Origin of the sequence: Gordonia rubripertincta (assembly GCF_038024875.1) — a bacterium.
Classification (GTDB): Bacteria; Actinomycetota; Actinomycetes; order Mycobacteriales; family Mycobacteriaceae; genus Gordonia; species Gordonia rubripertincta.
In genome coordinates this window covers 1381297-1438786 of sequence record NZ_CP136136.1, presented here as the reverse complement: position 1 = coordinate 1438786, position 57490 = coordinate 1381297, and the positions used below count along the sequence as shown (strand labels likewise).

Here is a 57490-nt window from a genome sequence, read left to right as displayed (position 1 = left end):
TGCGGATGCGGTTGCTCGAGGCGAGGGGCTTGCCGGCCTCGACGCCGAAACCGTTGACCACGTTGAGAACACCGGCGGGCAGCAGGTCGCTGATGAGGCTCACCAGGTAGAGGATCGACGCCGGGGTCTGCTCGGCGGGCTTGAGCACCACCGCGTTGCCGGCGGCGAGAGCCGGGGCCAGCTTCCAGACGGCCATGAGGATCGGGAAGTTCCACGGGATGATCTGGCCGACCACGCCGAGCGGCTCGTGGAAGTGGTACGCCACGGTGTCTTCGTCGATCTCGGAGATCCCGCCCTGCTGGGCACGCAGCGCACCGGCGAAGTAGCGGAAGTGGTCGATGGCGAGCGGGATGTCGGCGGCGAGCGTCTCGCGGACGGCCTTGCCGTTGTCCCAGGTCTCGGCGACCGCGAGCTTCTCGAGGTTCTCCTCCATGCGATCGGCGATGCGCAGCAGTGCGAGGGAGCGCTCGGCGGCGGAGGTCTTGCCCCACGCCGGGGCGGCCTTGTGGGCGGCGTCGAGGGCGAGGTCGATGTCCTCGGCCGTCGAACGGGCGACCTCACAGAACGTTTTGCCGTCCACCGGCGACGGGTTCTCGAAGTACTGACCCTTCACCGGCGGGGTCCACTGGCCACCGATCCAGTTGTCGTAGCGCGACTCGTAGCTCATCACCGAGCCATCGGCACCGGGCTTTGCGAAGACGGTCATGGTCACTCCTTGCGTGTCGGCCTCTTCTCGAGGGCGCTGGACTCTGTCACGTGGAACACCCCTGGATGTCCATGTGATCTGTTCCACACACTAGGTGCGGGTTCGTTGCACGAGGGTTGCAACCTTCGCAACGTGTCCGGACCAGGTCAGATGACCTCCACCGGCGGCTCAGCGATTCCCGCCGGCGGAGCTCCGTCGAAGCCTCATACTCCGTAGCGCTTGTCGAGCAACCTGATACGCCCACCGACGACGGCCCGGTCGGGGTGCCCGACCGGCAGCCGGTGTTCGAGGCGACGCCAGGCGCCGAGGTCGTCGCGCCCGTGGACCGACGACGTCCACTTGCGCAGCGCGGCGACGTCGCCGGCCGCGATGAGCCGTGAACGCAGGTCCTCGCGCAGTTCCTCGAAGATCTCGACGATGCCCGGCGCCGTCGACTCGACCAGCAGCCCACCGCGACCGAGGTCGTCGACCACCGACGCCAGGTCGGTTCCGCTCACGATGCGGTCCCGGATGTCCCCGATGTCGGAGGAGATGTCGAGGGTGAGGCGATAGGGACGGCTCGCCACCAGGTCGGCACCCAGATCGCGTCGGAGTCGGGAGATCTCGGCCCGCACGCTCACCGGATCGAGCCCCTCCTCGGCGAGCTTCAGGGCGAGCTGCTCGGTGTTGAGTCCCTCCGGAAAGGCTTGCAGGAGAACGAGAATCTCCGCGTGGCGCCGCGACACGGTGCGCGCCCCGGTCGCGTCGGCGGTGCGACGCCAGCGATGCGGGCCGTCGCCGAGGACGGTGAGGTGGGCGGCGCTCGACCGCACGACGCCGGTGCGGAAGGTGGACGGGTCGGCGAGGTCCACGGCGCTCGACTGCAGTTCCCGCTCCACCGCGGCGACCACCGATCGGACCGCCGCGAGCGCGAACGGCGCCGCGACCTCGCGTCCGCCGGTCACGTCGATCACGCCGATGACGTGCCCGGTGAACGGGTCGTGCACCGGCGCCGCGGCACAACTCCACTCCTGGACCGGTCCGGCGAAATGTTCGGGACCGACGATCTGGACGCCGCGGTCGACGGCCAGGGCTAGACCGGGCGCGTTGGTCCCGACGGCTTCCTCGCTCCAGACCGAGCCCTCGACGAAGTTGATGTTGCCGGCCTTGTCCCGGGCCGCCGAGTCGCCTTCCACCCACAGCAGCCGGCCGACCTGGTCGGTGAGGGCGACGACGACCCCGGTGTCGGCGATCGCGTCGACCATCAGCGACTGGACCAGTGGGCGGACCGCGGTGATCGGGTGGGCTGCCCGGTACTCGGCGAACTCGTCGGCGGTCATGGTCGACACCGCTTCGCCGGTGGGCAACCCGTCGTGGGGGCTGACGTCGCTGGGGTCGATGCCGCGGCTCAGCGACCGCGCCCAGGAGTCACGGACGATGGAGCGGACCGCGTCCGTCGGGGGCGTGACACCGGATAGGAAATCCTCATACGCACGGCGGATGCGTGTACCCACCGCAGCCGCGTCTGTCATGCGCCCTCCGTCACTCGCCATATGCCGACGATTCTGCCTGGCAAGGTGTGATCCCGGCAACAATCCGGGTTCACCAGCGTGCAGGGACTACTCGCCCTGGTCAAGCGAACCGCGCGGAGAACTCCCGCGGGGTCATCCCGGTGACGGCCTTGAAGTCCCGGACGAAGTGGGCTTCGTCGGCATAGGAGAGTTCGGCGGCCAGGTAGGCCAGGGTCTCGTCGGGTTCGCGCAACCGTTCGGCCGCCTCCTGGAGACGTCGGCGTTGGATCAGCCACTTGGGGGTGAGGCCGAGGCGTCGGCGGGTGAGGCGTTGCAGGCTGCGCTCGGTGACATGGAATCGCTCGCAGATCTGTGCGACCGAGACGACCGTCGAATCGCTCTCGACCCAGTCGACGATCGCGTTGACCAACCGGCCCTCGTCATCCATGGGCCGGCCGTCCGTCGGGAGATACCGTCGCAGCCAGTTCTCGACGGTGTCGGTCGCGGCACGCTGGGTGTCCTCGTCGTCCGGTGCACGTTCCATCACCGAACGCACCGACCGGGCGACGTCCGCGCCGGACTCGCCGAAGACCACCGACAGTTCGTCGAACCGGTCGGTCCACTGCGCGACGTCTCCGACGAGCAGACCCCCGGCCCCCGGGGTGAACATCACGCCGACCGCCCATCCGTCACCGGTGAGGACCGTCTCCGACAAGCCGGTGACCACTCCGTAGAAGCGGGCGTAGGTGTTGCTGATGACGAGCAGGCACACCGGGTACTGCAACACTCGCTGCGGGGCCTCGGCCCCGGGCGGGACCGACCAGACCGGGACCCAGAAGCGGCGCATCATCTCGTCGAGATCCGGGCTGGGACCCCATCGGCCGATGCGGTAGCTCGCGTCCGACGGATCGACGAGGTGCGCGCGCTCGACGTCGTCGAGTCGCGTGGATCCCGTCTTGTCGGGTTTCATCAATCACCGTCCCCTGCAGTGGCGCTTGACTGTCATCATGACCACCACCGCTGACAATGCACCACTGCTCGACCGCTACAACTCCTACGCCGACGGATTCGGCGACGTCCTCGCGACCGTGCCCGCCGAGGCCTGGTCCAGCCCCTCGCCGTGTGACGGCTGGACGGCCCGCGGCGTCGTGGCGCACGTCGTCGACACCCAGCGGGACTTCTTCGCCGGGCACGGCGTCGATCTCGGTCCCGCCCCTTCCCTCGAAGATCCCGCGTCGGGCTGGCGGACCCATCGTGAGGCCGTCGCCGCGCGCCTCGCCGACCCGTCCGTCGCCGACCACGCCTTCGACGGCCACTTCGGGCCGACGACCATCGGCGAAACCCTGCTCCGTTTCTACGGTTTCGACATGATCGCCCATCGCTGGGACATCGCCACGGCCGCCGGACTCGACCATCGGTTCACCGACGACCAGCTCGCCGAGATGGAGGCCGCCGCCGACGGTTTCGGGGATGCCCTCTACTCCGAGGGGGTCTGTGAGCGCGTCGACGTCCCGGCCGGCGCCGACCGTCAGACCGCGCTGCTCGCCCGGCTGGGAAGGCGTGCCGCCTAGGGAATCCAGCCGTTGCGCCGGGGGTGACGCACCCGCAGATAGCTGTACACGTAGGTGCTCACCAGCAATGCGGCGCCGGCGCCGATCGCCGGCCACAGGAAGGCATTGTCGAGGGAGTCGCGGACGGCCGCGACGGCCCAGCCGATCACGAACAGGACGAAGGCGATCGTCGCCAGGATCCGGATCACGAGGACGAGGGTGGCGACCAACGCCCACATCGCTTCCCGCGTCCGGGCCGACTGTCCCACCATGAGCACCAATCGTAGTGGGAACGGTCCGCACACCACGAAGTCAGTGCTGGTCACGCTTTCGTCCCCACCGGGCTCCGACACGTGGACAATGGACGGATGAAGACCCTCCTCAACGTGATCTGGCTGCTGCTGTGCGGACTGTGGATGGCGATCGGTTACGTGGTCGCCGGCATCATCTGTTGCATCCTGATCATCACCATCCCGTTCGGCATCGCGTCGTTCCGGATGGCCAATTACGCTCTGTGGCCGTTCGGGCGCACCGTCGTCCGCAAGCCGACCGCCGGGGCGGCGTCGATGATCGGCAACGTCATCTGGCTCATCGTTGCCGGCGTGTGGCTGGCGATCGGCCACATCGCCACCGGCCTCGCCCTCTGCATCACCATCATCGGCATCCCACTGGGTATCGCGAGCTTCAAGATGGTGCCGGTCTCGCTGCTGCCGCTCGGCGCCGAGATCGTCCCCACCGGCCAGCCGATGCCCGGCGGCGCCCCCGCACGCATCTGAGTCGTCCGACCCATCCGATTCCCCTGTCGAGTCCGAAGAAGGGGCATGAGCCTCACGCCCGGACCCCTCCGAGCGTCGGGGCTCTGCGTCCGCAGCTGCGGGCGGACATCTGTGCGCATCGGAAGGACAGCAGCAGAAGGTGAACGCGGTACGACGCCGAGGGAAGGAGGTGTGCGATGACTGATCATCTCGATCCCGAATCGGCAGAATTGCTCGAACTCGCGCCGGTGGTCGGGCTGAACGCACTGACCTCCGACGAGCTGCGCGACGTCGAGGCACGGGTGGCCGCCGCTCCCGCGGATTTCCGCGAGCTGTTCGGCAAGCAGGTCCGGGCCACACGGGAGGCGATGGCCGCGGTGAGCGCCGCCACCGCGACGCCACCACCGCCGTCGCTGCGTGAGCGGGTGCTCGCCGCCGCGCGCGCCGAGGCGGGGCTCGACGAGCCGCCGGTGGGGGACGTCGCGACTGCCACGTCGGCGCCGGAGGTGCCGCCGATGCCGTCCATCGAGGGGCTCGAGGTCGAGGCTCCCGCACCCCGGCCGGCGGAGGCCGTCGAACCGCCCGCGGACCTCGACGCCCGTCGACCCCGTCGCTCGCGTCGATTCACCTATCTGACCGCGGCGGCCGTGGTCGCCATCGCGGCCGGAGCGCTCGGCTGGGCGATCGGACTGTCGAACACGGAGGAACCGGCCGCTCCCGCACCCGTCGCCGCACCGGCCGAGCAGGTGTTCTCCGCCGCGGACCTGCGCTCTATGAGCGCCCCGGTCGCCACCGGGAGTGCCACCGTCTACGTCGCCGAGTCCACTGATACCGCTGTGCTGGTGATGAATTCGGTGCCGCCGCCCCAACCTGGCACCGTGTACCAGATGTGGCTCGTCGGCCCCGGGGGCACTCGCTCGGCCGGGACCATGACCGACGAGGACGTCGAACCGGTCACCACCGCCGTCCTGTCCGGGATCAACACGGCCGACGCCCTGGCGTTCACCGTCGAACCGCCCGGCGGCTCGCCGCAACCGACCAGTTCACCGGTCGCGCAGCTGTCGTTGAGCTGACCGCTATTTGAGGAGCGCCCGGATGGCGTCGATGCTGTCGGCGAGGTCGGGGGTCTTGTCGGGCCGGTATCGAACCACCCGCGCGAACCGGAGTGCGACGCCTCCCGGATAGCGCGAGCTGCGTTGCGCCCCATCGAGTTCGATCTCGACGACGATCTCCGGCCGGAGGTAGACCGTGTGGGCGTCCCGGTGGGTCTCGTGCTTCGGGAACTCCTCGGTCTGCCACCGGAGGATCTCGTCGGTGAGGCCCTTGAAGGTCTTGCCCACCATGACGAGCTCGCCGGTCGCGGAGTCGCGGGCGCCCAGGTGCAGGTTGGAAAGCCAGCCGGTCCGGCGGCCCGAACCCCACTCGGCACCGAGCACGACGAGATCGAAGGTGTGCGTGGGTTTGACCTTCTGCCAGGCCTTTCCGCGTCTGCCGGCGACGTAGAGCCCGTCGAGGGACTTGACCATCACACCCTCGTGACCGTCGGCCATGGCGGCGTCGAAGTGCCGTCTGGCCTCCTCTGCGGTCGGACGGATCACCGCAGGTATCCGGAGTTGCGGTGCGATCGAGTCGATGGCGGCGAGACGCTCGGACAGCGGACGGTCGATGAGGTCGACGCCGTCGAGGTGCAGACAGTCGAAGAAGAACGGCTTGAGCAGGCGCTCCGGTTCGCCGGCGGCAGTCGGACCGGAACCGAAGCGGCTCATCGTGTCCTGGAACGACCGCGGACGTCCGTCATCGCTGAGCATGAGGGTCTCACCGTCGAGGATGACCGACTCGCACGGCAGTCCGGCGATCACCTCGACGAGGTCGGGAACGTTGTCCGTGACGTCGCGGAGCGTGCGGGTGTACACCGAGACGTCAGTACCCTTGCGGTGCACCTGGATTCGCGCACCGTCGAGTTTGTAGTCGACGACGAGGTCGGGGCCCAGGAGTTCCAGGGCGGCGTCGAGATCGTCGGCGGGTGTGGCGAGCATCGGTTCGACGCCGCGCCCCACCTCGAGACCCACACCGGCGAGCGCCTCGGCGCCGAACCGCGCGAGGGCAGCGGTCTCCGGAAGCGATCCGGTGAGCATGTGCGCGCGACGCACCGCGGTGAGTGGTTCACCGGTGACCGCGGCGATCGCGTCGGTCATCACCCCTGCCAGCGCGCCCTGCCGCAGTTCCCCGGTCAGCAACGCGATCAGGAACTTCTGCTCGGGTTCGGTGGCGGCGCCGAACATCGCGGTGAGGATCTCGGCGCGGCGGGTCGTCGAGCCGGGTCCGCTCGCGGCGGCGAGTTCGCCGAAGGCGGCGTCGACCTCGGCGACTTCGAGCGACGGTTCGTCGGCCGGTTCGGACACCAGCTTCGACAGGGATCGCCAGCCGACACCCAGCCTGCCCTGCGGGATCTCACCGGACAGCCAGGCGACGACGATGGGCAGCTCGGCGTCGGTAGCGGTGGCCAGAAGGCCGGCGAGCACCTCGGTCTTGCGGGTGCGGGAACGGTCGCGTGCGACGTCCGAGGACGTCTGCACCACGTCGACCAGTCTCATCCCTCCGAAGGTACCCGCCGGGTCCGACAGGACATCAGACCTCGTTGAGGTCGACCGTCTTGGTCTCCCGGACGCTGAGCAGTGCGATCAGCGTCGTACAGGCGGCGACGGCGAGGTAGACACCGACCCAGCCGACGCCGTAGTCGGCCACGATCCACGTCGCGATGAACGGCGCGACCGCGGCACCGATGATCGACGAGACGTTGTAGGAGATACCCGAACCGGTGTATCGGACGTTGGTCGGGAACAGTTCCGGCAGGATCGCGCTCATCGGCCCGAAGGTGAGACCCATCAGCGTCATGCCGAGGACCAGGAAGAACAGCATCCGGCCGTTGCTCATCGACGACGGATCGAGGATCAGCGCGAAGAACAGACCGAAGACGATGATCATCGCCGTGATCACGAGAAGGAAGGCGCGACGGCCGTACCTGTCGGCGAGCCGGCCGGAGACCATCACGAACCCGGCGAAGAAGAGCACCGCGACGATCTGCAGCTGCAGGAAGTCGGCGTAGCTGAACGAGAGCTTCACGCCCGACGCGTCGGTCACCTTACCGGTGCCGTACGAGACGATCCACGTCGTCACGATGTAGAAGAGCGTGTACGTCGCGACCATGATGAAGGTGCCGGCGATCAGCTGACGCCAGCTGGACTTGACGACCTCGGCGAGCGGGGTCTTGACCTTCTTGCCATCCTCCACGGCCTTGGCGAACACCGGGGTCTCGGTCAGCTTGAGGCGCACGTACAGGCCGATGATGACCATGATCGCGCTGGCGAGGAACGGGATTCGCCATCCCCACGTCATGAACGAGTGGTCGGCGGGCGAGGTCTTCGCGTCGAAGTCGAGTCCGAAGATCAGCAGCAGGAACATGCCGTTGGCGAAGAAGAAGCCGATCGGCGCACCGAGCTGCGGCCACATGGCGGCCCAGGCGCGCTTGCCCTTCTCCGCGGTCTCGGTCGCGAGAAGCGCTGCGCCGGACCACTCCCCGCCGAGTCCGAGGCCCTGGCAGAAGCGCATCAGCGCGAGCAGGGCCGGCGCGAGATAACCCACCTGATCGAAGGTCGGCAGGAGTCCGATCACGAAGGTGGCTATACCCATGGTGAGCAGTGAACCGACGAGAGTCGCCTTGCGGCCGATGCGGTCCCCGAAGTGGCCGAACAGGACCGAACCGACCGGTCGTGCGACGAAGGCGAGTCCGAACGTCGCGAACGACGCCAGCAGTGCGGCCGTGTCGTCGCCCTTCGGGAAGAACAACACCGGGAAGACCAGCACCGCGGCGGTCGCGTAGATGTAGAAGTCGAAGAACTCGACGCTCGTGCCGACCATCGACGCGATGACGATTCGGCGCCGGGGTACCGGTGGCTGTTCGGGGTGGTCGATGTTGCGGACCGCGGACTCGCTCATTCGTGGCAGGTTACGCCAGCGATACCCCTCACGTGCGCGGGCGGGTGAGCCTCAGAGCCTCACCGGCCATCCGTTTCGCCGGTGTCATCCTCCTGCCCGGTTCGGGGATACGTCGTCTCGAAGGCCCGCACCGCCGCACCGACCGTGGGATAGACATGAGCCGGGTCGAAATCCATGAGAAGTCCCTCGGCGCGCAGGACCCGTTCGAGCTCGGGATCCACGCCGGCGAGGACGAAATGAGCGTTGCGTGAATGCACGAATGCGACGAGACGGTCGAGCACACCACTCGCCGAATAGTCGACGTAGGAGATGACCGTGCAGTCGAGAACCAGCCAACGCACCGGGTCGGGAGCCGACTCGACAAGCGCCACCACATCGTCGGAGAACCGGTTGACGTTGGCGTAGAACAGATCCGCGTCGTAGCGGAACACGATCAGTCCGGGAAGAGACTGCTGACCCGGCCGCGCGGGCCGATATTCTCGCTCTCGTCCGTGATCGGAGACCCCGACCACGAACCTCTCCGGGCGGTATTGCCTGCGGATGATCTCGAGCAGCGACACCACCATGGCCGTCAGGAGCCCGTCCTGCACCCCGAACACCACGACGACGATCGCGGTGAACACCGCGATCCCGAACTCCGTCCGCCGAATCCTCCACATGCGCCGGAACGAACGCACGTCGATGAGGTCGACCGCCACCAGCAACACGATCGCCGCGAGCACGGCATGCGGCAGGTAGGCCAGCGCCTTCCCGAGGAACACGACGGCGACGACCGCCGAGGCGGCCATCGTCAGGTTCGCGACCTGGGTGCGGCCACGCTGCTCCTCGAGGAACTGCGTCTTGGTCGGGCTGGCGTTGACCACGAACGTGGAGCTCAGTCCCGCAACGATGTTGGCCGCCGATAGGCCGACGATGTCGCGGTTCACGTCGGTCGTCTCACCGCGGGTGTGTGCGAACGCGCGGGCGGTGCCTGCGCTCTGGGCCAGGATCACCACCGTGCACCCCAAGGCAACAGTCGCCGCTTTCGGCACCGCGTCCCATCCGAGACCGGTGGGCAGGCCGAGGTGGGGAACCGTGCCGTGCAGGTCTCCGACGACCGAGACATCGTCGTCCCAGCCGAACACCGCGACCAGCACGATGGATGCCACCACCACCACGAAGGCCATGGGCAGCCGCGGGGCCACGCGACGCGCCATCAGCAGCACGCACAGCGACGCGAGCGCGAACCCCACCGACGCGACATCTGCCGATTCGAGGTCGTCGACGACCGCCGCGCAACGCTCCCACACCCAGCCCTCGGTGCGGCGCACACCGAGCAGTCCGGGGATCTGCTCGAGGATGACCGTGATCCCGGTTCCAGCCAGGAAACCCACCAGGACCGAACTTGACAGGAAATCAGCGAGGAAGCCGAGTCTCAGCAGTCGGGCGAACGCGAGGAACACCCCGGTGACCACCGCGACGAGCGACGCCCAGGCCAGCCACTCCTGCGAGTCGGGCTCCACTCCGACGACGCCGATACCGGCGATTCCCGATGCCAGCAGTGCAGCGGTCGCGGAATCCGCGCCGACGACCAGGAGCCGCGAGGCCCCGAGTAACGCGAAGGCGATCGCCGGCAGGATGATCGTGTACAACCCGGCCGACACCGGGACATGCGCAATCGAGCTGTAACCCATACATTCCGGGATCGCGACGGCCGCGAGCGTCACGCCGGCCACGAGGTCGGCACGCAACCAGGCGAGCCGGTAACCGCGCAACGCCGGCGGGACCAGCGCAGCGAGCCGGATCATGTCGAAGACGCTACCCCGGCAGACCTGCACCGAGCCGCACCTGGAAGGTCCTGGCACAAGCATGCGCAGGTTGACGGCCACGCGTTCTGGGTATCCGTGCAAGGCCATGAATCGAGGAGGCCCCCATGGATACCGCAGTATGGATCATCGTCGCCGTCGTCGCCGTGATAGTCCTACTCGCTCTTCTGTTGCTGTTCCTGCGTAAGCGTCAGGACGTCCGCCGGACGAAGGCTCATCAGATCCGCGAGAACGCGACGAGTCAGGTGTCGGAACTACGCCAACGCGAGGCGATCGCCGAGGAGTCCGAAGCGCGGGCGCGCAAGGCCCAGGCCGAGGCGGACGCCAAGGCCGCCGAGGCGAAACGGCTCAACGAGCAGGCGCGCGCCCACGGCACGCAGGCCGCAGAGAAGCGCGACGAGGTCGAGGGCACGTTTGCCCGGGCCGACCAGCTCGATCCCGATGTCCGAGGTGACCGCGGCGACCGCGCACCTCTCGGCAACGACCACCGTGACCCCGCAGGCCCGGGCCACGGAACTCCCGGTCCCGGCACGCACGGCCACGGGAACCCCGGTGCAGGAGCGCCCGGCCCCGGACGCCCCGGTACCGGAACCCCTGGCACGGCCGGCCATGATCCCGGCACGCATCCCGGCAGGCACGAACTGGGTGAACACCAGCCCGATGGCGGTCGGCCGGGCCAGCCGCCGCAGCAACACTGACGTGACAGGACGAACCCGGCGCGGGCGGCCCGATGGCCACCCGCGCCGGGTTTGTCGGTCTGTACGCGGGTCAGCTGCCGCGCTTGATCCACTCCTCGAGATGTGGTGCCTCGGCGGCGACCGTCGTGCCATCGCCGTGCCCGGTGTAGACCTTGGTCTCGGGATCGAGGGTGAAGATCTTCTCGGTGATCGAGGCGATGATCGTCGGGAAGCTCGAGTACGAACGGCCGGTCGCGCCCGGTCCGCCCTGGAACAGGGTGTCACCGGAGAACAGCACGCCCGCCTCGGGCAGGTGGATCACCGACGAGCCCGGCGAGTGGCCGGGGGTGTTGATGATCGTCAGCTCGGTGCCGGCGATGCCGATCTTCTGCCCGTCCTCGAGATCTCGGTGCGAGACCTCTGGATGGGTGTCGTTCCACAGCATGTCGTCGCCGGGGTGCAGCAGGATCGGCGCGCCCGTGGCGTCGGACAGTTCCGGTGCGACGGTGACGTGATCGTTGTGACCGTGGGTCAGCACGATCGCCTTCACCGTGCGGTCGCCGACGCCTTCGAGGATCGGTGCCGCCGAGTGAGCGGCGTCGATGATGATGACCTCGTCGTCGTTGCCGACCAGCCACACGTTGTTGTCGACGTCCCAGGTGCCGCCGTCGAGGCTGAACGTGCCCGACGTGACGACGTTGTCGATACGCAGCGCCGACATCAGAGTTCCACCACCGAACGCAGGACCTTGCCGGCCTCCATCGCCGAGAACGCGGCCTCGACGTCGTCGATGCCGATGCGTTCGGTGACGAACTTGTCGAGCGGCAGACGGCCCTGCTCGTACAGGTCGATCAGCATCGGGAAGTCGCGCTCGGGCAGGCAGTCGCCATACCACGAGGACTTCAGAGCGCCACCACGAGAGAAGAAGTCGACGAGCGGCATCTCCAGGGTCATCTCCGGCGTCGGCACACCGACCAGGACGACGACGCCGGCGAGATCTCGTGCATAGAAGGCCTGCTTGTAGGTCTCCGGGCGGCCGACCGCGTCGATGACGACGTCGGCGCCGTTGCCGTCGGTGAGGTCCTGGACCGCGGTGACCACGTCGTCGACCTTCGTGCCGTCGATGGTGTGGGTCGCGCCGAGTTCCTTGGCCCACTCGAGCTTGCCCGGGTCGCGGTCGATGGCGATGATCTTGGTCGCGCCGGCCAGCTTGGCGCCGGCGATCGCGGCGTCACCCACGCCGCCGCAACCGATCACGGCGACCGAGTCGCCGCGGCCGACGTTGCCGGTGTTCATGGCGGCACCGATGCCGGCCATGACTCCGCAGCCGAGCAGGCCGGCGACGGCCGGGTCGGTCTCGGGATTGACCTTGGTGCACTGCAATTCGTGGATGAGGGTCTTCTCCGCGAAGGCGCCGATACCGAGGGCCGGGGTCAGTTCGGTGCCGTCGGTGAGGGTCATCGGGACGCTGGCGTTGAAGGTGTCGAAGCAGTACCACGGACGACCACGCTTACACGCGCGGCACTCACCGCAGACGGCGCGCCAGTTCAGGACGACGAAATCGCCGACCTCGACGTGGGTGACATCCGAACCGACCGACTCGACGACGCCGGCCGCCTCGTGGCCCAGCAGGAAGGGGTACTCGTCGTTGATGCCGCCCTCGCGGTAGGCGAGGTCGGTGTGGCAGACACCGCAGGCCTTGATCGCCACGACGACATCACGCGCACCCGGATCCGGGATCACGATGTCGACGACCTCCGTCGGCGACTTCTTGCTGCGCGAGATGACTCCCTTGACTGTCTGAGACATGCGTTCTGGTTCCTTCCGAAACTGGGTTGTCAGCGTTCGTGCTCGTCTGTGTTCCCAGCCGTGGCGACAGGATCCACCCGTACCGGACACATCGTCACAACCTTATCCGTACCCGCCATGGTCGTCCACTCTTGGTCAACACCGTTCACTGTAGGTAGTCGCGGGTGTGCGCTACCCGGCCCAGGTTTGGTTGTACCCGCGATCGGGCACGCCTCGTGGGAGAACCGTTCGCGTCGACGACAAGGAGGCAGTCCATGGCGGAGAAGAAGCGCGACCCGGGACCGTCGGTCAAGGACGACGAGCTCTACGAGAAGCTGCGCGACGAGGGCAACTCGAAAGAGAAGTCCGCGCGGATCGCCAACGCCGCGGCCAACAGCTCCCGGTCGGATGTGGGCCGCAGCGGCGGCAAGTCCGGGTCCTACGAGGACTGGACCGTAGACGAGCTCAAGGAGCGCGCGAAGGAACTCGACATCAGCGGGTATTCCGACCTGAAGAAGGACGAGCTGGTCAAGAAGCTGCGCAATCACTGACCCTCAGCCCAGACAGCACCGAAGCCGCCGGCCCAGAAGGGTCGGCGGCTTCGGCGTGTTGATGGACGATGCCGGTCAAAGCGCCTCTCGGCGAGTGGCCGCTCGAAGCGGCAAAGGGTTGAGGCCCGGGGCTTGAATCCGTCACCGTCGAGGTCTTCAACTGCGGGGCCCGCGGATCTATTCCGAGCTCTCGATCGTGACCTCCGCCACGGCGATCCGTAGAGAAAATGCAGCGTATGTGCGATGGCGACCGGCGAACCTCAACTCGACTGACAGACTTCGATCGAAGTCTAGGAGTCGAGTTGAGGTTCGCCGGTCCCATTCCGGAATCATCAGCACCGCGCCACCGCGCTCTCCACGAAGATCATCGGCGAGAACGGCATCGAGCGCGCCTGTCAGATCATCGAGAACCTGCTGAGCTCGTCGACGTCGGTGTGAGTCGCGGCGGTCAGGGCAACAGGCCGGCGCGCCGGGCGGCGACGACGGCCTCGAGCCGCGACGACGCGTCGAGCTTGCGCATCGCGTCCTTCATGTAGCTCTTGACCGTGTGCACGGTCAGGCCGAGGGCCTCGGCGATCCGCGCGTTCGAGTAGCCGAGCGCGGCGAGAGACAGCACGTCCTGTTCGCGTCCGGTCAGCTCGACCGCGACCGAGTCGGCGGCGGCCTCGGCGAGCAGGAAATCGGTGACGGCGGCGAGTTGTTCGGCGAGCCGGGCGTCGTCGACGGTGTCGGCCAGCGACCGCAGTCGCGTGTAGGCGGCGGTCAGCCGGTCGCGCAGCTCGTCCTCGTTCTGTGCACCGTGCTCGAGCCGGGCCCGCGAGGCCACGATCTCCTGCTCGACGGCGCGCGCCTCGGCGGCCAGGACGTCGAGCATGCGGCCACCGATCGGATCGGGGGTGTGCAACGCACCGTAGATCACCGCGACCGGCGTGCGGTTGACGATGATCGGCGCGGCCATCATCGCGCGGAGTCCCTCGCGTTCGATGAGCGTGTTGTAGCGGTGGGTGATGTGCGGGGTCCGCAGATAGTCCTCGACCACCATCGGCCGGTTCAGCGAGACCACCTTGCCGCCCAGCCCGTGCCCCACGTCGACCGAGAGTCCGGCCAGCGCACCTACGTGGTTACCGGCGAAATGTTGGAGGCGCAGACTGGTCGAATTGTTCACGACGCCGGCGAAGGCCAAGGGCACTCCGCTCGATTTGCGCACCCGTCGCAACGCGTCGGTGACGATCCCGCTCAACGGCTCGGGCATCTCACCTCTCTATCCCCCTCTTCGGAGGGTGGCAGGGACTACATACAGCGCATCACACTGTGACTCAGCTTACTCAGTCAAGAGCGAGGTTCACGATGACACAGGCCACCATGACCCCCACCCACATGGTCGACCGCTGGTTGGCAATCTACGGGGCGCCCGACGCCAATGCGGCAGCACTCCTCGTCGACGACCACGATCCCGACGCGGTGGCGTTCACCGTGATCGAGGTCGAGGCCTCCGCGGACGACGATTCGGCCCCCGCCCCGATCACCACCGACGTGACCTACGGCGACCTCGCCGAGCGCTCCAAGCGCTTCGCATCGGCGCTCGCCGACCTCGGCGTCGGCCGCGGGGACACCGTCGGCGTGCTCATGGGCAAGCGCGAAGAACTCGTCGTGTCGCTGCTGGCCATCGCCCGCCTCGGCGCCGTCTACATCCCGCTGTTCACCGCCTTCGCCACCCCGGCCATCGAGATGCGCCTGACGTCCGGCAAGGCGAAAGTCGTCATCACCGAGCCCAGCCAGGCGTCGAAGCTCGAAGGCATCGACGGTGTCGAGACGATCGTCGCCGGCGAGCAGTTCGAGGGTCTGATCAGCTCCAGCGAGCCGATCGCCGAGTCCGTGGCCGTGGGCGGCGACGGCGCCCTGATCCTGCTCTTCACCAGCGGTACCACCGGTGCGCCCAAGGGTGTCCCGGTGCCGGTCAAGGCACTCGCCTCGTTCGTCGCCTACATGCACTACGGCCTCGACGTCCGCGACGACGACGTCTTCTGGAATGCCGCCGACCCGGGCTGGGCCTACGGCCTGTACTACGGCATCCTCGGCCCACTCGCGACCGGACACCGCAACCTGCTGCTCCACGCCGGCTTCAGCCCCGAGCTCACCGCACAGATCCTCGGCGGCCTCGGCGTCACCAACTTCGCCGCGGCGCCGACCGTCTACCGCACCCTGAGCAAGGACCCGCGGATCACCGGTTTCTCGCTGCGACGCGCCTCGTCGGCCGGCGAGCCCCTGACGCCCGACGTCATCGGCTGGGCCCAGCAGGCACTCGGCACCGAGGTCCGTGACCACTACGGCCAGACCGAGCACGGCATGTTCATCAACAACCACTGGCACGCCGACGTCCATGAGGCGCTCGTCCCCGGCTCGATGGGCAAGCCGATGCCCGGTTTCGCCGCCGGAATCGTCGACGGGCAGATCGCGATCGACGTGCCCGCCAGCCCGCTCATGTGGTTCAGCGGATACCTCGACGCCCCGGAGAAGACCGCCGCCCGGTTCACCGAGGACGGTCGCTGGTACCTCACCGGCGACACCGGCCGCGCCGACGAGGAAGGTCGCTACTTCTTCTCGGCTCGCGACGACGATGTGATCATCATGGCCGGCTACCGCATCGGACCGTTCGACGTGGAGAGCGTGCTGATCACGCACCCGTCGGTGGTCGACGTCGCGGTGGTCGGGCGCCCCGACGAACTGCGCGGTGAGGTCATCGAGGCGTTCGTCGTCCTCGCTCCCGGCATCGAGGGGACCGAGGCCCTCGAGAAGGAGCTGCAACAGCTGGTGAAGACCGAGTTCGCGGCGCACGCGTACCCGCGCACCGTGCACTTCGTCGACGCCCTCCCGAAGACCCCCAGCGGCAAGATCCAGCGCTTCCTGCTGCGCAAGGGATAGAGCCGACCGCGTCCCGGCGATCCCGGGACGCGGTCTTCCACGCGCGCGACCCAGCGGGTGCCCCCCTTCCGCTGGGCCGCGTCACCATCGAGCACCGCGGCCGGCTACCGCAATCCGGTCGGCCCGGTGACCTCGATCTCGGTTCGCAATGCCGCGAACCTTCGGCCGACGGGTCATTCGCCCCCCGATGACCCCTCGGCCGGCCCCTACGTTCCGTTGACCATGGCCTGCACCGAATCCGGCACGGTCTCACCGGAATACGTGATCGGCTCGTCGTAGACCGTTCTCATCGGTACGACACCGGTCCAGTCCGCAGACTCACTGCCCGGTCCGCCCGTCCGTGCCTTCGCAATCCACTGGCCGTCGACGATCGGCAGCCGTAAGGCCACAGTCGCCGCCAGTTCTCTGTGTGTGGTCTCCCGCACCTCGGTGACGCGACCCGGAATGAGCTTGTCCGACAACACCTCCAGCGCCGACTTCGCGTCGTCGACCGGCTCGAGGGCACCCCGCACCACCGCCGACCGGTAGTTGGCGGAGTGGTCGAAGAGGGTGTCGGCGATGACGAGCCCGTCCATCACGAACACGGTGAACGTGACGGGCGCACCGGCCGCGACATGCCGCAGCGCCCCGGCGCCGGTCGATCCGTGCAGCAGGATTGCATCGCCGTCGCGGGCGAAGAGCATCGGTACCGACCACGGCAGTCCGTCGACGACCGTGCTCAGCGTGCCGACCTTCGCCTCGTCGAGGAGTTCGTCGAGTGCGGCGCGGTCGGTGGCACGGGCGGGCTTCCGGGTGAGCGCGTCGAGCGGAGATGTCATGGCGCCCATCGTCGGGCACGGTCGCCGCCGGCTCAACCGATATAGCCGCCATATCCCTGTGCAACGAGGACCGAAGCTGTCCGCAATGGTTCGTAACGTGATTTTCACCAGCACGAATGATCATCAACGACGAACCGGAGAACACCGTGAGCACCTACACCACCCCCGAACTCAGCGTCGACGTCACCGGCGAGAAGCATGAACTCCTCACCCTTCTGCAGGACCAGCGCAACATGCTCAAGGTCACCGCCCGCAACCTCTCCGACGAGCAGGCCCGCAAGCAGACCACCGTGAGCACGCTGACGATCGGCGCCCTCATCAAGCACCTCGCCAACGGGGAGGAGAACGCCGCAAAGGTCATCACCGAGCGAGACGAGCACGCCGAATTCGACATGAGCCGGGCGACAACGGAATACGAGCTGACCGAGGGCGAGACCCTTGCCGGCTGGCTCGAGGCCTACGACCGCAACGCGGCAGCGCTCGACCGCGTCATCGCCGACGCGGAAAGCCTGGACGAACTCATCCCCCAGCCCACCGCGCCGTGGGCGCCCGAACGCGAGTGGTCGACGATCCGCACGATGCTCCTGCATCTGCTCCGCGAGACCTCCCACCACTGCGGCCACGCCGACATCATCCGCGAGGCACTCGACGGCCAGACCACCATGGGCGCCATCTCCGAAGGTCAGGACTGGGCCGACGCGGAATGGATGCAGTAACTCACTCGATGGTCACCACGCGACTGTGCCAACCGGTGGCACCCTCCGGAATGGGCGGCACCCGCTCCTCCGGTTGCGTCGCGCCGGTGGCGTCGGTCGCGCGGCAGTACAGCGTGTGTCGGCCGGGCGTGGCGTCCCAGGTCCATGTCCACTGCCGCCAGGTGTCGGTTGAGTACTCGGTGGCGAGGTCGGCCTGGTTCCACGGTCCGTCGTCGACGCGGACCTCCACCGAACCGATACCCCGATGCTGAGCCCACGCGGTGCCCGCGACGACCACCGGTCCCGCGGACGTCGTCGACAGCGGTGCGGGCCGATCGATCCGCGACGCCGTCTTGATCGGCCCTCGTTCGCCCCAGCCCCGCTGGGTCCAGTAGGCCTCCGCTCGATCGAACCGGGTGATCTCCCAGTCGACGACCCACTTGCACGCCGACACGTAACCGTAGAGACCGGGGATCAACTGCCGCACGGGGTATCCGTGCTCGAGGGGTAGCGGTTCGCCGTTCATACCGACGGCGAGCAGCGCGTCGCGGCCGTCCCGGATCGCCTCGAGCGGGCTTCCCGACGTCCATCCGTCGACGCTGGTGGCCAGCAACATGTCTGCGTCGGCGTGTACCCCGACCTCGGCGAGGATGTCGCGCATCGAGTAACCGAGCCAGCGTGCATTCCCGGCGAGGTCGCCACCCACCTCGTTGGACACGCACGAGAGCGTGATGATCCGCTCGATCGCGGGCATCGACTGCAGGTCGTCCCACCGCAGCGTCATCTCGCGGTCCACCATCCCGTGGATCCGCAACCGCCAGTCTCTCGTGGTCAGCTGCGGGACCTGGAGCGCGGTGTCGATCCGGTAGAACTCTCGATTGCCGGTGATGAACGGTGTCGCACCGTCGATCCGCAACTCGGTACCCGTCGGGACCGGCCTGCTCGCAGAGGTCGTGCGCGGCAACCGAAGCCCCATGCGTTCGGCGAGAGCGCCACCGGTGTCCGCGGCGCGGCGGGCCAGGCCGGCGCACACCGCACCTGTCACGACGACGACCCCGACGGCACCGACGAACTGGCGGCGGGACCACCCCCCTGAGCGGGACGCTTCCTCTTCGGACTCGTCTCCGACGGCACTCCCGCGCCCCAGCACTACCAGCACACCGGCGGCCACCAGCCCCGCGACAACCGGCGGAACGACGTAGGACGCCTCCATCGTCGGGCGGGCCAACGCCGCAATCACACCGACGGCCGCGAAGGCCACGACGATCAGAACCCCGGCGGGAGGGCGCTTGACCTGCAACACTCCCGCAGTCACGGCGATCAACAGGATCACCAGCGCCATACCTGCCAGCAGCGCAGGCTTGTCCGCGGTTCCGAAGCGGTCTATCGCGAACTCGCGGGCGAAGGCCGGCGCATGGTCGACGAGGAACGCCGCGACCGCGCGATACGGGGACGCGAACTGCGCGATACCGACCGCGACGAGTTCGCCGACCGCCAGGCCGCTTGCCACCGCGACGACACCGGACACCGCTGCCCGCACCGACGACTCTTGAAAGACTCGCACCATTGAACTCCGTTTCTGTCGAGGGGAGTTCGCGCGTCGACAGCGCCCGGATTGGATTGATCCGGAATCGGACCCATCCGCGACCACTCGAGCCGCGAATGACGTCATGAGTTCGGCCGGATGGTCGGACCACGACCTACTAGATTGGATGGGCCATGGCCATCAAACGAATTCAGCGCCTCGTGGTCGCGGCGTCCGGGCTGGTGTTGACCGTCGGCGTCATCGCCGGATGTTCCAGCGACGACTCCGATTCGGGCAGCAGCACTTCCACTACCACCGCCATGTCGTCGATGAACAGCGAGTCCGCCGACGCCGCGAGCGGGCCGGTCGGCCCCGGTTGTGCGGACTACGCATCGGCGAATCCCTCTGGCGCGGGCTCGGTTTCCGGGATGGCCATGGATCCGGTCGCCACCGCGGCATCGAACAACCCCGAACTGAAGACGCTGACGCAGGCCCTTTCCGGGCAGCTGAATCCGGATGTGAACCTGGTCGACACGCTCAACAACGGTGAGTACACCGTCTTTGCACCCACCGACGCGGCCTTCGCCAAGCTGCCGGCCGAAACCGTCGAACAGCTCAAGACCGACTCGGAACTGTTGACCAAGATCCTTACCTACCACGTTGTTTCGGGCCAGGCCACGCCGGACAAGATCGTCGGTGAGCACAAGACCCTCGAGGGTCAGACCGTGACCGTGACCGGATCGCCGGATATGCTCAAGGTCAACGACTCGAGCGTGGTCTGTGGTGGCGTCGCGACCGCCAACGCGCAGGTCTACATGATCGACACGGTCCTGACGCCGCCTGCGGCCGGGTGATTTCGTAAACAGATCAGCTCGCGGGCAACGGGTTACGCACCTCGAACCGCGCACGTCTGCCGAACAGTGACATGCCGGTTCCCTGGAGGAGGACACCCCTCCTCCAGGGAACCGGCATGTGTGCGTTCGGTACAAGGACGGGCTGTGACGGAAAGCAGAGATGACCGGCACATCTGGCCCATCCGGTTCTCACACGGTGTCGAATACGCTTGTGAGGCTGCGGTTCACAGCAGCCGAAACCTTCTCGGAGAGATTGGATCAACGATGATCAAGCGTGTTCCCCGTATCGCAGGAGCGGTGACCGGACTGGTCCTCGCCGTCGGCGTCATCGCCGGCTGTTCGAGCGACGATTCCGACTCGTCGAGCGAAACCACCAGCACCGCAACCGGTATGAGCTCGATGAGCGCGAGCGCCGCCGCCGACCCGGCCGCGAACCTCGTCGGCCCCGGCTGTGCCGCCTACGCCGAGGCCAACCCCTCGGGTCCCGCGTCGATCGCCGGCATGGCAACCGTCCCGGTCGCCACCGCGGCGTCGAACAACCCCGAGCTCACCACCCTGACCGCCGCGCTGTCCGGCCAGCTGAACCCCGACGTCAACCTCGTCGAGACGTTGAACAACGGTGAGTACACCGTCTTCGCCCCGACCGACGACGCCTTCGCGAAGCTGCCGCCGGAGACCGTCGAAAAGCTGAAGACCGACAAGGACCTGCTGACCAGCATCCTGACCTACCACGTCGTCGAGGGTCAGGCGACCCCCGACAAGGCTCTCGGTGAGCACACCACCCTCGAGGGCAAGAAGCTCACCGTCAGCGGCGAGGGCGACAACCTCAAGGTCAACGACGCGGGTATCGTCTGCGGTGGCGTCACCACCTCGAACGCCCAGGTCTACCTGATCGACGCCGTGCTGACCCCGCCTGCCTCGTAAGACCCACGACAGCAACAACTCCGGTGGGCTGACAAGCCCCGGACGCGGAAGAATCGGGACTCCGCGGACGCCGATGACCAGCCGATACACCGGCCTGCCGGGCAACCCGGCAACATGACACAACGCGCCGATTCCCTGAACGACGATGCTCGTTCAGGGAATCGGCGTGACTGCTGCGAACCGGAGCAGCACTCCGGTCAGGGCATGTACGCCCACCTCGATCGCGGGCGTCTTGTCGCCTGAATTGACGTGTGTCAATATTGACACGTGTCGAATAAGAATCTCCTGCTGCCACCGGGCCGCGGCCTGAGTGGTGACGAGACCGGGGCTGTCACCCCACTGCTGAAGGCGCTAGCGGATCCGGTTCGACTGCGGTTGCTGTCGGAGGTCGCTGCGCATCCGGGCGGCGAGGCGTGCGTGTGCGACATCTCGGGACCGTTCGAGCTGTCGCAGCCGACGATCTCGCATCATCTGAAGGTGCTGCGCCAGGCGGGTCTGGTGACCAGCGAGCGCCGCGCGACCTGGGGTGTACTACCGGGTGAACACCGAAGCGCTGCAACAACTGTCGGACCTGCTGCGGGATCTCGCCACGGTCGTGGGGGAAACGCGGTCGTGTGAGGCGGACCAGTGACCGCCACCGACACCGCGGTCGCGGGCAAGTTGTCGACGCTGGACCGGTTTCTGCCGGTGTGGATCGGCGCCGCGATGGTCGCCGGACTGCTGCTCGGTCGAGTCGTCCCCGGCCTGGGGTGACACTTTGGCGGCGGTCGAGCTCGACGGCATCTCGCTGCCGATCGCCCTCGGATTGCTGATCATGATGTATCCGGTGCTGGCCAAGGTGCGCTACGACCGACTCGACTCGGTCACCGGTGATCGTCGCCTGCTACTCGGGTCGTTGGCGTTGAACTGGATCATCGGACCGGCGTTGATGTTCGCGCTGGCCTGGCTCCTGCTCCCGGATCTGCCGGAGTACCGGACCGGACTGATCATCGTGGGTCTGGCCCGATGCATCGCGATGGTCATCATCTGGAACGACCTGGCGTGCGGCGACCGCGAAGCCGCTGCTGTTCTCGTCGCCCTGAACTCGGTGTTCCAGGTCGTCATGTTCGCCGTGCTGGGTTGGTTCTACCTCTCGGTGTTGCCCGGATGGCTGGGCCTGGAGCAGACCACCATCGACACCTCGCCGTGGCAGATCGCGAAGTCGGTGCTGATCTTCCTCGGTATACCCCTGGTCGCCGGCTTCCTCACCCGCCGCATCGGCGAGCGAACCAAAGGCCGCGACTGGTACGAGTCCTCGTTCCTGCCGCGTCTCGGGCCGTGGGCCCTTTACGGGTTGCTGTTCACCATCGTCATCCTGTTCGCGTTGCAGGGGGAGCAGATCACGTCGCAACCGTGGGACGTCGTGCGGATCGCTCTGCCGCTGCTGATCTACTTCGCGGTGATGTGGGGCGGTGGTTTCGTGCTAGGGGCCGCGATGGGGCTGGGGTACGAGCGAACCACCACAATGGCGTTCACCGCCGCGGGCAACAACTTCGAGCTCGCCATCGCCGTCGCGATCGCCACCTACGGTGCAACATCCGGCCAGGCCCTGGCCGGAGTGATCGGACCGCTCATCGAGGTCCCCGTCCTCGTGGCTCTGGTCTACGTGTCCCTGGCGTTGCGGAAGCGCTTCTCCGCCCCTGCCGCTGTCAGCCCGGATGCTTAACCCCGAGGGCCGATCACGGTTCGCGCGATCCGCGACCATCTCGAGACCCGAGTTCGCGGGCTCCTGTCCGGGCTCGCGGCCGAACGTGTGTGACTCCTCCGACCATTATTCACAGCTGAAAGGGCTTGTGTTCCATGTCTTCCTCTCGACCCAGCGTGCTGTTCGTGTGCGTCCACAACGCCGGCCGATCGCAGATGGCCGCCGGTTTCCTGACCGCCCTCGGCCGGGACAGCGTCGAGGTCCGCTCCGCCGGATCCGCACCTGCCGACTCGATCAACCCCGCCGCTGTCGAGGCGATGGCTGAAGTCGGTATCGACATCTCCGCGCAGTCACCGAAGATCCTCACCCCCGACACCGTCGAATCCGACGACGTCGTGATCACCATGGGCTGTGGCGATGCGCGCCCGGTGTTCCCCGGCGTCAGCTACCGCGATTGGGCCCTCGACGACCCGGCCGGTCAAGGCATTGATGCGGTCCGTCCGATCCGCGATCAGATCCGCGGGCTCGTCGAGGGCCTGCTCGACGAACTCGTACCCACCGACCAGCAGGTCGGCCAATGAGCGCACCACAGCAGGTGTTGTTCGTGTGTGTGAGCAACCGCGGAGAATCCTTGATGGCCGAACATCTCACGCCCACGGTCACCGACCGGATCGCAGCGTCCTCGGCCGGCACCACCGCCAAGATCGGCGGTCAGGCCAACGAGCTGTCCGCCCAGGTGCTCGCCGAAGTCGGCGCTGATGTCGCCGGACACGAGCCGCGGCAACTGACCGACGAACTGATGCGCACAGCTGATCTTGTGGTGGTGGTCGGCACCGCCGAGGTGACCCCGCCGGAAGGCGTCGCCCTCGAGGTGTGGAAGACCGACGAACCTTCGACGCGAGGCACCGACGGCGTCGAGCGGATGCGCCTGATCCGCGACGACATCACCAACCGGATTCGCGTTCTCGCCGAACGCATCACGGGGTAGGCGAGAACGCGAACCGAGGCTGTCAGCAGCAGGCTGTGCGCGCCTCGGCCTGGTCTGCGGCGTTGCCGCCGCAGCACACCGAACCCTGCTCGGCGTCCTCGGTGGCGTTCTGTTCCAACAGTTTCGGGCTGGTCCCGAACGTCTCGGAGTCAGCGAGCACGGTGTAGACCTCCCACTTCTCCTTCGCCGGTCCGGTCACCCACACCTTGTCCTGCGTCGCGAAACAGCAGGTGGAGTTGATCTCCTCCTGGGTGAACAGGCCCTCCCCAGACAACCGGGCGATCTCGGCGTGCACCTTCTCGCTCGACTCGACCTCGACGCCGAGATGGTTGATCGTGCCGCCCTGGCCGGGATTCTCCAGCAGCACCAGCTTCAGGGGCGGCTCGACGATCGCGAAGTTGGCGTATCCCGGCTTGCGTTTGGCCGGGGTGGTGTTGAACAGCTTGGAGTAGAACTCGATCGCGGTATCGAGATCATCGACATTGAGCGCGAGCTGCATACGGGACATGACCATCACCTTCACCTGTGAGACATATATCGAACTACTGACACCTGCAGGGTGCCACCTTTTCGACATATGTCAAGTGCGAGGGTATGGTCGGGTCATGCCCAAGACCTTGCCGATGGTCGACATCAGTGCTCCTATCTGCTGCGCGCCGGTGTCCGCGGCCCCGCTCGATGACGACACCGCGCTGGAGATCGCGTTGCGGCTCAAGGCGATTGCCGATCCCGTCAGGATCAAACTCGTCTCGATCCTGCTCGCCGATACCGGTGACGGAATCTGCACCTGTGATCTCGCGACCGCGGTCGGGCTCACCGAAGCGACTACGAGTCACCATCTGGGGCAGCTGCGCAAGGCCGGGATGGTCGCACCCGACCGACGAGGGATGAACGTCTACTACCGCGCCCGCCCGGACTCGCTGGAAGCACTACGCAATGTCCTCAGCGCCACCACGGGATGCTGCTGAACCAGCCGTCTGGCGTGACGCATCCCCCTGGCATCGGATTCTCGGCCCGGGGCCTATCGTCGTGACTGTCGGTGTGATTCCGTTCACAGGTGGTGGCAACTGATGCATGATGGCAACAGCCGAGGCACCCCACCGAGGAGGTCTGCGTGACCGAGATCGACGCCACCGACGCCGTCCGCTCAGCCAGTGATCCCGAGCCCAGCACGTCGTCGGGAACCGAGTCCCCGCTGCGGGACGTCATCATCATCGGCGCCGGCCTGTCCGGCATCGACTGCGCCTATCGCCTGCGCGAGCAGAATCCGGACGCCGACTACCTGATCCTCGAACGTCGGCCCCGAATGGGCGGCACCTGGGACCTGTTCCGGTATCCGGGTGTCCGCTCGGACAGTGACATCTTCTCGCTGAGCTATCCGTTCGAGCCATGGCGCAAGCCAGGTGCACTGGCCGAGGGCGCCGACATCCGGAAGTACATCGTGCACACCGCGCACAAGTACGGCATCGCCGACCAGATCCGCTTCGAGCGGCACGTGCTGACCGCGGACTGGGATTCCTCGACCGACACCTGGACACTCGGCGTGGAAGTCGGCGAGGGTGCGGACAAACGCACCGAGACCTACCGCTGCCGGTTCCTGCTCTTCGCGACGGGCTACTACGACTACGACCAGCCCTACACGCCGCGTTTCGCGGGCGCCGAGGACTTCACCGGGCAGATCATCCACCCCCAGCACTGGCCGGAGGACCTCGACTACCGGGGCAAGCGCGTCGTCGTCATCGGCAGCGGCGCGACGGCGGTGAGCCTCATCCCCAACATCGCCGACGACGCCGCGCACGTGACGATGCTGCAGCGCTCGCCGTCGTACATCTTCTCGTCGAAGCAGAAGGCCTACCTGGCACCGGCCCTCAAGAAATTGCTGCCACCGGCCGCCGCCCATCGGGCGATCCGTCTCCGCTATGCGACGCAGACCGCGGCGATCGTGCACCTGACCCACCGCTTCCCGAAGCTCGGACGCAAGCTGATCCGCGCCAACGTCGCCGCGAACCTGCCCGACGACTATCCGGTCGACGTCCACTTCAATCCGACGTACAACCCGTGGGATCAGCGCATGTGCATGGTCCCCGACGCCGACCTGTTCCACGGCATCACCGAGGGGTCGATCGAGATGGTCACCGACCACATCGACCGCTTCGACGAGACCGGTGTGCGTCTCACGTCGGGCCGGCACCTCGACGCCGACATCATCGTCACCGCGACCGGCCTGCAGCTGCTCGGATTCGGCGGGACCCGTCTGCGCGTCGACGGCGACGAGGTGAAGCCACACGACCGCTTCGTCTTCAAGAGCCACCTGCTCGAGGACGTCCCCAACCTCGCGTGGTCGGTGGGCTACACCAATGCGTCGTGGACGCTGCGTGCCGACATGACCGCGCGATCCGTCGCGACCCTGGTGAAGTACATGCGCGAGAACGGCTACACGCATGCCTACCCGCACCTCGGGTCCGAGCCGATGACGGCGCAACCGTTGTGGGATCTCAAGGCCGGGTACGTCGAACGGTCTCCCGACGCGCTGCCGAAGTCGGGCACCCACGGGCACTGGAAGGTGCGCCACAACTACTACCGGGACGCGCTCGATCACCGCATCAGCAAGATCGACGACTCGATGGTGTTCGGGCGCATCTGAGAACACCCCGCGGGCCCGAACCGGTGTGTCGGGCCCGCCGGCGGCAGCGTTACGCCGTGTGGTCCAAACGGTCGAGATTTGGCGGCAGATGTCCGATCTGTGCTGGTCAGACCTTGCCCGGCGTCTGATGGGGCGTTGATACTCGAACTCGGCGAGCGCCTCCGCCCGCCACGACCGCGCCGGTCTCGCCGGCCCGTCGGCACGAGGAGTTCGCCCCGATGACCTACCCACCTGGTCCCCTGCCCCATCCCTCGACGCCCTTCGGTGCGGTCCCTCCTCGGCCCCGGAACCGGCAGGCCCTCACCCTCGTCCTCGGGGCGATCGTCGTCGTGCTGGCCCTCGTACTCGCGGCGGGGATCGTCTTCGTGGTGAAGGCCCGCAAGGGGGACATCTACGTACCGGGTCTCACGCTCGCCGCGGTCAACGACCCCGGCATCGACCCGTTCACCGATCCGGTCCTCGTCGCCGGCGCGGGGAACCTGCCTGCCAACGTCGCCCTGACGGCGAGTGCCGGGGCACCGGACATGGGTGGCCGCGCGGTCAACGGCACCGAGGCCGGCCTGTACGCGACGGGCGACACCATGGCCTGCGACACCGCGGCACTCAGCAACCGCCTGATGGCCGATCCGGCGAAGGCCGCCGCCTGGGCGAGCGTCTTCGGGATCAGCACGGCCGCCATCCCGCACTACCTCAACACCCTCACCCCGGTGGTGCTCACCGCCGACACCTGGGTCACCAACCACACCTACACAACGGGGCGGGCCGAGCCGTTCCAGTCGGTGCTGCAGCGCGGCACATCGGTGTACGTCGACGCCGCCGGTGTCCCGCGCGCGATGTGTTCCTGCGGCAACCCGCTCGCCCCACCGGTGTCGGCGCCCCTCGGCGGATATCGACTCGAAGGTCAGCCGTGGCCGGGCTACCACACCCGCGAGGTGACCCGCATCGCCTACAACAACCAGAACGTCACCGCGGTCAACCGCTCGACGACGATCGTCTCGGGTGCGCCCACGCCCGTCGCGAACGCCAACGGCGGGTCGGTCCTGCAGCTGCTCAACTTCCTCACCGGCGAGATCATCCCGCAGACGCTGGGCGGTCTACTCGACCTGTCGGGTCTGCCACCGCTCTCCGAACCGCTGCCCACACCGGCGTCGCTGAACACCCCCTTCACGGCGGGAACCGACGAGGACGCCGAACGCAACGGCCTGCTCGAGGCCGGTAACCCGGCCGCCGCGCCGGCCGTCGAGAAGCGTGCCGCCGAGGACAACGGGCTGCCGGTCGGCACACCCGCCTCCGACTCACCCGCCGAGTCACCCTCGGGAGAGCCGGGTTCGGGCGTCCCGGGTTCGGCGGAGGTGCCGGCCCCCGGTTCGGCCGAGCCTCCCGCGTCCGAGAACCCCGCCGCCCAGAGTCCACCGGAGGCCGCATCCGTGCCGACCTCCTTCAGCGGCGCCGGCGACCTGATCGGCAGCTTCGTCTTCGACGACGCCGGCCTGTCGGTCAGCTGTGCGGTCCCGGCCGGTGCAGCGTCGGGCACCATCACGCTGGCGTGCAGCGACGGCGTGCCGCGCTCGGTGAGTGCCGCGGCGCTGGAACGGGCCGCCGTCCTCGGCGCGACCGACGCGACGGGCGTCTGGACCCTGGCGCTCTCGTCCCGGGCCGTCGTCGTCCGGTCCGCCTCCTGGACCGTTGCGCAACCGGAGATCCCCAGGTCGGCGCCGCCCGCGGAGACATCGACCGAGACCTACGAGGCGCCGCCGGAGGAAACCCACACCGAGACACCGACCACCACCGAGCCGACCACCGAGTACGCCCCGCCTCCCGAGGAGCCCTCCCAGGCGCCCGAGTCGCCGGCGGAGGTGCCTTACTCGTCACCGGCTGCATGAAAATATTCAGGCTCTGACCGGGTACTATGCTCCCGGTCCTGGGAGAACCGTCTGCGTGGTCAGCCGGGCGTCCCAGAGCGGGGTACGGTTCGAGCAATCGTTCAGCAATAGGTCTGATCAACCGACCAACAATGTCGCCCCGGTCACCTAACCTGAACCCCGAGACGGGTTCGCGGTCGTTCACGTCTGAGCCGGCTCATCCGGGCTGTCCGTCGACGAACCGACACCGCAGCCACCCGAAGCCCGCTGTAGCACCGGGCGGTCTCGATCTCAGCGCACGAGAAAGGAAGTCGACATGACGCCCGACTTCACCGTGGACTCGAACATCGATGACGCCTGGCGCACATTCCAGTTGCACGTCGGCGACCGTCTGGCCAACCTCACCCCCGGCTCGACGCTCACCATCCAGCAGGACCCCCTGATCCCCGAAGGCCCCCACGGCAGGCTGCGATACACCCTCACCGGGTCGAACCGTCTGCGGTGCACCATCGACGACACCGATCTGCACCCTACCGAGGAGTACTTCCTCGAGCATCTCGAGATGCTCGCCGACCTCGGCTGGCGTCGACTGCGCAACGGCACGCACATCTACGAGGTGGGCCGCCGACGCGTCGACGAACTCGCCCACGCCACGGTGGCCACGCTGCGTCGGGTCTGGGAGGTCGTGCACCCGGCCTTCCTCGACCACACCCCGGCTGCGCGCGCCGAACCGCAGATCGAGGTCGCCGTCCAGCCCTTCGACGACGACCACCTCCGGGCACTGCTCGTCCGTTCGCTCGAGGACCTGACCGGTTGCCTGATCCAGACCGACGCCGACGGCGACATCGCCCTGCCGACCAAGCCCGTGTCGTCGTGGCTGAGCCCACGGTCGGACGCACCCCGACTCGAGTTCTTCGCCCGCCTGGCCGGCGACATCCCCGACCGCAGGCGTGCCGCCGACATCGTGGCGGCGCAGCCGACGATGGGTTCGGCGGTCCGCGTACACCTCCTGCAGGACGAGGTCTTCGCGACCCTGACCCTCGAGTGCGCGGTCTTCCACCCCCACAACCTGAGCTCCGCGCTCGCCGAGTGGTTCAGCTTCCTCGCCGACTGCGCACCGAACGTCATCGAGCAGATCACGCAGACTGCGGCACCGATGCGGCCCGAGACCGACGAACGCCTGCCGGATGCGCTGCAGACCCTGTTGGAACTCGATCCCGACGGTCGGTCGCTGTCCGCCCACGAGGTCGCCAAGATCTGCCGCTACAACCAGGCCGACATCCTCTCGTTCATCCACACCTGCGAGGAGCAGTACCTCACCTGGCGGCGTTCGGCGGCCGACGCGGTCGCATCCGCCGACTCGACCGAAGCCGACGCGTGCCGGCACGAGGCCGACGCCTGGCGGGCCACGACCCACAATCTGCGCGCCGCTCTCCGGGTCGTCGTGCTGTCCGACGACGACGTCCCCGACCGTCGTCCGACGGCCAAGTAGCCGCGAACCGGACACGGCTCTCCCCCGCGTTGGTATTCCGGTAGTCCACCCGGAGGATTACGGTCCCGTACACGAGCGCCATGGTGGTGTGTGCGCTATATCGGTAGTGGGTCTCCCGCGGGCGGCCCCGCCGGGCATTCCATCGGAGCAACGCATGACCCTCACCACCGACCGCAGCATGTTGACGTTCGCCTTTCCCGAACTGGGGCCCGACGCCCGCCTGCATGTCGTCTTCCCGCGGACCATGCGCGCCATCGATACCCACGACCGCGCCGCACTGACGGCGGACATCGCGTTGCCACTCGCGCAGGGCTCACCGACCGGTGACGCCGACGCCGTCATCCCGCTGTGGCAGTCGGAGGCGACCTGGATCGACTTCTCCTCTCCGCATCAGCATCCATTCCTGGTGATGGTCGGCGTGGACGGGATCAACGCGATCAGTGGCGAGCCGTTCACCGGGACACCCGACTTCGCCACCGACGACTACATCGAGGTGCCGACGCAGCAGACCTTGGCGTCGTACCGAACGGCCACGGGTGATCACCGGCAGTTCGTCGCCCCGTCGATCAACACCGGGGCGAGACCGGATGCCGGCGGGACACTGGTGCAGCTGACGGTCATCCCGATGCGGACCGACGCCTGGGCACGGCGACGCCGCCACACCTCCGCGAGTGCGTGCGTCCTCTGCGACATCTCCCGGGCCGAGCAGGCGCGCGCACAACCGCGGATCGCGGCGCCTCGGGTCACCGGCCCGCTGGAGTCCGCCGACACCTGGGATCCGACGCGCACGGGGTCGACGGCCGTCCGGATCGTCAACTCGGTGATGTGGGGGTCGCTCACCGGCGGCTCCCCGCGGCACTCTCCGCTGACGTGTGCGGACTACATCGACCGCCGACTTCCCTGGCACACGAGCTTCGGGGAGACGACCCGGCATTCGACTCCCCTGTAGATCTCACCCGGGTGTCAGGAAGGCGTCGTAGTATTCGGGTTCCGCAGGTTCGCCGGCGGCCGCCCAGCACGAGGACCCAGCCCTGAGGAGTGCGAATGTCCCCCGATTTCGATGCCGTCGTCGAGGCGGCATGGCGGGACTTCACCGAGACCCTCGCGGGCCGGGTTCCGCAACTGGTTCCCGGGCAGTCGTTGACCGTCGTGGAGGCCGCGGCGGGTGGCTGGCGCAGGCGGATGACATTCGCCGTCGCCGACCAGGACCGGTTGCGCTGCACCATTTCCGCGGGCGATCTGACGTGGACCGACAAGGACCGCTGGATGCGGCAGGCCACCTACATCGTCGACCGCGGCTGGTGCCGCGTGGAGGGCCGCAGCGCCTTCTGTTACGAGGTGGACGACGACCGTTTCGGTGACCTCGCCCGCGCCGCCGTACGAGCTCTGCGCGAGGTGTGGGGGGTCATCCACCCGTCGTTCGTCAGCATCGGCGACCCGTCGTACGCGCGGCACCATCTGGCGTCGGGATCGGCCGACGTCGAGAACACCGACGACGCCTCCGGCACCGACCGGCACGGCCGCGAGTTCGGAACCCACGCGCTCGACCCCGAGACCACCAACGCCGACACCATCCGCTTCGCATCGCTGGCCCATCCGCTCGACGCCCCGGTGGAGAGTGGTGTCGTGCCGCAGTCCAAGGATCATCTCGTCGAACTGGTCCGCGCCGCGATGGCCGCAGCCGGGCGGCCCGTGGTGATCAGTCCGCGCAAGGCGATCTTCCTGCGGTCGTCGGGAACGTCGTTGCTGCGGCCCACGCGCGACGGACGCGCGCTGGAGATCGTGACGATCCTCAGCTCCGCGGTACCGCCCCCGTCGGTCCTGGGGATGTTGATCTCCGAGTTCTCCCCGCGCTGGCCGGAGATCGCGGTGGTGGTCCGCAACGGTCTGGTCTACGCGCAGCGCCGCCTCGACGTGGCGGTGTTCAGTCCCGCCAACCTCGACGCCGCGCTGCGTCGATGGGACGAGTTCGCCGGCACCGCCCGCGCCGAGATGATCACCCGGCTCGAAGGGAACAAGAAGGCCACGCATCGGTGTCGCGGCGAACGGCTCCCCGGGGCGCTGCTGGGACTCCTGCGGGTCAACCAGAAGCCGGGCAGCAAGTTGTCGCCCAACACCGTGCTCATCGCCTGCCGCAGCGACCCCGAACGCGTGCACGAGTTCTTCGACATCTGCGCCGCCGAGATGCGCGAGTGGATGGACAATCTCGCCTCGGCCCGCAAGGCCGAACTCGGCGAGGAGGAGATCGCCTTCTGCGAGGCGGAGCACCGCGCCTACGCCGAGGTGGCGCAGTTGCTCCTCAGTGCGATGGAGCTGACCTGACGTTCAGGCGGTCGAGGAGTACGACAGGTGCACCACGCCGTTGCCGAAGGACTCCGTCTCCACGAGGGTGAGCGGCAGGTCGGCGAGACCGTCGAAGAGGCGCGCGCCGCTCCCGAGGACCACCGGGTAGACGAGCAGATGCAGTTCGTCGATCAGCTTGTCGCGCAGCAGAGCTCGGACCAGCGTGCCGCTGCCGCTGACGTACAGGTCGCGGCCCTTCTTGAGTTCCCGGATCCGCTCGGGATCGTAACCGCCGATGATCTCGGAGTTCTGCCAGCCGGTCGTCTCGTCGAGCGTTGAGGAGACGACGTACTTGGTGGTGTCGTTGAAGAACGGAGCGCCCGGGTCGTCGTCGACGGTCCGGGTCGACCAGGCCGGCGCGAACATCTCGAACGTGTTGCGTCCCAGCAGGATTCCGTCACATGAGCCGGTGATTCCGGCCAGAACCTCACCCATCCGGTCGGTGAACCCGTACGGCATCGTGAAGGCCGGGTTCTCGTAACTGCCGTCGAGGGTGACGAACTCGTGGACGTGGATCTTTCCCATCGGAATGCTCCTGTGTGTGCGGTATGCGTTGTGTTGTCACGATGTCAGACCGGAGGTTCCACCGGAACTCATCGGTGGCCGGTGGCGGGCCGTCGAAACCACCCCGCGCCGGAGGAGGGTCGATTAGGGTTCGGCGCAGCGGGTCCGCAACGAGGCGGCCCCGGAGGAGGTTCGCGTGGCCACCGTCCACACCGCAGCAGGTCCGATCGATTCCGCCGATCTCGGCAAAGTACTTGTGCACGAACACGTCTTCATCGTCGGCGAGGAGTTCCGGCAGAACTACCAGCACGACTGGGACGAGGACGCGAAAGTCGCCGAGGCCGTCCACGACCTCGCCGAACTGAAGGAACTGGGGATCGACACCATCCTCGATCCCACGGTCCTCGGGCTCGGCCGGTACATCCCGCGCATCCAGCGGATCGCCGAGCAGATCGACCTCAACATCGTCGTCGCGACGGGGCTCTACACCTACAACGACATCCCGTTCCAGTTCCACTACGCCGGCCCCGGGCTGCTGTTCGACGTCCCCGAACCGCTGGTGGAGATGTTCACCAAGGACCTCACGGAGGGCATCGCCGACACCGGTGTCCGCGCTGCATTCCTCAAGTGCGCCATCGAGGCCGAGGGACTGACACCGGGCGTCGAACGGGTGATGCGTGCCGTCGGACAGACCAGCGCGCAGACTGGCGCACCCATCACCGTGCACACCAACCCGCACACCCAGTCGGGGCTCGTGGCGCAGCAGGTGCTGGCCGAGGAGGGTGCCGATCTCACCAAGGTGGTCATCGGCCACTCCGGCGACAGCGTCGACCTCGACTACCTGATGCAGCTCGCCGACGCCGGATCGATCCTGGGCATGGACCGCTTCGGCCTCGATCTGCTGCTGCCGTTCGAGGAGCGGGTGAACACGGTCGCCGAACTGTGCAAGCGCGGCTACGCCGACCGCATGGCACTCGCCCACGACGCGTCCTGCTTCATCGACTGGTTCGACCAGGAGGCAAAGAAGCAGGCGGTGCCCAAATGGAACTATCGCCACATCAGCGAGGACGTCCTGCCCGCGCTGCGCGAACGCGGGGTCGGCGACGCCGACATCACGACGATGCTCGTCGACGTCCCGCGTCGCTACTTCGAGTAGCCGCTACCGGCCCTGCAACGAACGCTGGTAACGACGCATACCGCGCAGCCAACGGTCGTAGTCGGCGCCCTTCTGCCGGTACATGTCCAGCACCTGTGCGTGCGGCAGGATCAAGAATCGTTCGTCGGCAACGGCTTCCAGCACGATCGCGGCCACCGCGCCCGGGGTCAGGACCTCGCCGGCGGTCTCGACGGCCTTCTGCATCAGCTTCTGGTCCGCGGTGGCCGAATCGTCCTCGGGCCGGAGCAGTTTGGTGTCGACACCCATCGGGCACAGGCAGCTGACGCGCACTCCGTCGTCGCCGTGGGTGATGTTGAGCCACTCGGCGAAACCGACCGCGGCGTGCTTGGTGACCGAGTACGGTGCGTTGCCGATCTGGGTGAGCAGGCCGGCGGCCGACGCCGTGCTGACGAAGTAGCCGCTCCCCCGCTCGACCCACTCCGGAACGAGACGCCGTGCGGCCCGGATGTGGCTGCGCAGGTTGACGTCGAGCGCCAGATCCCACATCGCCTCGCCGGTGTCGAGGCCGCCTCCGCGACCGATACCGGCGTTGGCGAAGTACAGATCGACGGGTCCGAAGGTGGACTCGGCCAGGCGGACCGCCGCATCGATGTGCTCGTCGTTCGAGGCATCGCCGGCGAGCGCGACCGCGGACTCTTTCAGTCTGTCGGCGACACTGTTCGCCGATGCCGCGTCGAGGTCGGTGACCACGACCTTCGCACCCGCCTCGACCAGAGCGTGCGCGAGCGCACCACCGATCCCGCCTCCGCCGCCGGTGACGATTGCTACCTTGCCCGCGACGTCCATGGGATCTCCTTCGATCGGTGAGTCTGGTTAAAGACCTACCAGACACTCGAATCGGCGTACTTCGCTGACCCGCGCATGTGGGCCCGCGTCGGGGTCTGGCCACACCGCGTGCGAGGTGGGACACTGGAGGCCATGACTGCCGGGCTTTCGCCGCCGGCGCATGCCGAACTCGACGGCATGCTGGCGGAGCTCGCGCAGGGGGCCATCGAGTGGGCGGCGATGCCACTTCAACAACGCTCAGATCTGTTCTTGCGTACGCGCACGACCGTCGGCCAAGTGAGTCGACGCTGGGCGGAGATCTCGATCCGCATCAAATCCACCCCACCGTCGGTGCGCGGCGAAGAGTGGCTGGCCGGCCCGTACAGGTGCAGCGTTTCTGCGCGACGCCGTCCACTTCGCGAACACCCGACTCGCGGGTCAGCTCGGCGCCTGCGTCATCGTCTCCCCCCGTGAACGCAAGACCCTCGGACCTCGCCTCAATGAGTCACTCGCCGATCTGCGGTACGGAGCGATCGGGGCGAACTGCTGGACCGCCTTCGTCTTCCTCTCACCGACGCTCACCTGGGGCGCATACCCGGGCAACACCCTCGACGACGTCGGCAGCGGAATCGGCGTGGTACACAACGGGTTGTTGATACCCAACCCGGAGAAGTCGGTGGTGTACGGCTCGTTCCGCCCGTTCCCACGGTCCTGGCTGGGCGGCGAATCCACCATCGCCCCGCCGTCTCCGGTCTTCGTCACCTCAAAGGCGAACAACTCGGCGTCGAAGGCCCTCACCCACTACGCGGCGCGGCCCGGCTGGGCACGCATACCGCAGGTGTTCCGGTCGATCCTCTTCCCGTGAACTCGGGGCCGTCTGGACTCGTAATACACCATCGCACCGACAAGACCGGGGTCTGCATAACCGGAGCATTCTTGTTGCACGGCAACAGATTAGAGTGGTATGGTCGAACATGTATGGTCCTCCTGACGGTTTCGTGGGTCACTACTGGTGTGGCAGAGCAGGACACGCCCCTCCTCGCGTGAGTGTCGACATCGCGATGAGTGCTTCTGGTGAGTGAAATCCGTAGGCCCGTTTGGTCAGTGCCCTCAGATGCGTGTTGGTGGCCTCCACCCGGGCGTTCGATAGGCCCACGACAACGGAGTTGTAGATCTGGATCTGTTGCTGTCGTACCGATCTGGAGAGACCGACGAGTTCGATGATTCGACTAAGATCAGCTCGATGTAACCAGTGCTCGAGCCGTCGCCACGTGCCGGAATGTTCCCCGGTAACGATGTGGCGGAGTTCCTCTTTCAGTTGATACGCGCGAGCGAGTTCACTATTGGCGCGTTTGACGATCAGCTCACGGGTCCGCTGTTGACCGGGGGTGAGGTTCTCGGGGTTCTTCAACAGTGCCCACCTCAGATTCCTACGATCGTCGTTGGAGAGACCGTGGATCCGGTTGAGGACCCGGCTACGACAACGGTCCACGGCACGGGTGGCCCACTGGACGACATGAAACGGATCCATGCATCGAATGGCATCCGGAGCACGTTCTGCAACAACCGTTTCGATGTACTGACCCGCGTCGGCGCTCACATGGGTCAGCTGTGCACTGCGCGTGGCGCCGAGCTCGTCGAAGAACTGGCGAAGCGTCTTCTTGGTTGCACCCTCACGCGCCCACACCAACCTGCCGGTGTCGTGGTCGACGATCACCGTCAGATATCGCCGACCTTTTCGGTAGGCGATTTCATCGATACCAATCCTGCGCAACCCATCCATTCGGTCGGCCTGTCCGGTGTGATCGGCAACGACTCGAGCGATGATGCGTTGCACTGTTCGCCACGACACCCTCATGTACTCACACACCGCGGATGATGGACTGTGCGCGGCGAGCCAGGCGACCGTGTCGTCGAATCGGCGCGTCATCTTTGCTGCCGGCCGTGCCCACGGCACATGTTCTGTGACGACGCCGTGCAGGCTGCAGTCGACCCGTCCAATGTGTCCTTGCAGGTAGCAGCGCATCCCGCCCAGGTCGAGGTGTCGCCAACGGCGCGGATGGTGTGGACGGTCATAGCCTGGTCGACGCCGTCGACAGTGTGGACACCGCGAGCCCTGCCTGCGTTTCGCACGGACCGAGACGACCAACAACTGGCCGTCATCGTCGTCTTCAATGGCGACATCAAGAACCACCAGGTTCTCGATCTTCAGCAACTTCTGCAGTAGTCTAGTAGCGCGCAACGCCCTGCTCCTCGGTTTAGTCTTCGCAAACCAAACCTTAAGTGAGACAGGGCGTTGCGCGCTTCAGGCGCACCGGGAGGCACCCACAGAACCGTCAAGAGTGCCACATGTATTCGAACTACGGCATCGGGGGGTGACCGTCATGACCGATATCGCATCAACCGATGTCGCTGATGAGTCGTCTCCGGTCGGGGTGCCCGCGTTGCTCGATGAACTCGATACGATCATCGACCAGCTGCAGACCGCGGGTTTCACCCGCCTGTCCGATACCGAGGTCGACGACGCCGGTGTCCGTATCGAACAGGCCATCGCCCGACTCACCTACACCGGTAACCAGCAGATCGTCGAAGCCGACCAACGCGACCTGCCCCGTAAAGCCGGCTACCGCAGCGTCATCGACTACATGAAACACCGGTTGCGTATGGCCTACCCCGGCAAACGCCTCAAACAAACCAGGGCCACCGCCACCTACCCCGACGCCACCACCGGCGCACCCCTCGAACCCGTCCACCCCACCCTCGCCACGGCGTTCGCCGCCGGACAGGTCGGGTCGGCGCATGTGCATGCGGTGATCGACGTGCTCGACCAGATCCCCCACGCCCTCGACCACGATGTGCAGGTTGCCGCCGAACGCACCATCGCCGAACAAGCCGTCACCCTCACCCCCGACCAGATCACCGAAGCCGGCGCCCGCCTGCTGGGTTACCTCGATCCCGACGGCACCCTCACCGACGACACCGACCGCAAACGCCGCCGCCAGCTGTACCTCCACCGCCAACGCGCCGACGGCACCGCCAAGATGACCGCCACCCTGACACCCGAACTCCTGGCACGGGTGTCGATGTTCCTGGCCGTGTGGGCCAAACCCGGCATGAACAATCCGAATGACCCCGACTCACCCTGTGGCTCAGTCGAGGATGCCGATCCCGACGCAGTGGCGGCCGCCGCCGAACGTGATGACCGCTCCCCCGGCCCAGCTCAACCACGACGCCTTCAACGCCCTGCTGAAAGCCGTGCTCGAGGACGGCATGCTCGGCAAGAGTCACCGCGGACTACCCATGCAGGTGATCGTCAAAGCCGACCTCAACGACCTGATCCGCGAAGCCGGCTATGCCGTCACCGCCACCGGCACCCTGATCCCGATCACCGACCTCATCCCCATGGCCGCCGACGCCCAACCCTGGCTGGCCGTGTTCAAAGACGCCACCGCCATCCCCCTCTACTTCGGACGCGGCAAACGCCTCGCCACCCGCGAACAACGACTCGTCTCCTTCGCCCGACCCGATGGCGACACCTGCTCCACCCCCGACTGCGGTGTGCCCGCCGCACACGTGGAAGTACATCACGCCCAACTCGACTGGGGACTCGGGGGACTCACCGACATCACCGACCTCGCCCCCGCCTGCCCCAAACACAACCGCATGGTCGGCAACCAACCCGGCCAATACACCACCCGCATGGTCCGCAAAGGACCCTGTGGTTCCCCCGGAATCGTGGAGGACTCCTCTATGCGGCTTCGGGCTCGGTGACTGCGGTGTTCTCGTAGTCGACCGGACTCATCATCCCGATCGCGCTGTGGCGACGCTGGTGATTGTAGAAGCCGTAGCACCACTCCAACACGACCGCCTGCGCCTCCATGATAGTATGGAACTCGTTGCGTGACAACACTTCCCACTCCAAAGAAGAGAAGAATGCCTCCGCTGCGGCGTTGTCGAAACACGATCCGACCCGGCCCATCGACTGCCGGATACCCATCTTCTGGCACAGCCTGGTGAACCGTTTCGCGGTGTACGTCGACCCACGATCGGTGTGGAAAATCAGCTTCTGCGCATCGTCATCACGCCATATCGCCTGCATACCGCCCCGCGTGGCGACCGCCATCTCGATCGCCGCACACGCCAACGCTGCATCCGGGTGACGACTGGTGGCCGCCCCCAGCAGGCGGCGACTGTAGAGGTCGATGACCGTGGCCAGATACAGCTTGCCCGCCGCGGTCGGGATCTCGGTGATGTCGCCGACCCACCGCTGATCGGGGCACTGTGCGGTGAAATCGCGACCCAACAAATCGGGGAACTTCGGGGCGGTCTTGTCCTGACGGGTCAGCCCGTTGCGCCGGCGGATCCGCCGCGCGACCAGGCCCTGACGACACATCGAATCAGCGACAGTCTTCTCGGTCACCGTCCACCCGTCAGCACGCAGATCCGCATGCAGGCGCGGTGACCCGTGCAGGCCGCGGGCCTTGTCGAACGCCACCGCCACGGCCCGGTCGATGGTGTCCCGGCGATAGTCGCGGGTGGTGTGCAAACCCGTTGCCGCACCCGGCGATTGGGTCCGCTTATGCCATTTGTAGAACCACGCCTCGCTGACCCCGAGCAGCCGGCAGGACACCGCGTGTGGCACCCGATAGTTGGTCCTCTGGTCGGCGATAAAGCGTGCCACGCTCACTTCGTCGCCTCCTTCACCCACAGGACCACTGATCGCTTGAGGACATCACGCTCCATGCGCAGCTCGGCGACCTCGTCACGCAACCGTTTGAGCTCAGCAGCGTCATCAACGGTCAGCTCGCCGCGGCCCTCCCGCTCGGCGCGCGCCCGGTTGACCCAGTTACCCAAGGTGCCCTCGTTGACCCCCAGGTCTCGAGCGACCTGGGCGATCGGCTTACCTGTCTCCTCGACGATCCGGACCGCCCCATCACGAAACTCCCGGTCGTACTTCTTCCGCTTCTCTGGCATCGTGCTCCTCATTATCGATGCCTCTACGGTTCGGGGGGAACCTCACCCGACGAAGGCCGCGCCACCTGGCAACTCAACACCGAACCCGGCACACCACCCCAACCCCGAACGCATCAACCGGCGACCCGACATACCCCGACGATTCGCCGAACACCTACAACACGTACGCACCGAGATCCACGGACCCGAGCAGGAGTCCGGCGATACCCCGCGCCTACAGATGCGTCAGGTCATCGACCTACGGGATGCCACGCCCGTCGAACTCGTCGTCGCCTCAGCACTTCTCGACCACGCGTACCAAGACTCGGGAAGGGAAGGTCACCCACCTTTCGGGGCTCATCGCTAACGCTCCTCACACCTCAGGGAGCGACGCGGCGTGCACCCACGGAGCGGGATGGGGCGCAGGTCAGCCGTTCACCTCGTCGACGTCGTCCAGGTCTGCGGACGAAGCGCCGGTGATGATGTCGAGGACCTTCGGGTACTCGGGCGCAGTCGAGGTCACCACCGAGCCGTGGTTGCCGCCCGGGAGCAGCACCGCGGTGGCCTCGCCGCCCCGCTTCACGACAGCGTCGACGTATCGGCTCGAGTTGGCCGACGAGACCATGCGGTCGCCGGTGTTGTGCACGGCGACCACCGGCGTCGACGGATCGATGTTCTGGATGGGATCGACCATCGTGTACCGCTGCGGCACCTGACGCGGGGTGCCACCGAGGGCGGTGACGATCCGGTCGTCGCCATGCGTTGCGGCATAGACCATGTCGAGGGGACCAGCGAGCGAGACGACGCGCGTGGGCCGGAACACCGGCCGCGCACCGACCTCGTCGTCCTCCAGCTTGTGCCGGGTCCCGCCCCACACGGCGAGCTGGGCACCCGCGCTGTGTCCGACGACGAGTTCGTCGTCCGTGGTGATCTGCGGGAACTGCTTGTCCACCACCGAAACGTGGTCGAGCGCGCTCGCCACGTCGCGGAAGGTCGTCGGCCAGCCGCCGCCCGAGCCCACCCGTCGGTATTCGACGTTGTAGACCGCCATCCCACGCTCCGCGAGATCTCGTGCAAGCGGATCGAAGATGTCCGCGCCCAACGCACTCTGCCAAGCGCCACCGTGGATCAGAACCACGAGCGGAATGGAATCGACCCGCTGTTCCCCTGCCGGTAAGTACAACTCGGCCCAGTTCTGTTCGCTGTCGGCCTCACCGGGCGTGGGGTACTCGAACCGATGAATGGTGACCTCGTCGAGGTACTCGGCGGCTTGGCTGGTCGCCGTCTGGGTCTTGACCGGACCCGAGGCCGACGGATCGTCGGCACTGCACGCGGTCAATCCCAATCCCGCCGCGAGCGCCAGACCCAGAAGTCGAAGTGGGACAGGAGACCAGCGGGATCGTCGGGGATCTCTCGAAGTCATCGAAGGCATCAATTCTGTGCCCGCCTTTCCGGCCACGAGGCCATACTGCATTCTGCCCCATAAGGTAAAGCGAAAGTAAATCCAGGGGTGAGTAATTGGCGATTCTGCGCGGCAAGCGAACGATCACGGCGCCGATCGTCGTCACCGCCCTCACGGTGATCCTCGCCGGGTGTGCGACGTCGGCGAATTCGGCTGTTCCCGAACCGATCCCCGGTACCAGCATCACATTGTCGCCGACTCCGCCGCCAGCGCCCACGCGATTGGCGTCGAACGTCCCGATGAAGCGCCTGGCACCCGGGGAGAAGCCGCCGCAGTTCATCCTGTTCTCTTTCGACGGCGTCGGGATCTCGAAGAACTGGGATCTGTTCCTGCGCACCGCCGCCGAATCGGACGCAAGATTCACGGCACTGATGACCGGACTCTATTTCCTGACCGACGCGAACAAGCGGCAGTATCGGGGTCCGGGATACAAACCCGGTGAGGCGGCTATCGCATTCGGGGGATCGAAGAAGGACGTGATCGAAGAGATCACCTACCTCAACCGGACCTGGTACAACGGCCACGAGATGGGCACCCACTTCGTAGGCCATTTCTGCGCGGGCACAAAGAATCCCGGTAAGTCGTGGACCAGTGCCGAATGGCGTCACGAGTTGGCTCAGTTCTTCCGGCTCATGACGCAATGGCGCGAACTCAACGGAATCCGCACGGGACCCGACCTCGCCTTCGGTCCCGAGGCCGTGAAAGGCACTCGGACACAATGCCTCGAAGGCTCGATGAAGGCACTCTTTCCTGCGCTGCGCGCGTTCGACATGACGTGGGACTCGTCGATGCCGGCGTCGCGGCCGGGCGTCTACTGGCCGTCGAAGATCAACGGCATCTGGGAGTTCCCGGTACCCTACGTCTGGTCACCGGCGTTGAAGCAGCGTCAGACGGCGCTCGACTACAACTTCTGGTACAGCGTCAACAAGGCGACCGACCGGCCGGCCGATCGTGCGCGGATCGCCAGGGTCGTCACGAGCACCTACGACTACATGCTGCGCCGGGCCTACGAGGGAAACCGTGCCCCGCTGGTGATCGCCAACCATCTGAACACCTGGAACGCCAACGCCTTCAACCCGGCGACCGCCGCATTCATGCGACGCGCATGTACGAAACCGGACGTCATCTGCGCCACCCATCAGGACGTCATCGCCTGGATGGAGTTGCAGGACCCCGCGGTTATCAAGAAGTGGCGGTCGATGGCCGCCGTGGCCACCGACGCGAGTCGTTAGTCACCGACGCGAGTCGTTGGTCACCGACGCGAGTCGTTGGTCACCGACGCGAGTCGTTGGTCACCGGCCGCGAGATCACCTGACCGTCAGGGGCACCGTCGTGATGGACCCACCGGCACGCACCGTTGCGGTCAGCGGGGTCCAGCCCGTCCAGAGATCCACCGGCACATCGAGCGTCGCGCCCGGCCGGAGGGTGACCGGAGTCCGGGTGACCGCACCCCGGTCGGCGATGGTGTCGCTGCGTTCTACCGCGACCTGGAACTTCTGCGAACGCCCCTCGGTCCGCACGGTCACGCCGACCGGTGAGGTGGCCCCCACCGACACCGACGAGCCCGGGCCGACGGCGAGCTGCGACGTGTCGACCGAGACCGACCGCAACGAGTCCTCGGTGGCGACCTCGAACACGGCTGTCGTCGGTGCCGACGAACTCACCCGCACCGCGTGACGAACCGGATCGACATCGAGCGCCGATGTCGCACCCGCCGGGACCTCGAGGTCGCCGACCGCCACCGCTCCACCCGCGCTCAGCACGGTCGTGTTGATGTCGGCGGTACGCCCCGCCTCTACACCGTCCACGACGATGCGGAAACGCTTGCCCGCCGGCACGGAGAATCGTGCGGAATTGTCATTGTTGAACAGAATCCGCTGCTCGACACCGGGAATCGGCTTGCCGGACGGATCGGTGACCCGGACGTCCCAGTCCACGTCACCGACACCCTGCGCCGTGCCGTTGGTGTCGCTGACCAGCACCACGGTGTCGTCGGTGCGCAAGTCGGGATCCTGGTGACGCTTCAGAACCTGGGCCAGCGGGACCAGCATCATCCTGTTCTTCGGCGAGCCCTGGTACAGCATCGTCGGCTCGGACGGGTTCGTCGCCGTCGAGTAGTACCAGGAGTCGGCGGCGGGGTCGACGACCACCATCTTCTCCCGGCCCGGGAAATTGTTGTCATAGACGACGATTCCCTGCTTGCCGCCACCGAGGTCACGGAGCGCGATCGGTGTGATCGCATGCCCGGCGGAATGTTCCTCGTCCGTATAGATGGCGAGGATGTAGTTGTCGTCGCGCGACCATGCGGTACGGAGCTTCGACAGGGCCTGCGGCACCGACACCTGCGATGCGGTGAGGTCGGTGGGAAGGAAACCCTGGGTGATGAACAGCCGGGCGATCAACTCGTCGAGGGGACCCGACGCGGGCATGCTGTAGACGCTCTGCCCGGGCAGCGCCAACGGGAACTGGCTCAGCCGCTTCGTGTTGTACAAACCTGCCAGCGCCGCCATGCCGTAGCAATGACCGCCACTCATCGACGCGTTGAATTCCGCCATCACGAGTTCGGCGACGGTGGTCGGTGAGCAGATGCCGAGCACGATGCGGGCGCATACCTCGTCACCGAATACTGCGCGCATTCCCTCGGTCGTGAGTCCGCGCCGGTGCAGGGCGTCGTTGGGCCCCCAGTTCTCGAAGGAGAAGCCATCGCTTTTGACGTCGAAGCCGGAATGCGCGACGACTTTGCCCGCCTGTGGATTCACGACAGGTGCGGCGGCGGAAGCACCGGCCCCCACCACCGAGAACGTCGCCGAAATCGTCACCGCGAGTGCCGCAACCAGCGGACGCGTCGACCGTCGAGAATTGCCCAGACCTTTGCGCATCGCTAAACATTAGCGGACAAATCAGGCAACCTGAACGGTTCCTGAGGAAACCTCGACCCCTATCGGCAACATGTCACAGAAACGTCGTTCGCGGGGATCAGAACCGACGAGCCAGAGTCCGACGCGCGATCCGGGCGACCGCCTCGTCGATGAGCCGGCCCGCACTGTCGGTCGCCGCCCCGTTCTCGGCAGCGTCGAAGGCAGCCAGTACGTCGACCGCTGTGTCCACCTCGGCCGCAGTCGGCGCGAGACCGGAACGTGCGGAAGCGATCTGACGCGGATGGATACACGCCCGACCGAAGAACCCGAGCCCGGTCAGCCGCCGCGTCTCCGTCTCGAACGACGCCGGGTCGTCGATCACCGGAGATGCGGCCGCGAGCGGTGGCCGGATCCGTGCCGCCGCCGACGCGGCCACAACTTGTGATCGCGCCCAGAGCAACTCGTCGCCGACGAACGGCGTCACCCCGAGATCAGCTGCCAGGTCCACCTCGCCGATCTGCACGAACTCGACACGGGGGCCGGCGGCGATCGCCGGCGCATTCACCAGACCGGCATCGGTCTCGATCAGCGGTGAGACCGGAGTCCGCGGACGGCCTTCCGCAGCCTCGAGGTCGGTGAGCATCCGGTCCACGCGATCCAGCGTCGCGCGGTCATCGCATTTGGGCAGCCAGATGCCGTCGGCCCCACACCGGACCGCCATGGTCAGGTCGTCGAGGAGCTCGGCACCGGGATTCACCCGTACCCACGTGGGCACCCCGGCCGGGTCGCGCTTCTCCAGCCAGGTCCCCACCGCGATGCGCGCGGAGTCCTTGGCCGCGACCGGTACCGCGTCCTCGAGGTCGAGGACCACGGCGTCGGTACCCGATGCAGTCGCCTTGCCGAAACGTTCGGGCCGGTCGCCCGGTACGTACAGGTAGATCAGCAGCGAACTCATCCGACGGTGACGGTTCCGTTGACCAGCGCCTTGGCGATGACGGTCCGCATGATGTCGTTGGTCCCCTCGCCGATCGACATGAGCGGCGCGTCGCGGTAGTACCGCTCCACGTTGAACTCGGTCGAGTAGCCGTAGCCGCCGTGGATACGCATCGCCTCCAGGCTCGCGGTGATCGCTGTCTCCGAGGCGAAGTACTTCGCCATACCTGCCTCCCCGTCGACGCGTGCACCCGAATCCGCCTTCGCGGCAGCCCAATACGTCATGAGACGCGCCGCCTGCAGCTGGGTGGCGATGTCGGCGAGCTTGAGCTGGATCGCCTGGAAGTCGGAGATCGGCTTCCCGAAGGCGGTGCGCTGGCGTGAGTAGTCGAGCGCCGCGTCGTACGACGCCTGCGCGATGCCGACGCTGCGGCCGGCGATGTTGAGGCGGCCGATCTCCAACCCGGACAGCGCCTGCTGCATACCGCGGCCCTCGACCCCGCCGAGCAGTGTCGACGCCGGTACCCGCACCTCGTCGAGGAAGATCTCGCACGATTCGGTGCCCTTGTAGCCGAGCTTGCCGAGGTCTCGCTGCACTTCGAATCCGGGGGTCGTGGTGTCGACGAGCAGGATGCTCATGCCCTTGTGCGCCGGCGAGGCCGACGGATCCGTCTTGACCAGGACGGGGAGCACATTCGCGTGGCGCGCGTTGGTGATCCACGTCTTGGTGCCGCGGATGACGTAGTCGTCGCCGTCGCGGGTGGCGGTGGTCTTGATGCCCTGCAGGTCGGTGCCCGCGCCCGGTTCGGTCAGTCCGATGCCGGTACGGCATTCACCGCTCGCCAGCCGGGGCAGCCACTGCTGCTTCTGCTCCTCGGTGCCGTGGCGCGCGATCATCCAGCACGCCAGGTTGTGGCTGCCCAGGATGCCGGCGATACCCATCCAGCCGCGGGCGATCTCCTCGTACACGAGGGTGAAGGACACCATGTCGAGTTCGAGTCCGCCGTACTCCTCCGGGGTGGTGATCCCGAACAGCCCCATGTCCCGCAGTCGCGCGACGATCTCCGTGGGATAGCGACCCTCGCGTTCCCATTCGTTGGCGACCGGGATGATCTCCTTGTCGACCAGTTGACGGAGCGCCGACCGGAAGTCGCGCTGTTCCTCGGTGAAGCTGAAATCCATTGCGTAATCCTTGATCTGAGGGTGTGAGCTGAGACGTCGGTCCGGATCTGGCCGCGGACCGGCAGGTGAAGAGGAGTCAGCCCGCGGCGAGGATGTCGGCCGCGAGGCCGGCGATCGGTGCGACGGACGGGGCGTCGCACAGACCGAAGACGGTCCGGACGAGCGCGTCGGAGGTCTCTCCCCCGCCACTGTTGCCCCGGAACTTCTCGGCGACCGCGGCATCGTCCATCGGCCGGCCGGAAGTGCCTCGGCTGCAGGGGACCTCGCCGACGAAGCGAGTGGAGTCGTCCAGGGTGATGACCGCCCGCCCGGCGGCGTCGGCGGCCGGGCGGTCATCGGGTACGGGCACGACCTCGACAAGTCCGGCGGTGGCGGCCACCTCCGGTCGGACGATCGAGTCCTCGGCGTAGGTGTCGACCGTGACCGATCCGTCGTGGACGAGGGCGGCGACGCTCCACGGCAGGTCGAACTTCGCGTCGTAGATACTGCGCGGGCTGCGGGTTCCGGTTCCGGGGCCGCAGACGATGTCCACGCTGTCGGGATGGACGTCGACACTGATGGTGGCGATGCGCGACGCCGACACCTCGATGCCCGATCGCGCGGCCTCGGCCAGAGCCTGCGCCACCGCATCGAGCGAAGCGTGCATGAGCTGACAACTCGGATACGGCTTGATGCCGATACCGGCGCTTTCCCAACGACTTCCGAGATCGGCGACGATCACGTCGGGATCGACGTCGCGGTCGGCGAGCGCTCGGTAGAGACCGCGCCTGCCCTCCAGCACAGACTCCGGACCGCTGGCCCCGGCCAGCGCCAGGCGTGCGGCGAGGACACCGCTGAAACCCGCGTTCCCCGGATGCAGGACCTTGGTGTTTGCCCCGGTGTCGAGGAATTCGAGCAAGCCGCCCGCCGACGACGCCGCGATGCCGATGGCGTCGGTGAGGCGATCGGCGTCGGCACCGTACAGGAGTCCGGCGGCGACGGCACCGGCGAGCGGACCGACGACGGCGGTCGCATGGAGGCCGCGTGCGTGGAAGCCGTGCGGTGCGGCCGCGCCGAGTCGACAAGCGATCTCCAGGCCGGCCACCAGCGCGGTCACCGTCTGCGCACCGGTCGCGCCGACTTCCTCGGCGACGGCCAGGACGGCCGGCGCCACGACCGTCGTCGGATGCACGAGCGCACCGGCATGCGTGTCGTCGAAGTCCAGAGCGTGCATCAGAACGCCGTTGGCGAAGGCCGCCGCAGGAGCCGAGATGGCCTTGGGGTCACCGAGAGGATGTGCCTGCGGCGGACCGCCGAGCCCGCGGGCCACGGACAATCCGGGGCCGCCCTGGTCGAGTCGACGGGCGCCGATCGCATTGCCGATCCCGTCGAGCAGATGCCGCAACGCCGCGCGCCGGGTGACCTCGGGGATGTCGTCGATCTCGAGGCCCGCGGCCCAGGTCACGAGTCGGCGGGCGGTCACGGTGTGGCCTGTGCGATCGAACCGAAGGCACCGGCGTCGACGAGACCGCGGACGTCCTCTGCGCTGTAGCCCAGCAGTGCCATCACCTCGTCGAAGTTCTCGTTGCGGCGCGGTGCCCGACGATACTCCGTGGGCTCGTTGCCGAAACGCACCGGTGAGGTGACCTGCCGGACCTCGCCCCACACCTCGTGTTCGGTGGTGGCGATGAGGCCGCGCGCCAGGGTGTGCTCCTCGGTCAGCGCCTGCTCGACGTCGTTGATGGGACCCGTCGGCACCCCGGCCTCGGTCAGCAATGACACCCAGTGATCGACCGTGGCCTCGGCGAATCGCTTCTCGAGCAACGGCAGCAGTTCGTCCTTGTGCTCACCACGGGCGGTGAAGTCGGTGAACCGCGGGTCCTCGAGAAGTTCCGGTAGCCCGATGGTCTCGGCCAGCCGCACCCCAGAACTTCTCCTTGGCACAGCCGACGACGAACCAGCCGTCGGCGGCCTCGAAGGCCTGGAACGGCACCAGCGAGGGATGCGCGGAGTTTTTCGTGCGACCCGGGCGGTAGCCGGCGTTGAGGTGCCAGGCTGCCGGGTAGGTGAGCATCGAGATGGCGGTGTCGTAGAGCGAGACGTCGCAGTCGCCGCCGATCCCGTCGCGCCGAGCGGCGTGCAGACCCGCCATCAGGCTGAGCGCGGCAACATAGCCACCGCAGAAATCCACAAGGGAGAGACCGGATTTGGTGGGCGGCCCGTCGGGATCGCCGGTGAGGTCCATCCAGCCGGCGAGGCCCTGCAGGATGTAGTCGTAACCGGGTTGCTTGGCCCGGGGACCCGTCATGCCGAATCCGGTCAGGCTGCAGCAGACAATCGCCGGGTTGAGGTGTTTGAGGTCGTCGTAGGTGATCTTGATCTTCGCCGGGACGTCGCCGCGCAGGTTCGAGTAGACCGCGTCGCTGGTGCGGACGAGGTCCTCGAACACCTTGCGTCCGCCCGGTGTCCCGAGGTCCAGCGACAGACTGCGCTTGTTGCGGTTGAAGGTCTCGAAGAACAGCGAGTCCTCGCCCTTGTTGTAGGGCGGAACGTAGCGCCCGACGTCGCCCCCGGAGGTCGGCTCCTCGATCTTGAGCACGTCGGCACCGAGGTCAGCGAGGTGGACACTGCCGAACGGACCGGCGCCGTATTGTTCGACGGCGATGATCCGGACGTCCTCGAGCGGCCTCATGACCGCGCGTCCTCGGTCTCGGCGCCGGCGACTAGCTCGGCCAGCGAGGGCGCCTTGACCTCGGGGAAGTAGTTCTGTCCGATGCCGCTCTCGCGGGTGGCGACCATGACGGAGCGATTCCAGGACACGACGACCTCGCCGTCCTGATTGACCCCGCGGGTGATCATCGACACGATGCCCGCGTAGGGACGAGACCTGGACTGGCGCAGATCGGTGCAGATGCTCTCGGCGTAGATCGTGTCACCGACGTACACCGGATGCTGGAGTTTGACGTCGGTGAACTGGAGGTTGGCGACGGCGTTCTGACTCATGTCGATCACCGACAGTCCGAGTACCAGGGCGATGGTCAGCCCCGAGTTCACGATCACCTTGCCGTCGGTGATGGGATTCGTCCGGGCGAGATGTTCGTTGAAGTGGTTCTGGTTGGTGTTCATCGACAGGCACGTGATCCACGCGTTGTCGGTGTCGGTGATCGTGCGGCCCATCGGGTGTTGATAGACGTCGCCCACGACGTAGTCCTCGAAGAAGCGTCCGAGAGTGGCGGGATGGGTGGTCAATGGTCCTCCTACAAGGCTGCGGCGTCGTCGTCGAAAAGCACACGCCGTGACGCGGCCCACCATAAACATCAGATCTTTAGAACGTCAAGACGCGGTCAATAGCGAATTTTGGGGTGAGATTTTGCTCATGGGTTGCCGAAACCTCCGATGTATTGCATGATCCTTTCGAGCGCAGCTATGGCTCAGATCACTCCCGTCACCGGATGGGGCGCACCGATCCGACGTCGGGGTGACGGCACGAAAAGAGGAAGCGAGTTTCGATGAAGCGAATCGGCGTGGATGTGGGCGGTACGTTCACCGACCTGGTCCTGTGGGACGACGACGGGACGGTGACGGTGCACAAGACGCCGTCGACGAACCACGATCCCTCGATCGGCACGATGGACGGGATCGAGGTGCTCGCCGAACGTGCGGGCATCGACGTCGCGGACATCGAGATGTTCTTCCACGGGACCACCGTGGCCACCAACATCGTGCTCGAGCACAACGGCAGCGACGTCGGCATGATCACCACCGACGGGTTCCGCGACCTCCTGCACATCGCGCGTAAGAAGCGCCCCCTGAACTACTCCAACTACCAGGACCTGCCCTGGCAGAAGTGGCAGCTGGTGCCGCGCCGCAACCGGCGTACCGTCCCCGAGCGAATCGACGCCGCCGGCAACGTGCTGACCCCGCTCGACGAGGACGCCGTCCGCCGCGAGGTCGCGCTTCTCCGCGAACGCGGGGTCGAGGCGATCGCCGTCGCCTTCCTGCACGCCTACCGCAACCCGACCCACGAGCAGCGGGTCCGCGAGATCATCGCCGAGGAGTACCCCGGCGTCTTCGTGTCGCTGTCCAGCGACGTCGCCAGCCAGTACCGCGAGTACGAGCGCTTCTCGACCACCGCCCTCAACGCCTTCGTCGGCCCCAAGACCTCCCGGTACATCGAGAACCTGGCCGGCAAGGCCAAGGCCGCACAGGTCGGCGAGGACGTCCACCTGATGACCTCGGCCGGCGGTCTCGTCACCTCGCGCAGCGCCAGTGAAGTCCCCGTGTCGCTGCTGACCAGCGGCGTCGTCGCCGGCCTGCTGGGCGGCTGCTTCATCGGCCGGGCCTCGGGCTACCCGAGCGTCATCACCCTCGACGTGGGTGGCACCTCCGCCGACATCGGCGTCGCACCCGACGGCAAGCTGCGGATGAAGCATCTCCTCGACACCCGCATCGGTGACTACCACGCGATGGTCCCGATGGCCGAGGTCGACACCATCGGTGCCGGCGGCGGCTCGATCGCCAGCATCGACGAGGGCGGCATGTTCCGCGTCGGACCTCGCAGCGCGGGCGCCATGCCCGGACCCGCCTGCTACAACCGCGGCGGCACCGAACCCACCTCGACCGATGCCATGGTCGTCATGGGCTGGCTGGGTGCCGACAGCTTCCTGTCGGGAACCATGGAGGTCAAGCCGGAGCTGGCGACCGAGGCGGTCAAGACCCACATCGCTGACAAGCTCGGTGCCGATCTCGAGCACGCCGCGATGGGCATCTTCCAGATCCTCGCCCACTCGATGACCGAGGCCATCTCCCTGCACTCGGTGCGCAAGGGCTATGACCCGCGCGAGTTCTCGCTGGTCGCCGAGGGCGGCGCCGGACCGCTGTACGCATGGCAGATCGCCGAGCACCTGGGCATCCCGCGGGTCATCGTCCCCGGCCACCCGGGCATCACGTCGGCGGTCGGCCTGCTGACCACCGACGTGCGCTACGAGGTCCCGACCACCGTGTGGACGTCGTCGGCCGACCCCGACCTCGAACTGCTGACCCGCGAGATGGACCGGCTCTCCGAGCAGGCCGTCGCCCAGCTGCGTGCCGACGGCATCGCCGAGGATGACATCACCCTCGAGCGAAGCGTCGACTGCCGTTATGTCGGACAGGGTTACGAGCTTCGTGTGCACGCACCCGATGGCGAGATCACCGCCGAATGGGTCGAGCAGACCGCGGCCACGTTCCACGAAGTGCACGGGCGTACGTATTCGCAGCGGTTCGACGACAAGCCGGTCCAATTGGTCAACATCCGGGTGACCGGTGTCGGCGCGGTCGAGCACATCCGCATCGCCGAGATCGAGAAGGGTGGTGCCGACGCATCGGGAGCCATCAAGTCGACCACTCAGGCGCTGTTCTGGAAGAACGACTCCGCCGACCCCGAATGGGTCGATACCCCTGTCTACGACCGCGCATTGTTCAAGGCCGGCAACACCTTCGAGGGCCCGGCCATCGTCCAGCAGTTCGACTCGACGACCATCGTCGGCATCGGACAGAAGGCCACGGTCGACGCCGTGGGCCACATCATCATCGAGAGGAGCGCCTGAGATGGCGAAGACCCTGATGCCCGCCGACGGCGTTTCCCTTGCCGCCGAGGCCAATCGGACCTGGAACACCGTCGAGGTCGATCCGATCACCCTGCGCGTCATCGGCGGTGCGCTGAACTCGATGGCCAAGGAGATGGCCCAGGTCCTCTACCGCATGGCCTACTCGAGCCTGATCCGCGAGTCCGAGGACCTCGGCGCCGGCATCTTCGACGTCAACGGTCGCGAACTGTGCGAGTCGGATTCGACTCCGATGCACTGTGGTTCGATCCCGGCCTATATCCGCGGGGTCAACCGCAAGCTCGCCGGGACGTACAAGCCGGGTGATGTGATCCTGCACAACCACCCGTATCACGGTGCGGCCCACTCCCCCGACTACGGCGTGATCATCCCGATCTTCTGGGAGGGTGAGCACATCGGCTTCGCCGGATGTACCGGTCACGTCTCCGACATCGGCGGCAACTTCCCCGGCCTGTGCATGGACGTCGTCGACGTCTGGGCCGAGGGCAAGCTGATGGACTCCATGAAGATCTACGACGGCGGCGTCCGCAACGACATGCTGATCCAGCACATCCTGGACAACGTGCGCACACCGGAGCAGAACCGCGGCGATCTCGAGGCCCTCATCGCCTGTTCCCGCATCGGCGAGAAGCGGTTCGTCGAATTGCTCGAGAAGTACGGTCTCGACGTCGTGATGAGTGCAGCCGACCGGTGGATGGACTACTCGGAGGAAATGCTGCGCAGCCGGATCCGGGAGATCCCCAACGGCAGCTACGAGGCACCGATCGGTTACCTCGACGACGACGGCAAGAACCGCGGTGTCCCGCTGAAGGTCGCGGTGCGCGTGCAGATCGAGGACGAGGACGTCCTCATCGACCTCACCGGCTCCAACGACCAGGTGCCGACGGCGTTCAACGTTCCCTTCGAGGGTTCGGTGCTACCGGTCGCGGTGAGCGCGATCCGCACCATCCTCCTCGACGAGTACCTCACCGAGGAGTTCGTCCCACAGAACGACGGTTGCTTCCGTCCGGTGCGTGCCTACGCACCCGAGGGCACCATCTTCAACCCGGACTTCCCGGCGTCGTGCTTCGCCCGGTTCTCCCAGGTCAACCGGATCTTCGACTCGATCAACCTGGCGCTCGCCCCGGTGTTGCCCGAGCGGGCCATCGCCGGCTCGTCGGCCGCACTCTGCGCGATCGCCTACTCCGGCCTCGCCGAGGACGGCGAATCCTACTGGGTCTATATCGAGATCAACGAGGGTTCCTACGGTGCACGCAACGGTAAGGACGGAATGGACGCCGTCGACGCCCTGATGGCGAACACCCGCAACAACCCGATCGAGGAACTCGAGCTCAACCACGCCATGCGCGCCGAGCGTTATGAGCTGCGTGACGAGTCGCCGGCTCCGGGCCAGTGGCGCGGCGGCATCGGCAGCGTGCGCACCTGGTACATGGAGACCGACACCTTCCTCGGCTCCGAGGCCGACAACCGCACCGATCCGCCCGCGGGTGCGCTCGGCGGCGGCGACGGCGCCTCCGGGTCGTTCATCCGCAATCCCGGCACACCGGAGGAAGAGGTGCTCTTCTCGAAGGTCACCCAGGAGGTCATTCACGCCGGTGACCGCCTGGAGATCCGGATGCCGTCGGGTGGCGGCTTCGGTGACCCGTTCCTGCGCGACCCGTTCGCCGTGCTGTCCGACGTGTGGGACGAGTATCTGAGTGCCGAGGAGGCCCGACAGGACTACGGTGTCGTGGTGGACACCGACACCTGGACCATCGACGAGGCCGCCACCGAGGCGCTGCGCTCGGCTCGGGTGGCGTCCTGACCGGTGATCTCGGAGGGGCCGGTGACTCTGTCGCCGGCCCCTCCGGCACGTCCGGAACGCGCTCCGACGGCGTGGTTTCCGTCGCCGAGCGCTTGAACACCGTCATCTCCTGGGTTCCCGACGAGCGCGGCTCCGATCCGGCGGCGTCGGGTCCGGGTCCGCTGGCCGGTGTGCGCATCGGCGTCAAGGACAACATCGAGGTCGGCGGGGTTCGCTCCACCTGTGGTTCGGAGTTCTTCGCCGACCGTGTAGCGACCGACGACGCCGCCTGCGTCGCTGCGCTCAAGCGCGCCGGTGCGACGATCACGTCGACGTTGAACATGGCCGAGTTCGCGGTCGGGGTCACCAGTCAGAACTCCGCCTCGGGCGGATCGGTCAATCCCTGGGACGCCCGCCGTGTGCCCGGTGGCTCGAGCGGCGGTTCCGGTGTCGCGGTCGCCGCGGGAGTCGTCGACGTCGCACTCGGCACCGACACCGGCGGCTCGATCCGGTTGCCCGCCGCATGCTGCGGGGTCACCGGTCTACGACCGTCCATCGGGCTGCTGGACATGTCCGGGATCTTCCCGGTGAGTGCGGATTTCGACACCGTCGGACCGCTGGCCCGCACGGCCACGCAGGTGCGTGAGACGTTCGCGGTGCTCGCCGGTTCGGACCCCACACCTGAGGACACCGGCCCCCTGAGAGTCGCGGTTCCGTGGCCGTTCGTCACCGGCGACATCGATCCCGCCATCACCGACGCCGTCACCGAGACCGTCGAACTCATCCGGCGACTGGGTCATCACATCGTGGAATGTCCCGTGCCGCACAGTGAATCGGCTCAGGATGTGGTCTACACGCTGATCTATTCCGACCTGGCACGCATCCACGCCGAGCGATTGCGCGACGATCCGTCCCGCTTTCAGCCGGCGACCCGCGAACGGATCTCCCTCGGACTGCACATCTCCGACGAACAGCGGGCCGCTGCGGTCCGACAGCGAGACGTGTTCCGCTCGGCGATGGCCGACATGTTCCGGGACGTCGACGTCGTGCTCACCCCGGCGATGCCGGTGGACGTGCCGGAGATCGGCGTCGGCGAGGCGGTCGTGGCGCAGGCCCACCGGATGGGACAGCTGACGTATCCGTGGTCGTTGCACGACGGCCCGACACTGGCACTGCCGGTCGGCGTGCACCCGTCCAGTATGCCCATCGGTGCACAGCTGACGGCGGCACGTCTGCGCGAGGGAACTGTCCTCGCGCTGGCCGAGCAGGTGCAGGAGCACAGCGACTGGCATCTCCGGCTCCCGCCCGTGCGCGTCAGTTCTGACGTCTGAGCAGGTCCATCTGCTTGTAGACGTCGCCGAGGTGGTCGAGATGCCGGCGCATGAGCGTCATCGCCGTCATCGAGTCCCGGCGCTCGACCGCCTCGAGGATCGCACGGTGATCTTCGTCGACGCACCGCCAGAATCCTTCCGGGGCGACGTCACGGCTGAAGCGGCTGCCGATGACGCGGAACACCGGGACGGTGATGAGGTCGAGGAGCGGGTTGTCCGCCGCGCGCAGCAGAATACGGTGGAACTCCTGGTTGTTGGCGTAGACCTCCGGACCGACTGCCGCCGAGAGGTCGAATATGGTGGCGCGCAACTCTTCCAGGTGCGCATCGGTGTGCCGATAGGCCGCGGACCCGGCGGCCGGCACCTCGGTGAGCTGCCGGACCTCCATGAGCTGATCGACGGTCACTCCTTCGGCAGCGGCAAGGAGCGTCACCCCTGCCTCGAGGTGCGCACTCAGCTGGCCGATGTCGGGCGTGGCGACGAACGTACCGCCGGTCACCCCGCGAGTCGTGTGGACGAGGTTCTCGCTGGCCAGCGTGCGGATGGCCTCCCGCACGGTGCTCTGGCCGACACCGAATTCGGCGCGGAGTTCGGCATCCGGCGGCAGACGAGTACCGGGAGTCAGCTCGCCGGCGAGGATCCGAACCCGAAGCGCATCGGCCACGATCTCGTACGCCGGGCGTCGTCCGGACTTGCTCGCCCCGGACTGATTCGCTTCTGTCACAACATGATCCGATCTGAATGGGTTTGTCCCAAACTACCAGATCACGCGTCTACAGATAGACGACCCGGTACTTCAGGCTCCCCTTGATCCGCCCGACGAGGTTCCCGGTCACCCAGACCCAGGCCCCGCGGCGACGCCGCGACCAGCCCCACGGCCACACCGGGCACGTCGCGAGGACCACGGCGGCGTGAACCGGGAACCACCACCACTCCCGGCCCCGCGCCCCGTACTGCTTCGCCACCCGCGCCTCTTCGCTGCCGTAGTCGACGACCTGCTTCCACGACTCACGCATCCCCGTGCGGTAGCGATAGGCGACCATCGCCTCGGGCGCGAACCCGAACGTGTATCCGGCTGTTTGCACCCGCCAGCAGAATTCGATGTCGCTGCCGGCGGTCGGATAATCCTCGTCCCATCCGCCGACGGCGTCGAACACGTCGCGCCGCACGCCGAGATTGCAGCCGAAGCTCATCGGCAGGTGCCGGCCCAGGACCACCGGTTCGTCCGGGTCCGGGAGGGCTCGCCAGGCGGCGACCACCGGATCGTTGAGAGTGTCACCGACGTACGCCGCGTGATCGCCGACCCTGGCGACCGCTCCTCCTCAGGACGGATCGGCCGGCCTGCTGTAAGAAGTACCGGTGCTCGAAAAGCGTCCCCGTCCACGCAGCGGATCCGTCTTGTCCCGCGCCGTCGGCGCCGGGGTCGGCTGATGCGCGTGATCGTGGTCGGCGCAGGCGCCGCCGGTTCCCTGGTCGTGTTCCACCTGGCTCGCCTGGTCGCTGCGGATGGCCGGGCCGAAGCATTCGAGGTCGTCGTCGTGGACCCGACCGGCCAGGTCGCGGGTCCCGCGTTCGGCACCAAGGATCCCGCCCACCTGCTGAACGTCCCGGCCGCCGGGATGTCGGTGGACCCGGATGAGCGGTTCGACTTCGTGGACTGGTGCCGTGCCGAGGGGCTCGTCTCCGGCGACGAGGCGCACTACTTCTTCGCACCGCGCGCACAGTGGGCGCGCTATCTGCGGACCCGGTTGGCGGAGGCATGCGAGCACGCCGGCGACCGGCTGAGTGTCCGGCACGTCCGGGAGAGCGCGGTCGGGGTCACCGCCGTCGGTCAGGGAGTTCGGGTGACTACCTCGGACGGAACCGTCGTCGACGGCGACCGACTGGTGCTCGCGACCGGACTCCCGGGTGTCGGGGACGGCTGGGCGCCTTGCGACCTGAGCGATCAACCCCGCTACGTCGCCAACCCTTGGCGGCCCGATGCCCTCGAACCTGTGCTGGCCGACGACAGGGACGTCCTCGTGATCGGCACCGGCCTGACGATGGTCGACGTGGCCATCAGCCTGCTCAAGTCGGGCGGCAACCGTCGCGTCGAGGCCATCTCACGCGGCGGCCGACTCCCCCGGCGGCATGCCGACACCTACCTCGGCGAAGTCGTCCCCGACACCTCGACCTGGGGTGACAGCCTCGACGAGATCCGTGCCGCGGTCGCCACCCATGTCGCGAGAATCGAACGCCTGCTGGGGAACTGGCGGCCCGGCGTCGACGGTGTGCGCTACCGCGTTGCCGAACTGTGGGCCCGGCTCGACGAGGCGGACCGCGGCACCTTCGTCCGCGAACTTGCCGGCGACTGGCTTGTGCGTCGGCACCGGATGCCCCCGTCGAGCGGCGCACTCGTCGATGAGGCCCGGCGATCGGGACGCCTCGTCGTGCGTGCTGGACGGATCAACCGCGTCGACGCGGTCCCCGGTGGTCTCACCGTCACCACCGGCGACGACGAACGTACCTATGCATGGATCGTGAACTGCACCGGTCCCCAGTCGGACGTGCGAGAACTCGGCAATCCGGTCCTGGACTCGGTTCTCGACGCCGGGCTCGCGACCACCGATGCGCTCGGCCTGGGCCTGGTCACCGACGACGGGCACGTCCTCGACGCGGACGGCCACCCCGGTCCGATCTGGACTCTCGGCTCGCTGCGTCGCGGCGAACTCTGGGAGACCACCGCCGTACCCGAGATCCGCACGCAAGCAGAGGAATTGGCCGCGTCGCTCATCGGTGACGTCACCAGCCACCGATGAGCGACGACCAACCGGGTTCGCTCGGTCAGGTCGCCCCGATCAGGACGCGCTGACCAGTACCGCGGCGCCGAGCCAGATGAGCGCGGCCAC

51 protein-coding genes and 5 pseudogenes (2 of these 56 running past the window's edge) are annotated in these 57490 nt (G+C 67.2%); 28 read left to right on the top strand and 28 right to left on the bottom strand.

Features of this window, described 5'->3' with window-relative positions:
• The 3 genes from RVF83_RS06505 to RVF83_RS06495 all read right to left on the bottom strand — a co-directional run.
• Window positions 1-706: the beginning of an aldehyde dehydrogenase family protein gene (locus RVF83_RS06505; RefSeq protein WP_005200751.1), read on the bottom strand. It extends 818 nt beyond the left edge of the window; the window shows 706 of its 1524 coding nt (coding positions 1-706); its start codon is at window positions 704-706; its stop codon lies off the left edge, out of view.
• A gap of 203 nt (window positions 707-909) precedes the next feature.
• Complete coding sequence (locus tag RVF83_RS06500; protein ID WP_005200749.1) at window positions 910-2217, bottom strand: GAF domain-containing protein; 1308 nt, start codon at window positions 2215-2217, stop codon at window positions 910-912.
• A gap of 100 nt (window positions 2218-2317) precedes the next feature.
• Window positions 2318-3166 (bottom strand): helix-turn-helix domain-containing protein, encoded by an 849-nt coding sequence (locus RVF83_RS06495; RefSeq protein ID WP_005200747.1) that lies wholly within the window; start codon window positions 3164-3166, stop codon window positions 2318-2320.
• A gap of 37 nt (window positions 3167-3203) precedes the next feature.
• Here RVF83_RS06495 and RVF83_RS06490 point away from each other — a divergent pair, with 37 nt between their 5' ends.
• Window positions 3204-3767 (top strand): maleylpyruvate isomerase family mycothiol-dependent enzyme, encoded by a 564-nt coding sequence (locus RVF83_RS06490; RefSeq protein WP_005200745.1) that lies wholly within the window; start codon window positions 3204-3206, stop codon window positions 3765-3767.
• Here the strand turns inward: RVF83_RS06490 and RVF83_RS06485 are convergent.
• The gene (locus RVF83_RS06485; protein ID WP_039881169.1) at window positions 3764-4018 is read right to left on the bottom strand and encodes a hypothetical protein; all 255 of its coding nucleotides are present in this window, start codon (window positions 4016-4018) and stop codon (window positions 3764-3766) included. The two genes, RVF83_RS06490 and RVF83_RS06485, sit on opposite strands and share 4 nt — an antisense overlap.
• 96 nt (window positions 4019-4114) lie before the next feature.
• Between RVF83_RS06485 and RVF83_RS06480 the strand changes: the two genes are divergently transcribed.
• Both RVF83_RS06480 and RVF83_RS06475 read left to right on the top strand, forming a co-directional pair.
• Window positions 4115-4522: a YccF domain-containing protein gene (locus RVF83_RS06480; protein ID WP_005200741.1), complete on the top strand. Its 408-nt coding sequence runs from the start codon at window positions 4115-4117 to the stop codon at window positions 4520-4522.
• 176 nt (window positions 4523-4698) lie between these two features.
• Window positions 4699-5574 carry an anti-sigma factor gene (locus RVF83_RS06475; RefSeq protein WP_005200740.1) on the top strand — a complete coding sequence of 292 codons (876 nt, stop codon included), beginning with the start codon at window positions 4699-4701 and terminating at the stop codon, window positions 5572-5574.
• A 3-nt stretch (window positions 5575-5577) separates the two neighbouring features.
• Here the strand turns inward: RVF83_RS06475 and RVF83_RS06470 are convergent, their stop codons facing one another.
• The 3 genes from RVF83_RS06470 to RVF83_RS06460 are packed head-to-tail and all read right to left on the bottom strand — an operon-like array spanning window position 5578 to window position 10284.
• Window positions 5578-7095: an ATP-dependent DNA ligase gene (locus RVF83_RS06470; RefSeq protein WP_005200737.1), complete on the bottom strand. Its 1518-nt coding sequence runs from the start codon at window positions 7093-7095 to the stop codon at window positions 5578-5580.
• Between the two features lie 34 nt (window positions 7096-7129).
• Complete coding sequence (locus RVF83_RS06465) at window positions 7130-8497, bottom strand: MFS transporter (protein ID WP_005200735.1); 1368 nt, start codon at window positions 8495-8497, stop codon at window positions 7130-7132.
• A gap of 59 nt (window positions 8498-8556) precedes the next feature.
• Window positions 8557-10284 carry a SulP family inorganic anion transporter gene (locus RVF83_RS06460; protein ID WP_005200733.1) on the bottom strand — a complete coding sequence of 576 codons (1728 nt, stop codon included), beginning with the start codon at window positions 10282-10284 and terminating at the stop codon, window positions 8557-8559.
• Window positions 10285-10409: 125 nt separating this feature from the next.
• On the opposite strand from RVF83_RS06460, the gene RVF83_RS06455 reads away from it, so the two are divergent.
• Window positions 10410-11000, top strand: a complete 591-nt coding sequence (locus RVF83_RS06455) for a hypothetical protein (RefSeq protein ID WP_005200731.1) — start codon at window positions 10410-10412, stop codon at window positions 10998-11000.
• Between the two features lie 70 nt (window positions 11001-11070).
• Here the strand turns inward: RVF83_RS06455 and RVF83_RS06450 are convergent, their stop codons facing one another.
• On the bottom strand, window positions 11071-11700 hold the full coding sequence (locus RVF83_RS06450) for an MBL fold metallo-hydrolase (RefSeq protein WP_005200729.1): 630 nt from the start codon (window positions 11698-11700) through the stop codon (window positions 11071-11073).
• On the bottom strand, window positions 11700-12788 hold the full coding sequence (locus RVF83_RS06445) for an S-(hydroxymethyl)mycothiol dehydrogenase (protein WP_005200727.1): 1089 nt from the start codon (window positions 12786-12788) through the stop codon (window positions 11700-11702). The genes RVF83_RS06450 and RVF83_RS06445 overlap by 1 nt, the downstream gene beginning before the upstream one ends.
• A 254-nt stretch (window positions 12789-13042) precedes the next feature.
• Here RVF83_RS06445 and RVF83_RS06440 point away from each other — a divergent pair, with 254 nt between their 5' ends.
• Window positions 13043-13318, top strand: a complete 276-nt coding sequence (locus RVF83_RS06440) for a DUF7218 family protein (RefSeq protein WP_005200724.1) — start codon at window positions 13043-13045, stop codon at window positions 13316-13318.
• A gap of 448 nt (window positions 13319-13766) precedes the next feature.
• On the opposite strand, the gene RVF83_RS06435 is transcribed toward RVF83_RS06440, so the two are convergent.
• Complete coding sequence (locus tag RVF83_RS06435; protein ID WP_005200723.1) at window positions 13767-14570, bottom strand: helix-turn-helix transcriptional regulator; 804 nt, start codon at window positions 14568-14570, stop codon at window positions 13767-13769.
• A gap of 95 nt (window positions 14571-14665) precedes the next feature.
• Between RVF83_RS06435 and RVF83_RS06430 the strand changes: the two genes are divergently transcribed.
• Window positions 14666-16240: an AMP-binding protein gene (locus RVF83_RS06430; RefSeq protein ID WP_005200720.1), complete on the top strand. Its 1575-nt coding sequence runs from the start codon at window positions 14666-14668 to the stop codon at window positions 16238-16240.
• Between the two features lie 206 nt (window positions 16241-16446).
• Here the strand turns inward: RVF83_RS06430 and RVF83_RS06425 are convergent, their stop codons facing one another.
• Complete coding sequence (locus tag RVF83_RS06425) at window positions 16447-17058, bottom strand: pyridoxamine 5'-phosphate oxidase family protein (protein ID WP_005200718.1); 612 nt, start codon at window positions 17056-17058, stop codon at window positions 16447-16449.
• Window positions 17059-17174: 116 nt separating this feature from the next.
• On the opposite strand from RVF83_RS06425, the gene RVF83_RS06420 reads away from it, so the two are divergent.
• The gene (locus RVF83_RS06420; RefSeq protein WP_005200716.1) at window positions 17175-17774 is read left to right on the top strand and encodes a DinB family protein; all 600 of its coding nucleotides are present in this window, start codon (window positions 17175-17177) and stop codon (window positions 17772-17774) included.
• Window position 17775: 1 nt separating this feature from the next.
• Here the strand turns inward: RVF83_RS06420 and RVF83_RS06415 are convergent, their stop codons facing one another.
• The gene (locus RVF83_RS06415; RefSeq protein ID WP_005200714.1) at window positions 17776-19320 is read right to left on the bottom strand and encodes a molybdopterin-dependent oxidoreductase; all 1545 of its coding nucleotides are present in this window, start codon (window positions 19318-19320) and stop codon (window positions 17776-17778) included.
• 152 nt (window positions 19321-19472) lie between these two features.
• Here RVF83_RS06415 and RVF83_RS06410 point away from each other — a divergent pair, with 152 nt between their 5' ends.
• From RVF83_RS06410 to RVF83_RS06385, 6 genes and pseudogenes are all read left to right on the top strand, one after another.
• The gene (locus RVF83_RS06410; RefSeq protein ID WP_005200713.1) at window positions 19473-20132 is read left to right on the top strand and encodes a fasciclin domain-containing protein; all 660 of its coding nucleotides are present in this window, start codon (window positions 19473-19475) and stop codon (window positions 20130-20132) included.
• A gap of 264 nt (window positions 20133-20396) precedes the next feature.
• The gene (locus RVF83_RS06405) at window positions 20397-21056 is read left to right on the top strand and encodes a fasciclin domain-containing protein (RefSeq protein ID WP_005200712.1); all 660 of its coding nucleotides are present in this window, start codon (window positions 20397-20399) and stop codon (window positions 21054-21056) included.
• A 267-nt stretch (window positions 21057-21323) separates the two neighbouring features.
• Window positions 21324-21687: pseudogene (locus RVF83_RS06400) on the top strand (ArsR/SmtB family transcription factor).
• A pseudogene (gene arsB, locus RVF83_RS06395) lies at window positions 21684-22761 on the top strand (ACR3 family arsenite efflux transporter). The pseudogenes RVF83_RS06400 and arsB overlap by 4 nt, the downstream one beginning before the upstream one ends.
• Before the next feature lie 134 nt (window positions 22762-22895).
• Window positions 22896-23321, top strand: a complete 426-nt coding sequence (locus RVF83_RS06390; RefSeq protein ID WP_005200708.1) for an arsenate reductase ArsC — start codon at window positions 22896-22898, stop codon at window positions 23319-23321.
• Window positions 23318-23728, top strand: coding sequence for a low molecular weight phosphatase family protein (locus RVF83_RS06385; RefSeq protein WP_005200707.1), 411 nt, complete (start codon window positions 23318-23320; stop codon window positions 23726-23728). The genes RVF83_RS06390 and RVF83_RS06385 overlap by 4 nt, the downstream gene beginning before the upstream one ends.
• Window positions 23729-23750: 22 nt before the next feature.
• Here the strand turns inward: RVF83_RS06385 and RVF83_RS06380 are convergent, their stop codons facing one another.
• A complete protein-coding gene (locus RVF83_RS06380; RefSeq protein ID WP_005179519.1) occupies window positions 23751-24236 on the bottom strand; it encodes an ArsI/CadI family heavy metal resistance metalloenzyme in 486 nt (161 codons plus the stop codon).
• Between the two features lie 97 nt (window positions 24237-24333).
• Here RVF83_RS06380 and RVF83_RS06375 point away from each other — a divergent pair, with 97 nt between their 5' ends.
• The 6 genes from RVF83_RS06375 to RVF83_RS06350 all read left to right on the top strand — a co-directional run bounded on the left by RVF83_RS06375 (window position 24334) and on the right by RVF83_RS06350 (window position 32048).
• Window positions 24334-24696: an Rv2640c family ArsR-like transcriptional regulator gene (locus tag RVF83_RS06375; RefSeq protein ID WP_005200705.1), complete on the top strand. Its 363-nt coding sequence runs from the start codon at window positions 24334-24336 to the stop codon at window positions 24694-24696.
• A 146-nt stretch (window positions 24697-24842) separates the two neighbouring features.
• Window positions 24843-26372 carry a flavin-containing monooxygenase gene (locus RVF83_RS06370; RefSeq protein ID WP_005200704.1) on the top strand — a complete coding sequence of 510 codons (1530 nt, stop codon included), beginning with the start codon at window positions 24843-24845 and terminating at the stop codon, window positions 26370-26372.
• Between the two features lie 218 nt (window positions 26373-26590).
• On the top strand, window positions 26591-28255 hold the full coding sequence (locus tag RVF83_RS06365; RefSeq protein WP_005200702.1) for a DUF6777 domain-containing protein: 1665 nt from the start codon (window positions 26591-26593) through the stop codon (window positions 28253-28255).
• Window positions 28256-28550: 295 nt separating this feature from the next.
• The gene (locus RVF83_RS06360) at window positions 28551-29726 is read left to right on the top strand and encodes a TY-Chap domain-containing protein (protein ID WP_005200700.1); all 1176 of its coding nucleotides are present in this window, start codon (window positions 28551-28553) and stop codon (window positions 29724-29726) included.
• 154 nt (window positions 29727-29880) lie between these two features.
• Window positions 29881-30675: a hypothetical protein gene (locus RVF83_RS06355; protein ID WP_005200698.1), complete on the top strand. Its 795-nt coding sequence runs from the start codon at window positions 29881-29883 to the stop codon at window positions 30673-30675.
• A 95-nt stretch (window positions 30676-30770) separates the two neighbouring features.
• Window positions 30771-32048, top strand: coding sequence for a TY-Chap domain-containing protein (locus tag RVF83_RS06350; RefSeq protein WP_168432616.1), 1278 nt, complete (start codon window positions 30771-30773; stop codon window positions 32046-32048).
• A 3-nt stretch (window positions 32049-32051) separates the two neighbouring features.
• On the opposite strand, the gene RVF83_RS06345 is transcribed toward RVF83_RS06350, so the two are convergent.
• Window positions 32052-32594: a dihydrofolate reductase family protein gene (locus RVF83_RS06345; protein ID WP_005199593.1), complete on the bottom strand. Its 543-nt coding sequence runs from the start codon at window positions 32592-32594 to the stop codon at window positions 32052-32054.
• Window positions 32595-32769: 175 nt separating this feature from the next.
• Here RVF83_RS06345 and RVF83_RS06340 point away from each other — a divergent pair, with 175 nt between their 5' ends.
• On the top strand, window positions 32770-33729 hold the full coding sequence (locus tag RVF83_RS06340; RefSeq protein ID WP_005199594.1) for a phosphotriesterase family protein: 960 nt from the start codon (window positions 32770-32772) through the stop codon (window positions 33727-33729).
• Between the two features lie 3 nt (window positions 33730-33732).
• Here RVF83_RS06340 and RVF83_RS06335 read toward each other — a convergent pair whose 3' ends face one another.
• Window positions 33733-34536: an SDR family oxidoreductase gene (locus RVF83_RS06335; RefSeq protein WP_005199595.1), complete on the bottom strand. Its 804-nt coding sequence runs from the start codon at window positions 34534-34536 to the stop codon at window positions 33733-33735.
• Between the two features lie 628 nt (window positions 34537-35164).
• Between RVF83_RS06335 and RVF83_RS06330 the strand changes: the two genes are divergently transcribed.
• Window positions 35165-35380 (top strand): hypothetical protein, encoded by a 216-nt coding sequence (locus RVF83_RS06330; RefSeq protein WP_168432614.1) that lies wholly within the window; start codon window positions 35165-35167, stop codon window positions 35378-35380.
• A 141-nt stretch (window positions 35381-35521) separates the two neighbouring features.
• Here the strand turns inward: RVF83_RS06330 and RVF83_RS06325 are convergent, their stop codons facing one another.
• A complete protein-coding gene (locus tag RVF83_RS06325; protein WP_423133011.1) occupies window positions 35522-36757 on the bottom strand; it encodes an ISL3 family transposase in 1236 nt (411 codons plus the stop codon).
• 142 nt (window positions 36758-36899) lie between these two features.
• On the opposite strand from RVF83_RS06325, the pseudogene RVF83_RS06320 reads away from it, so the two are divergent.
• Window positions 36900-38232 (top strand): annotated as a pseudogene (locus RVF83_RS06320) (DUF222 domain-containing protein); the annotation flags it as partial.
• Window positions 38233-38263: 31 nt separating this feature from the next.
• Here the strand turns inward: RVF83_RS06320 and RVF83_RS06315 are convergent.
• Together RVF83_RS06315 and RVF83_RS06310 are read right to left on the bottom strand one after the other, a co-directional pair.
• Entirely contained in the window at window positions 38264-39202 is a 939-nt protein-coding gene (locus RVF83_RS06315; protein WP_020169777.1) for an IS3 family transposase, read from the bottom strand.
• Window positions 39199-39489 carry a transposase gene (locus RVF83_RS06310; protein WP_005195137.1) on the bottom strand — a complete coding sequence of 97 codons (291 nt, stop codon included), beginning with the start codon at window positions 39487-39489 and terminating at the stop codon, window positions 39199-39201. The genes RVF83_RS06315 and RVF83_RS06310 overlap by 4 nt, the downstream gene beginning before the upstream one ends.
• Window positions 39490-39534: 45 nt before the next feature.
• Here RVF83_RS06310 and RVF83_RS06305 point away from each other — a divergent pair.
• A pseudogene (locus tag RVF83_RS06305) lies at window positions 39535-39835 on the top strand (HNH endonuclease); the annotation flags it as partial.
• Between the two features lie 60 nt (window positions 39836-39895).
• Here the strand turns inward: RVF83_RS06305 and RVF83_RS06300 are convergent.
• Entirely contained in the window at window positions 39896-40807 is a 912-nt protein-coding gene (locus RVF83_RS06300; RefSeq protein WP_005200484.1) for an alpha/beta hydrolase family protein, read from the bottom strand.
• A 179-nt stretch (window positions 40808-40986) separates the two neighbouring features.
• Between RVF83_RS06300 and RVF83_RS06295 the strand changes: the two genes are divergently transcribed.
• Entirely contained in the window at window positions 40987-42162 is a 1176-nt protein-coding gene (locus RVF83_RS06295; RefSeq protein ID WP_005200482.1) for a hypothetical protein, read from the top strand.
• Window positions 42163-42237: 75 nt separating this feature from the next.
• Here RVF83_RS06295 and RVF83_RS06290 read toward each other — a convergent pair whose 3' ends face one another.
• The 6 genes and pseudogenes from RVF83_RS06290 to RVF83_RS06265 form a co-directional block, all read right to left on the bottom strand.
• Window positions 42238-43809, bottom strand: coding sequence for a hypothetical protein (locus RVF83_RS06290; RefSeq protein WP_005200480.1), 1572 nt, complete (start codon window positions 43807-43809; stop codon window positions 42238-42240).
• Window positions 43810-43906: 97 nt separating this feature from the next.
• Complete coding sequence (locus RVF83_RS06285) at window positions 43907-44743, bottom strand: HpcH/HpaI aldolase/citrate lyase family protein (protein WP_005200478.1); 837 nt, start codon at window positions 44741-44743, stop codon at window positions 43907-43909.
• Window positions 44740-45903: an acyl-CoA dehydrogenase family protein gene (locus tag RVF83_RS06280; RefSeq protein ID WP_005200476.1), complete on the bottom strand. Its 1164-nt coding sequence runs from the start codon at window positions 45901-45903 to the stop codon at window positions 44740-44742. Before RVF83_RS06280 ends, RVF83_RS06285 begins: the two co-directional genes overlap by 4 nt.
• Before the next feature lie 76 nt (window positions 45904-45979).
• Complete coding sequence (locus tag RVF83_RS06275; RefSeq protein ID WP_005200474.1) at window positions 45980-47365, bottom strand: MmgE/PrpD family protein; 1386 nt, start codon at window positions 47363-47365, stop codon at window positions 45980-45982.
• Window positions 47362-48574 (bottom strand): annotated as a pseudogene (locus tag RVF83_RS06270) (CaiB/BaiF CoA transferase family protein). Before RVF83_RS06270 ends, RVF83_RS06275 begins: the two are co-directional and overlap by 4 nt.
• On the bottom strand, window positions 48571-49131 hold the full coding sequence (locus RVF83_RS06265; RefSeq protein WP_005200470.1) for a MaoC family dehydratase: 561 nt from the start codon (window positions 49129-49131) through the stop codon (window positions 48571-48573). Before RVF83_RS06265 ends, RVF83_RS06270 begins: the two are co-directional and overlap by 4 nt.
• A gap of 260 nt (window positions 49132-49391) precedes the next feature.
• On the opposite strand from RVF83_RS06265, the gene RVF83_RS06260 reads away from it, so the two are divergent.
• The 3 genes from RVF83_RS06260 to RVF83_RS06250 all read left to right on the top strand — a co-directional run bounded on the left by RVF83_RS06260 (window position 49392) and on the right by RVF83_RS06250 (window position 54602).
• Entirely contained in the window at window positions 49392-51470 is a 2079-nt protein-coding gene (locus RVF83_RS06260) for a hydantoinase/oxoprolinase family protein (protein ID WP_005200469.1), read from the top strand.
• 1 nt (window position 51471) lies between these two features.
• Window positions 51472-53292 (top strand): hydantoinase B/oxoprolinase family protein, encoded by a 1821-nt coding sequence (locus RVF83_RS06255; RefSeq protein ID WP_005200467.1) that lies wholly within the window; start codon window positions 51472-51474, stop codon window positions 53290-53292.
• Between the two features lie 71 nt (window positions 53293-53363).
• Window positions 53364-54602: an amidase gene (locus RVF83_RS06250; RefSeq protein ID WP_005200465.1), complete on the top strand. Its 1239-nt coding sequence runs from the start codon at window positions 53364-53366 to the stop codon at window positions 54600-54602.
• Here RVF83_RS06250 and RVF83_RS06245 read toward each other — a convergent pair.
• Complete coding sequence (locus RVF83_RS06245) at window positions 54586-55326, bottom strand: FadR/GntR family transcriptional regulator (RefSeq protein ID WP_005200463.1); 741 nt, start codon at window positions 55324-55326, stop codon at window positions 54586-54588. The genes RVF83_RS06250 and RVF83_RS06245 overlap by 17 nt on opposite strands.
• Before the next feature lie 49 nt (window positions 55327-55375).
• Window positions 55376-55861: a glycosyltransferase family 2 protein gene (locus tag RVF83_RS06240; protein ID WP_005200461.1), complete on the bottom strand. Its 486-nt coding sequence runs from the start codon at window positions 55859-55861 to the stop codon at window positions 55376-55378.
• 171 nt (window positions 55862-56032) lie between these two features.
• Here RVF83_RS06240 and RVF83_RS06235 point away from each other — a divergent pair, with 171 nt between their 5' ends.
• Window positions 56033-57400: an FAD/NAD(P)-binding protein gene (locus tag RVF83_RS06235; RefSeq protein ID WP_005200459.1), complete on the top strand. Its 1368-nt coding sequence runs from the start codon at window positions 56033-56035 to the stop codon at window positions 57398-57400.
• A gap of 39 nt (window positions 57401-57439) precedes the next feature.
• On the opposite strand, the gene RVF83_RS06230 is transcribed toward RVF83_RS06235, so the two are convergent.
• Window positions 57440-57490, bottom strand: partial view of a hypothetical protein gene (locus tag RVF83_RS06230; RefSeq protein ID WP_005200455.1) — the 3' end only. The gene runs 384 nt beyond the window's last position; only the last 51 of its 435 coding nucleotides appear in the window; its start codon lies beyond the right edge, outside the window; it ends in the stop codon at window positions 57440-57442.

Coding starts and splice junctions, on each gene's coding strand:
- RVF83_RS06500 (WP_005200749.1), bottom strand. CDS start 2,217: ATGACAGACGCGGCTGCGGTGGGTACACGCATCCGCCGTGCGTATGAG.
- RVF83_RS06495 (WP_005200747.1), bottom strand. CDS start 3,166: ATGAAACCCGACAAGACGGGATCCACGCGACTCGACGACGTCGAGCGC.
- RVF83_RS06490 (WP_005200745.1), top strand. CDS start 3,204: ATGACCACCACCGCTGACAATGCACCACTGCTCGACCGCTACAACTCC.
- RVF83_RS06485 (WP_039881169.1), bottom strand. CDS start 4,018: ATGGTGGGACAGTCGGCCCGGACGCGGGAAGCGATGTGGGCGTTGGTC.
- RVF83_RS06480 (WP_005200741.1), top strand. CDS start 4,115: ATGAAGACCCTCCTCAACGTGATCTGGCTGCTGCTGTGCGGACTGTGG.
- RVF83_RS06475 (WP_005200740.1), top strand. CDS start 4,699: ATGACTGATCATCTCGATCCCGAATCGGCAGAATTGCTCGAACTCGCG.
- RVF83_RS06470 (WP_005200737.1), bottom strand. CDS start 7,095: ATGAGACTGGTCGACGTGGTGCAGACGTCCTCGGACGTCGCACGCGAC.
- RVF83_RS06465 (WP_005200735.1), bottom strand. CDS start 8,497: ATGAGCGAGTCCGCGGTCCGCAACATCGACCACCCCGAACAGCCACCG.
- RVF83_RS06460 (WP_005200733.1), bottom strand. CDS start 10,284: ATGATCCGGCTCGCTGCGCTGGTCCCGCCGGCGTTGCGCGGTTACCGG.
- RVF83_RS06455 (WP_005200731.1), top strand. CDS start 10,410: ATGGATACCGCAGTATGGATCATCGTCGCCGTCGTCGCCGTGATAGTC.
- RVF83_RS06450 (WP_005200729.1), bottom strand. CDS start 11,700: ATGTCGGCGCTGCGTATCGACAACGTCGTCACGTCGGGCACGTTCAGC.
- RVF83_RS06445 (WP_005200727.1), bottom strand. CDS start 12,788: ATGTCTCAGACAGTCAAGGGAGTCATCTCGCGCAGCAAGAAGTCGCCG.
- RVF83_RS06440 (WP_005200724.1), top strand. CDS start 13,043: ATGGCGGAGAAGAAGCGCGACCCGGGACCGTCGGTCAAGGACGACGAG.
- RVF83_RS06435 (WP_005200723.1), bottom strand. CDS start 14,570: ATGCCCGAGCCGTTGAGCGGGATCGTCACCGACGCGTTGCGACGGGTG.
- RVF83_RS06430 (WP_005200720.1), top strand. CDS start 14,666: ATGACACAGGCCACCATGACCCCCACCCACATGGTCGACCGCTGGTTG.
- RVF83_RS06425 (WP_005200718.1), bottom strand. CDS start 17,058: ATGACATCTCCGCTCGACGCGCTCACCCGGAAGCCCGCCCGTGCCACC.
- RVF83_RS06420 (WP_005200716.1), top strand. CDS start 17,175: ATGATCATCAACGACGAACCGGAGAACACCGTGAGCACCTACACCACC.
- RVF83_RS06415 (WP_005200714.1), bottom strand. CDS start 19,320: ATGGTGCGAGTCTTTCAAGAGTCGTCGGTGCGGGCAGCGGTGTCCGGT.
- RVF83_RS06410 (WP_005200713.1), top strand. CDS start 19,473: ATGGCCATCAAACGAATTCAGCGCCTCGTGGTCGCGGCGTCCGGGCTG.
- RVF83_RS06405 (WP_005200712.1), top strand. CDS start 20,397: ATGATCAAGCGTGTTCCCCGTATCGCAGGAGCGGTGACCGGACTGGTC.
- RVF83_RS06390 (WP_005200708.1), top strand. CDS start 22,896: ATGTCTTCCTCTCGACCCAGCGTGCTGTTCGTGTGCGTCCACAACGCC.
- RVF83_RS06385 (WP_005200707.1), top strand. CDS start 23,318: ATGAGCGCACCACAGCAGGTGTTGTTCGTGTGTGTGAGCAACCGCGGA.
- RVF83_RS06380 (WP_005179519.1), bottom strand. CDS start 24,236: ATGTCCCGTATGCAGCTCGCGCTCAATGTCGATGATCTCGATACCGCG.
- RVF83_RS06375 (WP_005200705.1), top strand. CDS start 24,334: ATGCCCAAGACCTTGCCGATGGTCGACATCAGTGCTCCTATCTGCTGC.
- RVF83_RS06365 (WP_005200702.1), top strand. CDS start 26,591: ATGACCTACCCACCTGGTCCCCTGCCCCATCCCTCGACGCCCTTCGGT.
- RVF83_RS06360 (WP_005200700.1), top strand. CDS start 28,551: ATGACGCCCGACTTCACCGTGGACTCGAACATCGATGACGCCTGGCGC.
- RVF83_RS06355 (WP_005200698.1), top strand. CDS start 29,881: ATGACCCTCACCACCGACCGCAGCATGTTGACGTTCGCCTTTCCCGAA.
- RVF83_RS06350 (WP_168432616.1), top strand. CDS start 30,771: ATGTCCCCCGATTTCGATGCCGTCGTCGAGGCGGCATGGCGGGACTTC.
- RVF83_RS06345 (WP_005199593.1), bottom strand. CDS start 32,594: ATGGGAAAGATCCACGTCCACGAGTTCGTCACCCTCGACGGCAGTTAC.
- RVF83_RS06335 (WP_005199595.1), bottom strand. CDS start 34,536: ATGGACGTCGCGGGCAAGGTAGCAATCGTCACCGGCGGCGGAGGCGGG.
- RVF83_RS06310 (WP_005195137.1), bottom strand. CDS start 39,489: ATGCCAGAGAAGCGGAAGAAGTACGACCGGGAGTTTCGTGATGGGGCG.
- RVF83_RS06290 (WP_005200480.1), bottom strand. CDS start 43,809: ATGCGCAAAGGTCTGGGCAATTCTCGACGGTCGACGCGTCCGCTGGTT.
- RVF83_RS06285 (WP_005200478.1), bottom strand. CDS start 44,743: ATGAGTTCGCTGCTGATCTACCTGTACGTACCGGGCGACCGGCCCGAA.
- RVF83_RS06280 (WP_005200476.1), bottom strand. CDS start 45,903: ATGGATTTCAGCTTCACCGAGGAACAGCGCGACTTCCGGTCGGCGCTC.
- RVF83_RS06260 (WP_005200469.1), top strand. CDS start 49,392: ATGAAGCGAATCGGCGTGGATGTGGGCGGTACGTTCACCGACCTGGTC.
- RVF83_RS06255 (WP_005200467.1), top strand. CDS start 51,472: ATGGCGAAGACCCTGATGCCCGCCGACGGCGTTTCCCTTGCCGCCGAG.
- RVF83_RS06235 (WP_005200459.1), top strand. CDS start 56,033: ATGCGCGTGATCGTGGTCGGCGCAGGCGCCGCCGGTTCCCTGGTCGTG.